Annotated in this window: 42 protein-coding genes and 1 pseudogene; 13 read left to right on the plus strand and 30 right to left on the minus strand. The window is 60.8% G+C overall.

From position 1 onward, the window contains the following. Both KDL09_RS14015 and KDL09_RS14020 read right to left on the minus strand, forming a co-directional pair. A partial coding sequence (locus KDL09_RS14015; RefSeq protein WP_294386199.1) for a PSD1 and planctomycete cytochrome C domain-containing protein occupies positions 1 to 2,614 on the minus strand: 2,614 nt, incomplete at its 3' end. Between the two features lie 108 nt (positions 2,615 to 2,722). Next, positions 2,723 to 4,039 (minus strand): membrane dipeptidase, encoded by a 1,317-nt coding sequence (locus tag KDL09_RS14020; RefSeq protein ID WP_294386202.1) that lies wholly within the window; start codon positions 4,037 to 4,039, stop codon positions 2,723 to 2,725. A 272-nt stretch (positions 4,040 to 4,311) separates the two neighbouring features. Here KDL09_RS14020 and KDL09_RS14025 point away from each other — a divergent pair, with 272 nt between their 5' ends. The 3 genes from KDL09_RS14025 to KDL09_RS14035 are packed head-to-tail and all read left to right on the plus strand — an operon-like array spanning position 4,312 to position 5,774. Next, a complete protein-coding gene (locus KDL09_RS14025; RefSeq protein ID WP_294386205.1) occupies positions 4,312 to 4,728 on the plus strand; it encodes a DUF6210 family protein in 417 nt (138 codons plus the stop codon). Between the two features lie 13 nt (positions 4,729 to 4,741). Continuing rightward, a complete protein-coding gene (locus KDL09_RS14030) occupies positions 4,742 to 4,984 on the plus strand; it encodes a hypothetical protein (RefSeq protein WP_294386207.1) in 243 nt (80 codons plus the stop codon). Then, positions 4,956 to 5,774, plus strand: coding sequence for a hypothetical protein (locus KDL09_RS14035; RefSeq protein ID WP_294386209.1), 819 nt, complete (start codon positions 4,956 to 4,958; stop codon positions 5,772 to 5,774). The genes KDL09_RS14030 and KDL09_RS14035 overlap by 29 nt, the downstream gene beginning before the upstream one ends. Before the next feature lie 29 nt (positions 5,775 to 5,803). On the opposite strand, the gene KDL09_RS14040 is transcribed toward KDL09_RS14035, so the two are convergent. From KDL09_RS14040 to KDL09_RS14060, 5 genes are all read right to left on the minus strand, one after another. Further along, a complete protein-coding gene (locus tag KDL09_RS14040; RefSeq protein WP_294386212.1) occupies positions 5,804 to 6,334 on the minus strand; it encodes a hypothetical protein in 531 nt (176 codons plus the stop codon). Positions 6,335 to 6,437: 103 nt separating this feature from the next. Next, positions 6,438 to 8,084 carry a hypothetical protein gene (locus KDL09_RS14045; RefSeq protein WP_294386216.1) on the minus strand — a complete coding sequence of 549 codons (1,647 nt, stop codon included), beginning with the start codon at positions 8,082 to 8,084 and terminating at the stop codon, positions 6,438 to 6,440. Positions 8,085 to 8,120: 36 nt separating this feature from the next. Further along, the gene (ftsA, locus tag KDL09_RS14050; RefSeq protein ID WP_294386218.1) at positions 8,121 to 9,338 is read right to left on the minus strand and encodes a cell division protein FtsA; all 1,218 of its coding nucleotides are present in this window, start codon (positions 9,336 to 9,338) and stop codon (positions 8,121 to 8,123) included. 5 nt (positions 9,339 to 9,343) lie between these two features. Then, the gene (locus KDL09_RS14055) at positions 9,344 to 10,300 is read right to left on the minus strand and encodes an FtsQ-type POTRA domain-containing protein (protein ID WP_294386220.1); all 957 of its coding nucleotides are present in this window, start codon (positions 10,298 to 10,300) and stop codon (positions 9,344 to 9,346) included. A 173-nt stretch (positions 10,301 to 10,473) separates the two neighbouring features. Next, a complete protein-coding gene (locus tag KDL09_RS14060) occupies positions 10,474 to 11,469 on the minus strand; it encodes a DUF1080 domain-containing protein (protein ID WP_294386222.1) in 996 nt (331 codons plus the stop codon). Positions 11,470 to 11,542: 73 nt separating this feature from the next. Between KDL09_RS14060 and KDL09_RS14065 the strand changes: the two genes are divergently transcribed. From KDL09_RS14065 to KDL09_RS14080, 4 genes are read left to right on the plus strand one after another with little or no spacing between them, the layout of a single operon-like run. Then, positions 11,543 to 13,339, plus strand: coding sequence for an RluA family pseudouridine synthase (locus KDL09_RS14065; protein ID WP_294386224.1), 1,797 nt, complete (start codon positions 11,543 to 11,545; stop codon positions 13,337 to 13,339). Beyond that, entirely contained in the window at positions 13,332 to 14,552 is a 1,221-nt protein-coding gene (locus KDL09_RS14070; protein WP_294386226.1) for an AGE family epimerase/isomerase, read from the plus strand. The genes KDL09_RS14065 and KDL09_RS14070 overlap by 8 nt, the downstream gene beginning before the upstream one ends. 58 nt (positions 14,553 to 14,610) lie before the next feature. After that, the gene (locus tag KDL09_RS14075; RefSeq protein ID WP_294386228.1) at positions 14,611 to 15,663 is read left to right on the plus strand and encodes an ATPase, T2SS/T4P/T4SS family; all 1,053 of its coding nucleotides are present in this window, start codon (positions 14,611 to 14,613) and stop codon (positions 15,661 to 15,663) included. Positions 15,664 to 15,675: 12 nt separating this feature from the next. Next, complete coding sequence (locus KDL09_RS14080) at positions 15,676 to 16,770, plus strand: PilT/PilU family type 4a pilus ATPase (RefSeq protein WP_294386230.1); 1,095 nt, start codon at positions 15,676 to 15,678, stop codon at positions 16,768 to 16,770. 78 nt (positions 16,771 to 16,848) lie between these two features. Here the strand turns inward: KDL09_RS14080 and KDL09_RS14085 are convergent, their stop codons facing one another. The 4 genes from KDL09_RS14085 to KDL09_RS14100 all read right to left on the minus strand — a co-directional run bounded on the left by KDL09_RS14085 (position 16,849) and on the right by KDL09_RS14100 (position 20,809). Beyond that, the gene (locus tag KDL09_RS14085) at positions 16,849 to 17,484 is read right to left on the minus strand and encodes a phosphatase PAP2-related protein (RefSeq protein WP_294386232.1); all 636 of its coding nucleotides are present in this window, start codon (positions 17,482 to 17,484) and stop codon (positions 16,849 to 16,851) included. After that, entirely contained in the window at positions 17,481 to 18,689 is a 1,209-nt protein-coding gene (locus KDL09_RS14090; RefSeq protein WP_294386234.1) for a 1-acyl-sn-glycerol-3-phosphate acyltransferase, read from the minus strand. The genes KDL09_RS14085 and KDL09_RS14090 overlap by 4 nt, the downstream gene beginning before the upstream one ends. 66 nt (positions 18,690 to 18,755) lie before the next feature. Then, the gene (locus tag KDL09_RS14095; RefSeq protein ID WP_294386238.1) at positions 18,756 to 19,931 is read right to left on the minus strand and encodes a PQQ-binding-like beta-propeller repeat protein; all 1,176 of its coding nucleotides are present in this window, start codon (positions 19,929 to 19,931) and stop codon (positions 18,756 to 18,758) included. A gap of 8 nt (positions 19,932 to 19,939) precedes the next feature. Next, positions 19,940 to 20,809 carry an RluA family pseudouridine synthase gene (locus KDL09_RS14100; RefSeq protein ID WP_294386241.1) on the minus strand — a complete coding sequence of 290 codons (870 nt, stop codon included), beginning with the start codon at positions 20,807 to 20,809 and terminating at the stop codon, positions 19,940 to 19,942. 80 nt (positions 20,810 to 20,889) lie between these two features. Here KDL09_RS14100 and KDL09_RS14105 point away from each other — a divergent pair, with 80 nt between their 5' ends. Beyond that, positions 20,890 to 21,462, plus strand: a complete 573-nt coding sequence (locus KDL09_RS14105) for a c-type cytochrome domain-containing protein (RefSeq protein WP_294386243.1) — start codon at positions 20,890 to 20,892, stop codon at positions 21,460 to 21,462. Positions 21,463 to 21,464: 2 nt separating this feature from the next. Here the strand turns inward: KDL09_RS14105 and KDL09_RS14110 are convergent, their stop codons facing one another. After that, entirely contained in the window at positions 21,465 to 21,899 is a 435-nt protein-coding gene (locus KDL09_RS14110; protein WP_294386246.1) for a YkgJ family cysteine cluster protein, read from the minus strand. 178 nt (positions 21,900 to 22,077) lie between these two features. Here KDL09_RS14110 and KDL09_RS14115 point away from each other — a divergent pair, with 178 nt between their 5' ends. The 3 genes from KDL09_RS14115 (at position 22,078) to KDL09_RS14125 (ending at position 25,773) form a co-directional block, all read left to right on the plus strand. Continuing rightward, positions 22,078 to 24,660, plus strand: coding sequence for a protein kinase (locus tag KDL09_RS14115; RefSeq protein WP_294386250.1), 2,583 nt, complete (start codon positions 22,078 to 22,080; stop codon positions 24,658 to 24,660). Beyond that, complete coding sequence (locus tag KDL09_RS14120; RefSeq protein ID WP_294386253.1) at positions 24,657 to 25,067, plus strand: SufE family protein; 411 nt, start codon at positions 24,657 to 24,659, stop codon at positions 25,065 to 25,067. Before KDL09_RS14115 ends, KDL09_RS14120 begins: the two co-directional genes overlap by 4 nt. 112 nt (positions 25,068 to 25,179) lie before the next feature. Beyond that, positions 25,180 to 25,773 carry a GNAT family N-acetyltransferase gene (locus KDL09_RS14125; RefSeq protein ID WP_294386255.1) on the plus strand — a complete coding sequence of 198 codons (594 nt, stop codon included), beginning with the start codon at positions 25,180 to 25,182 and terminating at the stop codon, positions 25,771 to 25,773. Between the two features lie 87 nt (positions 25,774 to 25,860). Here the strand turns inward: KDL09_RS14125 and KDL09_RS14130 are convergent, their stop codons facing one another. The 6 genes from KDL09_RS14130 to KDL09_RS14155 form a co-directional block, all read right to left on the minus strand. Continuing rightward, positions 25,861 to 26,253, minus strand: a complete 393-nt coding sequence (locus KDL09_RS14130; protein WP_294386257.1) for a hypothetical protein — start codon at positions 26,251 to 26,253, stop codon at positions 25,861 to 25,863. 139 nt (positions 26,254 to 26,392) lie between these two features. Continuing rightward, positions 26,393 to 27,340, minus strand: coding sequence for an ROK family protein (locus KDL09_RS14135; RefSeq protein WP_294386259.1), 948 nt, complete (start codon positions 27,338 to 27,340; stop codon positions 26,393 to 26,395). Beyond that, positions 27,337 to 28,260 carry a methylenetetrahydrofolate reductase [NAD(P)H] gene (gene metF / locus KDL09_RS14140; RefSeq protein ID WP_294386262.1) on the minus strand — a complete coding sequence of 308 codons (924 nt, stop codon included), beginning with the start codon at positions 28,258 to 28,260 and terminating at the stop codon, positions 27,337 to 27,339. Before metF ends, KDL09_RS14135 begins: the two co-directional genes overlap by 4 nt. Before the next feature lie 22 nt (positions 28,261 to 28,282). Continuing rightward, positions 28,283 to 29,575, minus strand: a complete 1,293-nt coding sequence (gene lysA, locus KDL09_RS14145; protein ID WP_294386265.1) for a diaminopimelate decarboxylase — start codon at positions 29,573 to 29,575, stop codon at positions 28,283 to 28,285. A 42-nt stretch (positions 29,576 to 29,617) separates the two neighbouring features. Continuing rightward, positions 29,618 to 30,889, minus strand: a complete 1,272-nt coding sequence (locus KDL09_RS14150) for a hypothetical protein (RefSeq protein ID WP_294386266.1) — start codon at positions 30,887 to 30,889, stop codon at positions 29,618 to 29,620. A 93-nt stretch (positions 30,890 to 30,982) separates the two neighbouring features. Then, positions 30,983 to 31,675: an SGNH/GDSL hydrolase family protein gene (locus tag KDL09_RS14155; protein ID WP_294386269.1), complete on the minus strand. Its 693-nt coding sequence runs from the start codon at positions 31,673 to 31,675 to the stop codon at positions 30,983 to 30,985. A 135-nt stretch (positions 31,676 to 31,810) separates the two neighbouring features. On the opposite strand from KDL09_RS14155, the gene KDL09_RS14160 reads away from it, so the two are divergent. Then, the gene (locus tag KDL09_RS14160; RefSeq protein WP_294386272.1) at positions 31,811 to 33,205 is read left to right on the plus strand and encodes a vanadium-dependent haloperoxidase; all 1,395 of its coding nucleotides are present in this window, start codon (positions 31,811 to 31,813) and stop codon (positions 33,203 to 33,205) included. Positions 33,206 to 33,218: 13 nt separating this feature from the next. Here KDL09_RS14160 and purM read toward each other — a convergent pair whose 3' ends face one another. Then, complete coding sequence (purM, locus tag KDL09_RS14165) at positions 33,219 to 34,220, minus strand: phosphoribosylformylglycinamidine cyclo-ligase (protein WP_294386277.1); 1,002 nt, start codon at positions 34,218 to 34,220, stop codon at positions 33,219 to 33,221. Positions 34,221 to 34,429: 209 nt separating this feature from the next. Here purM and KDL09_RS14170 point away from each other — a divergent pair, with 209 nt between their 5' ends. After that, entirely contained in the window at positions 34,430 to 35,143 is a 714-nt protein-coding gene (locus KDL09_RS14170) for a DUF1080 domain-containing protein (protein ID WP_294386279.1), read from the plus strand. Here KDL09_RS14170 and KDL09_RS14175 read toward each other — a convergent pair whose 3' ends face one another. The 11 genes and pseudogenes from KDL09_RS14175 to KDL09_RS14225 all read right to left on the minus strand — a co-directional run. Next, entirely contained in the window at positions 35,144 to 36,484 is a 1,341-nt protein-coding gene (locus tag KDL09_RS14175) for a hypothetical protein (protein WP_294386282.1), read from the minus strand. Then, positions 36,481 to 37,923 carry a hypothetical protein gene (locus tag KDL09_RS14180; protein WP_294386285.1) on the minus strand — a complete coding sequence of 481 codons (1,443 nt, stop codon included), beginning with the start codon at positions 37,921 to 37,923 and terminating at the stop codon, positions 36,481 to 36,483. Before KDL09_RS14180 ends, KDL09_RS14175 begins: the two co-directional genes overlap by 4 nt. Positions 37,924 to 37,967: 44 nt before the next feature. Next, the gene (locus KDL09_RS14185) at positions 37,968 to 39,521 is read right to left on the minus strand and encodes a matrixin family metalloprotease (RefSeq protein WP_294386288.1); all 1,554 of its coding nucleotides are present in this window, start codon (positions 39,519 to 39,521) and stop codon (positions 37,968 to 37,970) included. Between the two features lie 2 nt (positions 39,522 to 39,523). Beyond that, the gene (locus KDL09_RS14190) at positions 39,524 to 40,978 is read right to left on the minus strand and encodes a DUF1501 domain-containing protein (RefSeq protein WP_294386290.1); all 1,455 of its coding nucleotides are present in this window, start codon (positions 40,976 to 40,978) and stop codon (positions 39,524 to 39,526) included. Between the two features lie 51 nt (positions 40,979 to 41,029). Continuing rightward, on the minus strand, positions 41,030 to 41,944 hold the full coding sequence (locus KDL09_RS14195) for an aminotransferase class IV (RefSeq protein WP_294386291.1): 915 nt from the start codon (positions 41,942 to 41,944) through the stop codon (positions 41,030 to 41,032). Next, a complete protein-coding gene (locus KDL09_RS14200; protein WP_294386293.1) occupies positions 41,941 to 43,125 on the minus strand; it encodes a hypothetical protein in 1,185 nt (394 codons plus the stop codon). The genes KDL09_RS14195 and KDL09_RS14200 overlap by 4 nt, the downstream gene beginning before the upstream one ends. Beyond that, positions 43,122 to 44,345, minus strand: a complete 1,224-nt coding sequence (locus KDL09_RS14205; protein ID WP_294386294.1) for an MFS transporter — start codon at positions 44,343 to 44,345, stop codon at positions 43,122 to 43,124. The genes KDL09_RS14200 and KDL09_RS14205 overlap by 4 nt, the downstream gene beginning before the upstream one ends. After that, complete coding sequence (locus KDL09_RS14210; RefSeq protein ID WP_294386295.1) at positions 44,342 to 45,415, minus strand: sialidase family protein; 1,074 nt, start codon at positions 45,413 to 45,415, stop codon at positions 44,342 to 44,344. The genes KDL09_RS14205 and KDL09_RS14210 overlap by 4 nt, the downstream gene beginning before the upstream one ends. Positions 45,416 to 45,419: 4 nt before the next feature. Further along, entirely contained in the window at positions 45,420 to 47,246 is a 1,827-nt protein-coding gene (locus KDL09_RS14215; protein ID WP_294386298.1) for an FAD-dependent oxidoreductase, read from the minus strand. A gap of 6 nt (positions 47,247 to 47,252) precedes the next feature. Further along, a complete protein-coding gene (locus tag KDL09_RS14220; protein ID WP_294386301.1) occupies positions 47,253 to 48,014 on the minus strand; it encodes an aldolase/citrate lyase family protein in 762 nt (253 codons plus the stop codon). A 5-nt stretch (positions 48,015 to 48,019) separates the two neighbouring features. Beyond that, positions 48,020 to 48,801: pseudogene (locus tag KDL09_RS14225) on the minus strand (gfo/Idh/MocA family oxidoreductase); the annotation flags it as partial.

A 48,801-nucleotide genomic window follows, 5' to 3' on the forward strand; every position in this document is an offset into this window, starting at 1 on the left:
CCGCGGCGAAGCGCTGGGCGAGATCGACTTCGTCCGGCTTCGGATCGCGGGCGAGAACGCGATGATACAGCGCGCGAACGGCCTCGGAATCGAGCGTGGTGCCGTTTAGCGGCGTCTCCTTGGCGATGGCATCGGCGCGGGCGCGCATGAAGGGACTGTTCATCAGGAACAGCGCCTGTTGCGGCACGGTGGTGTTGAAACGCTGCGGGCTGTGGCTGTCCGGATTCGCGAAGTCAAACATCGCAGGCACGCTGGCCTGGTCGTAACGATCCACCTTCAAATAGACCGTGCGGAAGGTGTCGGCGTCCTTCGCGTTCAATTCGACCGCACGTCCGCCATGCTTCGCGGTGTTCAGTTCGCCGGTCGCGGCGAGCAGGGCGTCGCGCATTGTCTCATAGTCGAGGCGCTGGCGGTTGAAGCGGCTGAGCAAGTCGTTCTCGGCATCCTTGGTGAGCTTGTCAGGCGTGGCATGGCTGCTCTGCTGATAGGTGCGGCTGGTGAGGATGAGCGTGTGCAGCTTCTTCAAGCTCCAGCCGTTTTCCATGAAGGTCGCGGCGAGGTAGTCGAGCAGTTCCGCCTGCACCGGCTTTGGCGTCTGCACGCCGAAGTCGCTCGGCTGCGAAACGAGCGGCTTGCCGAAATGCTGCATCCACACGCGGTTGACGATGATACGCGCGGTGAGCGGGTTGTCCTTGCTGGCGATGTGCTTCGCGAGTTCGAGGCGACCGCTGCCATCGGTGAACTTCTCTCCGCCGAACATCGTCAGCCACGCACGCGGCGCAGGATCGCCTTGGCGCGCGGGATTGCCGCGCACGAAGACGCGCACGTCGCTGGGCTTCGGCTTGTCGAGCATGACCATCGCACGTGGCGGCGCGCCGGGATGCGTGCTGTCGAGCTTGGTGCGATCGTTGCCCAGTTTGACGACCGTGTCGAGATCCTTGCGTGTGAAGAAGGTGTTCGCATCCTCGACCGGAACCGACATGGGCGAGAGCTTGTCCTGCATGAGCTGGCGAACCGGCTCGCTCGGGTTCGAGAGAATGATCTGCGCATACGTCGCCGCGACATCCTTCATCGACTTCGGTGGTGCCTTGGCAAACGTGGCCGCAACCTCCGGAGAACATCCGCTTTCAGGTTTCGCGAGTTCCTGCGCGACGGCGACCGCCTTCGCGGCGAATTCGCCCGCCGGCAGATCGGCAAAGCGCTTCCAGGCGACCATGGCGGCGTGCGGTTTCGCATTGAGCGCGTAGCGCTTTAAAAAGTCACGCCACTGACCCGCCACCTTGTCGCGCAGCTTGAGCTGGCCGGCCTTGCCACGAAACGCGCTCGAATCTGCAATACCGACAGCCTCCTGCGCAAACGTGAGATACTCGGCGAGGCGTTCAGGCTTGCGGATGTCCTCATAAACCGTGCGCTTGAAGTCGAGCTCCTTCTTGTTGATCTCCGCCACCTTCGCCTCGTAGTCCTTTCCATCCTGTTCGTTTGGGGCCTTGCCGATGATCGGAAACACGGTGTCGTCCGGCTCCTCGCTGCTGTTGAGGATGCTGTACATCGCGTAGTAGTCGCGGCTGGGGATCGGATCGAATTTGTGATCATGGCAGCGGGCGCAGCCGACCGTGAGGCCGAGCAGGCCACGGCCGATGACGTCGATGCGGTCGTCAGTGATGAGCACGCGGTCGTTGATGAATCGCTCGCCCACGTTGTAGAAACCGAGCGCGGCGAGATCCGGCGAGTTCGGCGTGGATGCCGTGAGGCGATCCGCCGCGAGCTGATAACTCACGAACTTGTCATACGGCATGTCCTCGTTGAGCGCCTTCACGATCCAGTCGCGATACGTGTAGGCATACGGGTAGTAATTGCTGCGCCCGGCCACCTGATAGCCGTTCGTGTCCGCGTAACGCACCACATCGAGCCACGCGCGCGCCCAGCGCTCGCCATACGCGGGTTTCGCCAGCAGTTCCGGCACCAGTGTTTTGGGATCGCGATTCTTCTGCAGTTCGTCGTAAGTCGGCGGCAGGCCGGTCAGGGTCACATAGAGACGGCGCACCAGCGTGGCGAGATCGGCAGGAGCCGCGAAGTCCAGACCGGCGGCCTTGAGCTTCGCTCCGACAAACGCATCGATCGGATTGCCGCTGAACCCGGAGGGCAGCGCAGGCTTTTTCACCGGCTGGAAGGCCCAGTGCTGCATCGGATCGGACTTCGGCACGGCGTGATCCACGATCGCAGCCTCGGCCGGCCATGGCAGGCCCATGCCGATCCATTTTTCCAGCGCCGCGATTTGTGACGCGGGAAGCTTGCCGCCTTTTTTGGGCATCGCCTCGACACCGGCGACGTGATTGATCGCCTTCACGAGTTTGCTCGCGCCCGGATTGCCCGGTTCGACGACCTTACCGTAGTCGCTGCCGCGGATCACCGCATCACGCGAGTCGAGACGCAGGCCGTTTTGATGCTTGTGTGCGCCATGGCACTCCTGGCAGCGCTCGGCGAGCACAGGGCGGACGTTTTTCTCAAAAAACTCGATCTGATCGGGCGGGAACGTCTCCGCTGCAAAAGCATGCGAGCACGCAACGGCAAGGCCGCCCAAAACAAAGAAGGGAAACTGGAAACGCAGGGTCATGTGGGGGTTCGGAAGCGTGATCCTACATCAACTGCCTCCAAAAACCAAACGCGCAGGGATCGGACCACCTTGCAAACGGCAAAACGCGCCTTCGAAACCGCAAAAAGGTCACACCTGATTCGCTTTCAGCACGCGCAACATGTTGCCGCCGATGACTTGGCGGATGGCGTCATCACTATGGCCGCGCATGATCATGCCGAGGGTGAAAAGCGGCCAGTTGGACCAGGCGACGCTCTGCTCGGCCTCGATGGAGGTGCGGTAGTCGTCCTTCGGCCAGAGGTGTTCCCAGCGATCCGCCGGGCCGCCGGGGGCTTTGAGGAGCTTGGAGCGTTCTTCTTTGTCAAAGCGGGAGATGTAGGCGGTGTCGCAACCGATGGCGGCATGTTTGGCACCAAATTTTCTGATGACGTGATCGAGGTGATCCATCAGTGCCGTGATGTCGCCTTTGCCGCCGAGGAAACGGGGAATGCAGCACATGCCGACGAGGCCGTCAGTGTCACAGATCGCCCTGATGGTGTCGTCCGGCTTGCCGCGGAAGTGCTCATATACGCCGCAGCAGGTCGTGTGGCTGGCGACCATCGGCTTGGCGCTCGCTTTGGCGGCGTCGAAGGCCGTTTTCCATCCGCTGTGTGCCACATCGATGATGACACCGATCTTGTTCATCTCTGCGACGGCGGCGTGGCCGAAGTCGCTCAGGCCGCCGTCGTGTGGCTCGCCCGCGCCGTCACCGATCGGATTGCGGCGGTTGTAAGTGGCGTGCATCATGCGCGTGCCCAGTTCGTGGAAGATGCGGATGAAGCGCAGTTCATCGCGCACGCTTTCCCAGTCCTGCATGAGCGGCACACCGTTCGTCGTGAAGCAGAGGCCGACATTGCCGGCCTTTTTCAGCGCCACGATTTCGTCGGCGGTGACGACCTTGGACAATGCAGGTTTCATCAAATCCGTCGCCTTGGTGAAATGCGCTAGGCGTTTGATCAGTCGCATCGGATCGCTGCCTTCCTCGCCGGTGTTTTGGAAGATGCAGGTCACACCGGCGGCGTGGAAGGCGTCGAGAAACTCCTTCCGCTCACGCTCGCTCGTCGCGTTGCGATTCATCGACATGGATTCGCGTAGATCCGCGACTTCACCTGCCGACGCGCCCGCCTTGATCGCCTCGTTCATTGCATCCGCATCGATCGCACAGCGCGGCGCGAAGCCGTAGCTCTCAAACACGACGCTGCCGAAATGAAGCTCCCACGCGTGTTCGATCTGCGCCTGCGTGGGTTTCAGCAGGTTGATCGCCACCTCGCGTGGCTTGTCGATGGACGGGTTCCCGGTGATCCAGGACTTCTTCGCCTCCTGCGAGCGAACGTGGATGTGAAAGCTGCTCGCGAGAGTGGCGAGCGGAATGGACTGGAGCAGGCGGCGGCGGGAAAACGCATTCATGGCAGGAACAAACGCAATCCGCGCGCGGTTTCACCGGCTCTGATGCAGATTTGCCGTTTGCTTTGCCGGTAGGGACCTGGCGTTTTGATCGCTCAATCATCCCGGGATGGGCTCTGCGTCCCGGCTTGCCCTCGCTCGTTCTTTTCTTATTTGCGTGACAGTCCCCTTTTCAACAAGGATGAGTTTGAAAACGTCCGTCGTCTGATCGATCCATGGATTGCTTCAAGGCATTTGGTTGAATTGCCGCGTCCGAAACAACAAGGAGATTCCAGATGAGCCAGCCTCGCTTCACCATCGATCTCTGGGACAATGACCTTCCCGGGTTGATCATAGCCTGCAAGAGCGGCGTGACTTATACCAACCAAGTTGGTGGCTACGCATGCCGGCATCCCGAGATCGAAGGTGTGTTCGTTCCGCTGCCAGGAAGCATGAGTGAGAAGCTCGATGCTCATTTCACCGGACCCAAGTGGTGTGGGCATTGTTACGACGCCATCGATGACGAAACCGCCAGCACTGTAGACGAAATACTGGCCGAACTTGCCTTTGTGAGCACAACGGTTCGCGTGGACCGGAAAAAACTGGCGGATTCCTGTGAGGCCTGGATTTGGGTCACCATCAGCTCGAACGGTTATCTATGGCCCGGGCTGTCAGAGGAGAATGGCGTCCTGACCTGGGGAAACAGCGACTGACTTGATGCCTCCCATGATGTCCTTTGCACGCCTTCTGATGCGCCTCGGCCCGCTTGTCATGCTGGCCGCCGGTTTGGTGTGGCTTGCATCCCAGTTCGGCTGGCTTGTCGAAGCTTCCCGCTGGGCGCCGTATGCGGCGGGTGCCGGACTGCTGTTGTTCATGTTGGGTTCCAACATTTTTGTCCGCCGCAGCTCCGGTGTGCGCCCGCTCAGACCAGAACACTCCCGTGAATTTGAAATCCGAAAGCACAAGTGAAGACGGAATTCTGTTTGAATGCCAGGCCTGCCGCGAGCAGCCGTGTACACCACGCCTCGACGACTTGTCTGCGTGGGCGAAGCTGTGCGGCTACGACAGTTCCTGCATCAGGCTGTTGGAGGAATGGGATGAACCTGAACGGGTGGAAGTGACGAGAGAATCTGGCTGGCTTGCAAAGTTCGGGTGGCTCAGCTCCCGGTGGAGCGCACGCAGACTACGTGTTGCCGCTGTGCAGCCTCCGTTTTTCAATGCCACACCCGAAGCGGGGAAAAGTTACGTTGCGTGTGTGCACCATCCGTTCATCGCTAAAGAGATCGGGCATTTTTGGTTTCTCTTCCAGCCTTCCTTCAGTTTGATTTACGGGTGGGATCATTGCCCGGAGGAGATCTACAGCAGTCATCTCCTCCATGTCGCGTTCAATCGCGTGCTGCACCGCGAAGAAAAATTCGCACTCATTGTCGTGACCGTTCAGGAGATGATCTCAGTGCCTGCCATTCATGAAGTCCTGCCCGAGACATCCGGAGAGAAGCCATTCGGCATGTTCGACAATAATTTCGCCCGACGTTCGTGGTGGGAGCGCTGGCTGTGCTACATTTTTGTCTATTGGGATCCCGACAGTGACGAGGGTGCCTGGTGGTTGTTCCGTCAGGATGAGTTTTATGTGGAGGAACCACGTTTTCGTCTTGTTTTGCTGGGTCACCGAGGGTTGCACGACTCGCTTGTGTGGGCCGGCAACCACCGCCTTTCTGCCGCCGAGGCCGAACAGTTGAGCTCCTTCATGCAGCGGTGAGAGACCAGAGGTGCAAGTGCCGGGCCAGATCAGTCCGTGACTTCCGGCTGTGAGTCACCACCGGATTTCAGGTCAAGTTCACGCTTCCATTCCTGCAGCTTGTGCCGCAGAGGCTCCATCCCTTCCCAGCCGAGTGCCATGTCGAGATAGACCCGCTCATACTTGCCTTCCTCCAAGGTAAACAGGATCACCAGTGTCCACTCCGCCTCCTCGAGCTTCCTCAACATGCACAAAGTTACCGCCAGTTTGAAAAGAAGCGCCGGATGATTCGGATGCACCTTTAGATCCTCCTCAATGCGCCTGTGTGCTTCATCAAAGCGGCCCAGAAACAGCAGCATGGCGTTTAAGCGCAACCTGTGACCTATCTCGTCTGGTTCGTGGAGAATCAGCACCTCCAGGCAGCGAGCCATCTCCTCGCGATTGTCTGAGACCTCCCACACGTCCAAGTAAGCTTTCACTACATCCGGATGGGTCCGGATTTTCTCGTCGGTGATCTTGTCCAGCTCGGCTTTCGCCTCCCGCCAGTTGCACAGCGCGAGCCATCCTTCGGAGGCTTCCAAGCGACGCTTGTCCGGCCAGCCGGACGCTTCGCCAGCGGGCGGGTCTTCGTCCTCACTCATGGAAAACACCTCACGAAAACGGCGGCGGACGCCGCTTCAGGACTTACCGGCGCAGCTTCTTCTTCAAACGCATCCAGGTCGGCACGTCGAGATCTTCGCCCTGAACGATGGAGGGCTCGGTGTCTTTGAAGCGTCCGCGGTCTTCCTCGCCGAGGCTGAAGGTCTGCTGGGCGTCCGAACCGGACTTGCGTGCAATGATGGTGGTGGCGTTGATCGTCGTCGCGGACTGCTGCTGGGGCTCGTCGAAGGAAATAAGATCGTCCTGCGCCGGAGCGACCTCGGTCTGCAAGGTGACGCTGCGTGCAACGACGGAGGCGAGGGTGGATTCCTTGCCGGTGCGGGCGGCATCAGCAAGTTCCTTGGCCATCGGAGTGCGCACTGGAATGCGAGCGGTTTCGGGGATGGACTCAACCACGGGTGCGGACGGCTCTTCGGCAACAGGCTCTTCCTGAGCAAGCACTGGCTGCTCCTCAACTTCAGGCTCCTGTTCCACCGTCTGATCTTCGATCATGGAAGAAGGTGCCTCAGCGGTGATGGTCGCGATTTCCTCGGACTTGAAGAGCAGGTCTGCGGACGCTTCTACCGGTGGAGCATAGGGAGATGGCGCTTTCTTGATGGGAGGAGCTTCGCGTTTCGGAGCCGGTGTGGGTGCTTCGGCACGTGGCTGGAGCATTTCAGAAGGCGGTGCCGCAGCGGCGTGGGCGTTGAGCTGGTTGAGCCCCAGCGAACTGATGAGAGTGACGGCAATCGAGTCACCAAGCTTTGCATCGACACCGAGGCCGAAGAGAATGTGGGTCTGGTCGGGCACATGGCGGCCCAGTTGCTTCATGACTCCTTCAACTTCGACGAGCGTGAGCGATTCGCCACCTGCGACATGAACGAGAAGATTCTTTGTCTGATGCAGGAGACGGCCGGAGTCGATGAGCGGGCTCTTGAGTGCCTTCTTGAGCGCTTCGACACCGCGGTTCTGACCACGGGCTTCGCCGAAACCAAACAGGCAGCGACCGTTGGCGTTGGCGAGTGCGGAGGTGAGATCATCGAGACCGAGCTTCACCAGACCGGGAGTGGTGGTGATGGTGGAAACGGCGCGCAGGCTCTGCGCGATGAGCTGATCAGCCTGGTTGAAGGCCTTCTGAATGCCGTCCTTGGGCAGAATGAGTTCTCCCATGCGGTTGTTCTCGAACAGCACCAGAGCGTCCGCGCGTTTCTGGAGCAGTTCGAGCGCTTCCTCGGCCTGGGCGAGACGGCGACGGCCTTCAAAACTGAAGGGCATGGTGGCGACGACCAAAACTAGGGCACCGGTGTTCTTGGCAATCTCGGCGATGACGGGAGCCGCACCGCTGCCGGTGCCGCCTCCCAAACCGGCGCTGATGAAGATGATGTCATGGCCTTCGACCGCCTCGCGCACCTGTTCGCGAGAGAAAAGAGCGGCTTCGCGTCCGAGGTCCGGATCTCCTCCGGCGCCGATGCCTTTCATGAGCTCGGCTCCCAGCTGGATTTTGTGCGGCGCCATCGAATGGCCGAGCACTCGCACATCCGTGTGAGCGCAGACCAGGGTGGCATCCACGATGCGATCCAAAGTGATTCGATCGACAACATTAGAACCTGCGCCGCCGACACCGACGATGCAGATACGAGGCGCGCTGTTATCGGCGCCTTCGGGAGACTGGGTGCGGTCGTATTCTACCATAATGGTGGGATGGTTGAGTTTGGATGGAGTGCTGCGTTAAAGAGTGACGGAAGAAAGAAGTTCCTGCATGCGTCTGCCGAGTCGTTTCAATGGGGAGAGAAAGGGCTTCTCACTGTCCAGAATTTGCGCATATCGAATGAGACCGATCGGAGCAGAATACTGTGGATTCTCGAAAGTGGCGGTGATTCCGCTGACGGGAGCGGAACCTGCGCGGGTGACCTTGATCCCAAACACTTCTCTGGCCACCACGTCAACGCCTTTCATCAGACTGACACCGCCAGTGAGAAAAACGCCGGCGCCCAGTCGGCCGAGGTGATCTTCGATTCGCACACGCACCTGGGTAAGGATTTCCTTGGTGCGGAGATTCATCACCTCATTCAAAAAGGCGCGCTCGACCTCGCCGAGAATCAGGCCGGTGTCGTCCTCGATGCTGAGCATCTCGCCTTCCGGCACTTCGTCATACAAGACGCTGCCTTCCTCGACCTTGAGACGCTCGGCGCGGCCGTTCGGAATCTGAAGCGCCATCGAGACGTCGTTGGTGATGTGATCACCTCCGAGCGGCACGCAGCCAGAGGCGGTGATCATGCCGTCCTCATAAAGGACGTAGTCACAGGTGCCCGCGCCAAAATCAATCATGAGCGCGCCCTGCAGTTTCGCCTCACGGGTCAGCACGACCTGCGCGGCGGCCACGGGATTGAACACCACGTCCTCCACTTCGAGAGGGATCTCGCGAACGCAGCGGATCGCATTCTGTACACGACCACGGACGCCGTGAATGATGTGATAATCCGCCTCCAGCACACGGCCTTCGCGTCCGATCGGCTGTCGCACAGCTTCCTGGCCATCGACGATGTACTGACGCGTGACACTGTGCAGGAATACGTTGGACTGAGGGATCGAGACGCTGCGTGCGATCTCCTTCGCCTCTTCAACATCGTCCTCGGTGATCTCGGTCTGGTCATCCGGCAACCGATGACGGCCGCGGTTGTTCAGGCTCTCAATGTGTGCGCCGGTGACGCCGAGGAAGACATTACGGATCATCACGTCGCTGCGGTCCTCCGCACGCACGAGCGCATCGTTCACGCAGGTCTGCACTTTTTCAAAATCAACGATTTCGCCTTTGCGCACACCGCGCGACGGGGCCTGGCCCACGCCGAGAATCTTGATGGCGCCATCGCGCTTCGCCTCACCAACGACAACGCAGATCTTGTGCGTTCCGATTTCGAGTCCTGCGTAGATCGTGCTCTTGGCCATGGGGTTCAGCGTGCGGGTGGGGAGGAGGCGACGTCCGCCAGAGTCAGCCCGGTGACATCCGGTGTTTCATGAAAAGTGGCGGGGGTGTTGATGCGAGAAATCAGATTGAGCGTGGCCACGCGCCATTTGCGCTCACGCGCCTCATGCATGAAGCGGTCGAAACGTGCGAGCTGGGGGTCAAGATCATCGACACCAAAGGTGATCTTCGCGTCACCATTGAAGTGAGCCACCAGCGACCACGGATTGGGAATCTCAATCACCTCGAGCGCCACCTGCCCTTCTGCGGCGCGGCTTTGAAGCTTTTCCATCAAGCGCAATGCGGCATGCACCTGCAGGTCCTTCGAAGGCCTGCCAGGAACCGCCTCGCTGAGTTCTGGAAACTGAATCCGCGGCATCGCGAGGTAATCCTTGGTGATCACATCGCAGGGCACCAGCGCACCCTCAGCATCGATCAGGCATCCTTTTCCCGTGAGGGGGCCGAGAAGCTTGTGTTTGGGGCATTCAATCCACGCGACCGGCAGACGCTGCACCACATCGAGCGTGAGCATTCCGTGGTAGTCGCGATGAATGACCGCCGATTTCACCTGCGGCAGCCGCTCAATCTTCGCACGCACCTCACGCAGGTTCATCGTGAGCAGGTTGGTGTCCTCGGTAAGACCTGTGGCGGAAACAATCTGCTGGCGGGTCAGCGTGCCTTCGGTGTTCACGACGACCGTCTTCAGCAGGAACTGCGAGTTCTTCTCCAAAGCCTCATGCCACGTCACCCAGCCGACGCCGATGACGATCATCGCCGCGATCAGCCACATGGCCGTGCGGAAACCGCGACGGCGACGCTCGACTGCTTCATGTTCACGGATGACCGGAGACTCCGGCTCGTAGTCGATGACGTGCGTGTCCTGGCCCTTGCGCTTCCTTGCAGGACGCTTGGCGGACTTTGAAGAGCCTTTTTTCGCAGTGGGCATGACAGGCGAACACAGTTTCCAGCACGGGAGGCGGCCGGGACCGGGTAGTTAATAGGCCTTAAATAAAGGATTCCCAGTCCGATTGCCATAATTATTCGCGAAAAAATGCGACCCTTGTATTCACAACCGGAGAGGTTGTTCACAGTTTTGCCGTTGCAGTAACCGGAAGATTATTACCTCCTCACCACCCAGATGTTTCGATAGCGCACCGGATTGCCATGGTTCTGGAGGTAGATCGGACCGGGAGTGTTGTCTTCCTTCTTGGGTGCCGACGTGGTCGTCCCGGGCAATTCTTGGTTCTCGTGAATGGTCACGCCGTTGTGTTTGACCGTTATTTTCGCGTTCACGGTCTTCTTGCCTTCGCCGTCGTATTTCGCGGCCGTGAAATCGACATCGTAGGTCTGCCAGGTCAGCGGTGGCAGACACATGTTCACCTTCGGCGCCGCGATTTTATAGAGGCCGCCGCATTCGTTGTCCTTCCCTTCGAGAGCAAAGCTGTCCAGCATCTGAACCTCGTAGCGTCCTTGAAGGTAAAGGCCGCTGTTGCCGCGGCCCTGACCACGCGCATCGGGCATGTAGGGCAGCAAAAACTCCACATGCAGACTGCAATCGCCAAACGTGTCCTCGCTGGTGATGCCCTGCTCCAAAGCGCCGATGGTCTCATCCACGCGCGACTTCGGAAAACGGTTCACGCCTTTCCCATCGAAGAGCACCACCGCGTTTTCTGGCGGCAACGCGCCGAGCGTCGGCGAACTGCGGTCACTGCGATTGAGTTCCATCACACGCACGCCATCGGCGTTGTTCACCAAAATGCTTTGGCCGTCCGCGTCGGCCTCGATGGAACCGTCTTTGGCCGTGAAATGCGCGGCCTTGCCACCTTCCGCACGCTCTCCAACGGTGCGCGTCACCTTTTCACGATCACCGTCCCATCCGGCACCCGGAAGACCGCCCGGAAAACTCACGGCCTCAAACTTCCCGCCTCCCTGCGCCCAGATTTGTACTCCGAACGTCTTGTCGTCGAGCTGGCCGGTGTACTCGCCCTGAATCGGAAAATCTGCGTCGGTCTGGGCGGGGTCGGTGTAGGCCTTCGGCTTCGGCGGCTTGGGGGCGGCAGGCTGCTGGGCTTGAACGAGGGTGACGGCAAAGAGAGCGGTGAGAATGAGGCGCATGACGGTCGAACGACAAAGAAGGGTGACGAATTGCATTCGCAGCGCACGGATTCATGTGCTTTTTCCTCCGCCCATGCCAGCCACCGCAGTCATCACGAACATCTCCTGCTATCAATTCGCCGAGCTTTCTGGTTTGAAGGAACTGCGCGCCCGTTTGCTGGAGCTCTGCAAGGGCTGGGGGCTGAAAGGGACGATCCTGCTGAGCACGGAAGGCATCAACATGTTCATCGCCGGTGCACGGGAGAACGTGGACGCGCTCGTGGACGAACTGCGCGGTGTTCCCGGCCTCGAAGGGCTGAAACCCAAATATAGCGAGAGCGCTGAGCAGCCGTTCCGGCGCATGCTGGTGCGCATCAAGAAGGAGATCATTGCGTTCGGCGTGGATGGCATCGAGCCTGCAAAGTACACCTCGCCGCGCCTCGAACCGAAGGTGCTGAAGCAGTGGCTCGACGAAGGCCGCCCCGTGGTGCTCTACGACACGCGCAACGACTACGAGGTAAAGCTCGGCACCTTCAAAGGTGCGGTGGTGGCCGGAATCGATCACTTCCGCGACTTCCCGAACGCCGTGCGTCAACTGCCGCCTGAAATGAAGAAGGCCGAGGTAGTCTCTTTCTGCACAGGCGGCATTCGTTGTGAGAAAGCGGCGCCGTTCATGGAGCGCGAGGGCTTCGAGCATGTGTGGCAGCTTGAAGGCGGCATTTTGAAGTACTTCGAAGAATGCGGTAGTGCGCACTACGACGGTGAGCTGTTTGTCTTCGACCAGCGTGTCGGCGTCGATCCCGGTCTGCATGAGACTGCATCGTCGCAATGTTTCGCCTGCCAGACGCCGCTCACGGCGGAGGAGCAGGCGGACCCGCGCTACGTCGAGCATGTTTCCTGCCCTTACTGCTTCAAAACCACCGAGGAGCAGCATCGCGAGCAGATCGAGAAACGCCACGCTGCCATCCGTGCCGCCACGACTCCGCTGCCGGGCAGCGTGCCGTATGATCACGAACGTCCGCTGCACATTCCTGCCGCGTGCGATCAAAAGACAGTCGTCGATGCCTTCGATCACGTCATGCCGCACATCGGTCGCGAAGTGTGGCTGCAAACCGCGCAAAACGGCCGTCTCACCGACAAGGATGGCAACCCCGTTTCCGCAGATCACATCGTGCGCGCGGGCGAGCACTACCTTCATCACACTCCTGCCATGCGTGAGCCCGACGTGAACCCCGACATTCGGGTGCTGTTTGAAGACGAGGCCGTCCTCGTGCTGAACAAACCCGCACCACTACCCGTGCATGTCGGCGGACGCTTCAACCGCAACACGCTGCAATACATCCTCGACATCGTCTGGCATCCGCTGCGTCCGCGTACCGTGCATCGTCTCGATGCGAACACGACGGGCGTCATGGTGCTGTGCAAGACGCAACACTTCGCGCGCCTTGTGCAGCCGCAGTTTGAGCGTGGTGAAGTCGAAAAAGTGTATCTCGCCCGCGTGCAGGGACATCCGCAGCAGGATGAATTCACCTGCGACGCACCGGTGAGTGCCGAAGCCGGCAAACTCGGCGGCCGTGCCGTCGAAGAAGGCGGCAAGGAGGCGAAGACCGAGTTCCGCGTGCTTCAACGCGATGCCGACGGCACCGCGCTGCTCGAAGCACGACCGATCACCGGCCGCACGAATCAGATTCGCATCCATCTCTGGCATCTCGGCTTCCCTATTGTCGGTGATCCGGCCTATTTGCCCGGTGGCGACGTGGGAGAGACGCAAACCCTCGCCGTGGGTGATCGCCCGCTGTGCCTGCATGCCCTGCGCATCGCATTCAATCACCCTTTGTCGAAGGAACGCGTGACGTTTGAGGCAGACCGGCCAGAATGGGCGCATGCCTGACAACCTTGCCGATCCCGATTACCGCCATAAGCTGAATGCGCTCTACCGCGACACGCTTCTCCATGACGTGATGCCGTTTTGGATGCGTCACGGCATGGATCGTGAACACGACGGCATCATCACCGCACTGGATCGCGATGGTTCGATTCTGGACACGGACAAGAGCATCTGGTTTCAGGGACGCGCGGCGTGGATGCTGTCCACGCTCTACAACACTGTGGAAAAACGCAGCGACTGGATCGAGGCGGCGGGATCGTGTCTGGCGTTTTTGGAGAAGCATGGTTATGCGACGGACGGAAAGCTGTTCTTCACGGTCACGCGCGAGGGCAGGCCGCTGCGCATGCGACGTTATGTGTTTAGCGAGGCCTTCGCGGCGATCGCACACGCGGCCTATGCGAAGGCAACGGGAGATGAGAGCTATGCAGAGCGGGCGAAGAAGGACTTCGCGACTTATTTGAAGCACTCGTTCGAGAAAGGCCTGATGCAGCCGAAGATCGAGCCGAACACGCGGCCGATGATGGGCATTGGCGCGTTGATGATCGGCATTGCGACCGCGCAGGAGCTGCGGGTGAACCTAGGTGACGTGAAGATCTCCGGCCACACCTGCTCGGAGTGGGTGGACCGTTTCATCCTGGAGATTCAGCAGTTCTTTTTCAAACCCGACATCGGGGCGCTGATGGAGATCGTCTCGCCCGACGGATCGATCATCGACGGCTTCGATGGACGGACGCTGAATCCTGGACACTCGCTAGAGTGCGCGTGGTTCATCCTGCACGAGGGCCGCTGGCGCGGGGAGAAGAGCTACATCAGGCTCGGGCTCGACATTCTGGACTGCATGTGGGAGCGCGGCTGGGATGCGGAGCATGGCGGCATTTTCTATTTCCGCGATGTTTTTAACAAACCGGTGCAGGAATACTGGCACGACATGAAGTTCTGGTGGCCGCACAACGAGGCCGTCATCGCCACGCACCTCGCCTGGCACATCACCGGCGAGGAGAAGTACGCGCAGTGGCACAAGCAGGTGCATGACTGGAGTTTTGCGCACTTTCCGGACACGGAGCACGGCGAGTGGTTTGGCTATCTGCACCGCGACGGCTCTCCATCGGTCACGCTGAAGGGAAACATATGGAAAGGGCCGTTTCACCTGCCGCGCATGCTGTGGTACTGCCACCGGCTGCTGGAGCAGGACGATCACGCCAAAGAATCTGCGTAACGAAACACTCAGCATGGGCTTGAGCCTGTGAGAAGCTCCCGCTAGCTTCCTCACCACCATGGCCATCTCCCTCGACGACATCCTGCAAGCCGCTGAAGAACACAAGGCGAGCGACGTTTTTCTCCAGGAGGGCGAGGTGCCGCGGATGAAGATCAATGAGCAGCTCATGATCTTTGGCGATGAGCCTCTGCTGCTGCCGCAGATGGCCGGACTGTGGCAGGCCTGCGGCGGCGACACTCTTCATGACACGGACAAGGACTCCGGTCTCGTCTCCCGCTCGCACGTGCGCTTTCGCGTGAATCTGCACAAGGTGCTGGGCCGCATGGCCGCCGTGTTGCGCCGCATCCGCACGGACATACCTGCGCTGAATTCACTGGGCGTTCCAGACTGGCTGCTGCAGCGCTGGGCGCAGCGGCAGAACGGCATGATCCTCGTCACCGGCTCCACCGGCCAGGGCAAATCCACCACGCTGGCCGCCGTGCTGCAGTGGATGAACGAAAACATCGCGCGTCATGTGGTGACGATCGAAGACCCGGTCGAGTACATCTTTGCCAACAACCGCTGCCTCTTCACCCAGCGCGAGGTGGGACGCGACACGCCCGACTTTGCCCGCGGTCTGCGCAGCGCCATGCGCCAGGCTCCGGATGTGATTTTTGTGGGGGAAATTCGCGACTACGAGACGGCGCTGACCGCGCTCCAGGCCTGTGAAACGGGTCACCTCGTGCTCGCCTCGATGCACTCGGCCAATGTCTCCGAAACGATGGAACGCTTCGTGAACATGTTCCCGCCGGAGCAGATGGGCATCGGTCTGCATCTGCTTTCGCATCAGTTGATCGGTGTGCTGTGCCAGAAGCTCGTTCCGAACGTGCAGGGAAAACTCTTCCTGCTGGCCGAGCATCTGGAAAACGGTGGCGCCGTGCGTGACTGGATCGCAAAACGCAGCGTGTCGGAGATCGTGGACTACATGAACCGCGGCAGTGATCCCAACACCCGTACCTTCCTCCATTCCATCGTGACCGCATTCCAGGCCGGAATCATCTCCGAAGCGGAGGCCGTTGGCGCCGCCGGCAGCGAAGCTGAATTCCGCCGCGCCGCTCGTGGCATCTCATAACCTTTCCTCACCATGCGCTCCCACGATCTCATCGAATACCTCTCCATGGTCATCAATCAGGGAGGTTCGGACCTGCATCTCAGTGTGGGCGCACCGCCCACCGGACGCATCTTCGGCCAGCTTCAGCCGCTCACGGAGGATGTGCTGGATCCCACTGACATCCGCGACCTCGTCTTTGGCGCCTTGAAAGAAACGCAGCGCGCCAGGCTGGAACAGGACTGGGAGCTGGACTTCGCCATTCAGGTGGAAAACCTCGGACGCTTTCGTGGCAACGCCTGCTACGTGGTCGGCCAGATCGAGGCATCCTTCCGCTTCATTCCCGAACAGATTCCCGAACTGCGAGATCTGGGCCACGGACCCACGGTGGAAACCCTTTGCAACCTCCGTGACGGACTGATCCTCGTCACCGGCACCAGCAATTCCGGCAAGACCACCACGCTCAGTTCGATGACCCAGCACATCTCACGCGAGCGCCAGGTGAACATCGTCAGCATTGAAGATCCCATCGAGTACGTTTTCAAACACTCGACCGGCCTCGTGCGCCAGCGCCAGGTGGGCACCGACACGCACTCCTTTGCACAGGCCTTGCGCAGCGCCCTGCGGCAGGACGCAAATGTGATCGTCGTCAGCGAGCTGCGCGATCTCGAAACCATCCAGACCGCTCTGACCGCGGCCGAGACCGGTCATCTCGTCATCAGCACCCTGCACACTCAGGATGCTCCCTCGACCGTCATGCGGGTGCTCGATGCATTTCCTGAAGACCAGCAGGACTTTGTGGCCTCACAGCTCGCCAACTCGCTCAAAGGAGTGATCTGCCAGAACTTGATGCGGCGCCAGGACCAGGATGGACGCGTGATGGCCTCCGAGATCATGGTGAACAATCAGGGCATCGCCTCCTGCATCCGCTCCCGCCGCTTTCCCCAGCTGCCCAGCCTGATCCAGATTGGTGCCGCCGACGGCATGCACACGATCGATGACAGCGTAACGCACCTCGCGATCCACGGCTTCATCTCGCTCGACGACGCGCTGCTGCGTGCGCGTGACAAGGATTTCGTCAATGCCGGTTACGAGCGCAAGATGCGCGAGCGCGAGTCGAAGAGGCGCTGAGACTGGATGTGGAAAGCCTTCGCGGGAAGTTTTCAGCCCGTTCCTCTTTCCGCTGCAGATGACGAAGCAACGAAGCCATCAGTGGAGCCACGCATCCACCGCGGGCGAGATGTTTCCCGCGACTTGATAGGCAAAGAAGGCCACCGCAGCTCCGGCGATCACGTCCAGCGTGTAATGCGCTCGTAGCACCAGGACGGTGGTCATTTCACCCACGGCGATCACGGCCACGACAATGCCAAGCCACAACGGGCCGACGTGCGCGATTTCCAAGGCGCCGAGCACCGCCATCGCCGTGTGGCCGGAGAAGAAAAAGTCATTTCCCACCTCGTAAGTCACCAGCAGTGACGGACAGCCGGGATGCCGCCAGATCATGCCCGGAGGCGGCGGCAGGGTGCAGATGGCCTGAGAGAGCTGCCGCATGCCAAACAGGATCAGCAGGGCGATGAACGGTGCAAAGCTGCCGCCAAACACCGCGAGTGCGATGACTGAAAGCGCGAGCGCATCGATGAAGAACGAGCTCACGATGAGCAGCCGGTTTGCCGCACGATCGTTTTGACTCAACCAGCCGTGCCAGTGGGTGGTGAGATCGTGAATGAGATCGCCCAGGCCGTGACGCGGCGTGCTTTTGCGGGCGATGAGGGCCTGTGTCCAATGCCAGGCGACGAGGGCGAGGATGACGACACCTGCACGAATAAGGATGGGTGTGAGGTTCATGAGCGGCGATGGGTGAGGGATTCGGTCATGAGCGCTTCGAGGCGCTGACGGATTTCGAGCGTGACAGGGTCGGCGGGCAGGCCGCGCGGACGTTCGGGGGAGACTTCGATCGCCTCGCCGATCATCACGACCGCGCGCATCGGCGCATGCGGCCGTGCCACGTCGGTGAGGTCTTCTTCAAAGCGCTCCACGGTTTCCAGCAGGCGTTCCGGCGCCTCCGAGGTGTCGAGATAGCTGCCGGGATAACAGTGCAGTTGCTGCACGAGATAGAGATCGGCCATGTGACGCCAGCGCGCGGCTTTGTCGGCTTCGGAAATGGTTTCATCGAGCAGATCAGGCATGATGGCCGTGCGCAGTGTCTTGATGCGCTCCATCGTGTCCTTGCCGTTACGCGGCGCTTTCAACCATCGCTGTTCCAGCGGTGAGAGCAGATGGTCGATCAGTGTTCCGACCCGTTCTGCGAGCGATCCGCTGCGGGTCGCGCCTAGATACTCGATCTCTTTGAGGTAGAGCAGCGCTTCACCCAGTTTCGCGATGCGTTCGCGCACGGGAAGATGCGTTTGCGGCTGCCAGGTGAGTTTGGTTTCGATGTCTTTGAGAACCGGACGCAGGGTGGACTCGAGATCACCCTCGAAGAAGTATCGGAGGAAGGTCGGATGGATCACCACCTTGCGTTTCGGGTCGATCTTCGTGGCCATCTTGGCACCCAGTCGCGCCATGAATGCCACGCCGTCCATGAGGTTCGCCAAGTGATCATTGCTGCGTGTGATGAATCCTTCGGGAAACACCACCAGCGGACGTCGGGCCTCGCCGAGGATCTGCGTGGCATGATTCAGCGATTCGCGGTCCATGCCTTCGCGGAACATGCTGAAGCCGCCCATGCGCGGCAGCAGAAAGGACTGCACGCGGCTTTGATGGAAAATGTGCCAGCTCGCCATCGTGCTGAAATCGCAGCGCACATGCGGTCGTATCGCCTGGCCGATCACCATCGGATCGCAGGGGCGGCAGTGATTTGCCGCCAGCAGGACGCCGTGACCTGCGTTCAACGAGTCGCGCAACCGCTCTGCGCCGAGGCATTCACTGGACTCGATGCCATGGGTCTTTTGCAGATGTCCTGGCAGCCAGAGATGGACCAGCGCACTCCAAAAGCGACTGTTGCGGGAGGGGATGAAACGGTAGGGCTTGTCGATGATGAGCTGTTGCATGACGCAACGGTGCTCATCCTGACGCCATTCCTCGAATCGATAAAAGCCGAGGTTGTATTGATGAGGTCAATTGACGCTCAGGCAGGCCATGTCGCCTGCGGCATTGCGTACGTAGATCCGGCCGTTGGCCAGCACGGGGGCCGTCCAGCAGCGGCCTTTGAGCACGGGAGTGCGGGAGATGGGCTCCAGTTTGGCCGGATTCGCCTTCGCGATGATCAGTTCGCCTTTGGCCGTCATGATGATGAGTTTGCCATCGGCGGCCATCAGCGAGCAGAAGCCGGTTCCGGCGTCGCTCCATTTCTCCGTGCCGGTGGCGAAGTCGATGCACTTGAGCGAGGACGATTTGCTTTCATCGCCGTCGCTGCCGTAGAGGTTGCCTTCGATGAGCACGCTGGAGTTGAACTGGTTGCGCATCACGCGGCTGCGCCAGACTTCGGCCGGTTCGGCGGAGGCGAGGTCGAGCACGGCGCAGCCCTTGTTGTAACCGGAGGAGATGAAGAGCTGCGTGCCGCTCAGGATCGGATCGGCGGCGTTGACGCCGTAGCTGGTGGACCAGGTGTGCTCCCACAACACCGTGCCATTGGCGGGATCGACGCCCTTGTAGGCGCGTCCCGAACTCAGCACGACCTGCGCCTTGCCATTCACGGTGATCGGATACGGCGTGCAGTAGCCGGAGCTGTTCTTCTCGGAGGTCCAAAGCGTCTTCCCCGTGGCCTTGTCGAGCGCCGTGCCTCCTTTGCCAACGTTCAGGATCAGCTTCTCTCCATCGACGAGCGGCGATCCGGCAAAGCCCCAGTCGGGAATGTCGGTGCCGGTTTCCTTCTGGATGTTCTTCTGCCACACGATCTTGCCGGTGGCCGCATCGAAGCAAAACACATCGCCCCAGCGGCTGAGATGATAAGCTTTGCCGCCTTCGATCGTCGGCGTAGCGGACGTGCCGCCTTCGTAGTATTTGTCGCCCAGATCGGCGGCGTAGTCGTGCTTCCAGATCTGCTTGCCGCTCGTCGCGTCGAAGCAAAACACGGTGTCCTTGTCATCGGCATGACCCGTCGTGTAAACGCGGCCGTCGGCGACAGTGAACGATGCGAAGCCGATGCCTATCTGCGCCTCCCAGAGCTTCTTCACCTCCGTGCCTGCTAGTTTCTCCGGGGAGATGCCATCATGGTTTGGTCCGCGCCAGATCGGCCAGTCGGCGGCCTGGGCGAGGGTGGCAAAAGCGACGAGGAACAGCGTGTATTTCATGCAGATGGTTATTGGACGAGCTTCATTAAAACGCCCGGCAGCGGCAGCTCGAAGAACATTTTTTCCTCGGTCGCCGGATGGACAAAACGGAGTTCGCTGGCGTGGAGGGCGAGGCGGCGGGCAGGATCGGTGACGGCGCCGTAGGCTTTGTCGCCGACGATGGGGTGGCCCATGTCGGAGAGGTGGACGCGGATCTGATGGCGGCGGCCGGTTTCGAGCTTGAGTTCGACGAGTGTGTTGTGGTGCGTGCGTTTGAGGACCTTGAAATGGGTGACGGCCTCGCGGGTGTCGTCGCCCGGCGGGACGCTGCGGACGCGGAGGGAGAATTCCTCGTTGAGATGGCAGCGCAGCGTGCCGGAGTCACGTTTGATGACACCTTCGACGACGGCGAGGTAGGTCTTGTCAAACTTGTGCCAGTTCTGCTGCAGGATGCGCTTGTAGGGCTGGGTCTTGGCAAAGACGATGAGGCCGGAGGTGTCGCGGTCGAGGCGGTGGACGATCCAGACGCGGTTGCGTGCGTCGGTGGCGCGGACGTGATCCGTGAGGGCGGAGTAGGCGGTGCGGCCCCGGCCGGAATCGAGCGCGACGGTGAGCCAGCCGGCGCCTTTTTCGAGGACGATAATGGCCTCGTCTTCATGTACGATGCGGAGTCCGGCGGGCATGGGGGCCGCTTTCACACGGGGGGCGCGTTCGACCCGGATGGCGATCTTGTCGCCGGGCTTGAGGGCGTGGTCGTGGCGGGTCACGGCGTGATCATTGACGCGGACGCTGCCGAACTTGAGCCACTGCTTGATGCGCGTACGCTTCGTGTCCGGCCAGTTCTCAAAGAGAAAGGGCAGGAGTTCTGCGGCTGCGGTGACGGTGCGATGCTCGGGCATGGGGTCTCATGCCACGGAAAAAAGAAGCTGGCTAAGGAAAAGCGGGGTGGCACGTTCTTGCTGACCTCAAACGCGCGCCCATGTCCCTGCTTCGTCCCATCCTGCTCATTTCTCTCCTTCCGGTTTCCGCCGGGTTTGCGGCGGACTTCAAAAGGGACATTCAGCCGATTTTGGAGAAGAACTGCTATGAGTGCCACAGCGTGAAGACGGGGAAGAAGAAGGCCGGCTTTGTGTTCGATGACCTGGAGACCTTCAAGCTGGACATCGCCGACAACGACGTGGCGCAGATTCGGCCCGGCAAGCCGGCGGAGAGCCATTTCCTCGAGATCATGATCAACGACGGCAAGAACCACATGCCGCCGAAGGACCAGCTCTCCAGCAGCGACATCAAGAAGATCACAGAGTGGATCTCCGAGGGCGCGAGCTTTGACAGCGGGGCTCCGAAAATGACCGCCGCTCCGGCGAAAAAAGTGCTGCCGCCGATCATGAGCTGGACGAATGCCGAGGGGAAGACCATCAAGGCGGGTTTTGTCCGTCTGGACGGCGAAAACGTGGTGCTGAAGATGCCACTGAACGCCGCCGAGGTGGCCTATCCGCTGGCGAAGCTGTCCGAGGCCAGTCAGAAGCTGGCTCGCGACTGCGCGGCTCCCTGATTCTACATTTCCGCGAGCGCAGAACTCACGGCAGCTTCGAGCGGGCGCGAACCGTTTCCGCCAAGTCGCTCATCGAGTGATTCGAGGCGTTGGATGAGATCGGCCACATGTTTGCGCGGGTACATGCCGCCGGCCTCGGCGCAGAAGTGTGTGCGACAGCCAAAGGGGCGGTGGGCATAGATCGTGCAGCGTCCGTCACGTCCGAGAAGCGGGCAGGCGCCGTCGGGATGGGGTTTGAGCACCTTGCGTCCGCTGGCGCTGACACCCCGCGCTGCATAAAGCGCCTCGCCTTTGGTGAGCATGGGCGTGTGGCCTGCGAGCCTGAAATGACAGCAGCCGGTGCGCATCCCGCACTGGCGGGGCAGGGGACGTCGCTCCAGCTCGGCATAGATCGCTTCGATCTCGTGGCGGTGGTCGGGCTGCTTGGGGTTTTTCATGCGGCGTGCATTCAGCATGGAGGCGCTGGCCTTTGTGGCACGCGTTTTTTGCAAACCGGCATTTGAGATTTGAGATTTCTCATTCTGCCCCCATCGTACGCGCCCGTGATGGTGCTTCTGCCCAGTTTCCGTGCCATCCGGGGTCAACCTTCCTCCCCTAGAGACAACTGAAGCACGCATGAGTCTGCCCGAAATCGCCGGACATGAATTGCAGGACCTGATCGGCAGCGGGCGGTGCGGGGCCGTGTATCGGGCGGTGTCGTCGAACGGCAAGGCCTGTGCGGTGAAAGTGTTCAGTTCGATGGCGATCAACCGCAAGGCGCTTGCCACCGCCTTCCGTGCCCTGCAGCAGATGCCGCATCATCGCGGCGTGCTGCCGGTGGAGAACTACAGTTTCGACAAGACGCCCTATTTCTGCGTGATGCCGCTCGTCGGCGTGATGACAAAGGACAGCCACGGCCGCCGCCAGTGGCAGACGCCGACGCTCGAGTCCGCCTGCAACGGGCTGCCACCTGAGCAGGCCTGGCGCCACATCTATGAAGTCGCGGATGCCCTCGCCTGGCTGCACAAGCACGGCATCCCGCATGGCAACCTGCGGCCGTCGAACGTCCTGTTGGAGGACGATGTGGAGTCGTCCGTTCGCCTCACCGACATCGCCCAGGGCTGGGTGGGTGGCATTCATCATCTCGAACTCACAGATCATTTTGTGCACCTCTGCCCGGAACAGGCGGAGAATCCGGACGGTGTGTTCGCAGGTTACGGTCCCTCGTGGGATGTGTACAGCTTCGGCGTGCTGGCGTATCGCCTGCTCAACGGCATGCTGCCACGTGGCGCGGAGATGTGGGACAGCGAGGTCGAACGCGCGCGCCAGCAGGCGGCGGCGGGGCTCGCGGCGCAGATTGACAGCAACGAACTGCTCAGCGCGGTCAAAATGCAGCCCAAGATCGACTGGCCGCATCCGGCGCAGTCGAAGTGGGAGGAGCGCCGGCACAACATCATCGAGCGAGCCCTCGATCTGAATCCCGCAGCACGCTGGGCTGACATGCGCGAGGTCGTGCGCGAGTTTGAGGTGCTCGAAAGCGACTACCTGCTAGAAGAATCGCGCGATCAGACGGTGCGCGAGCGCCAGAAGCAGGCGAAAAAGGTGCTCACGCTGCAGACGTCCGCGATTTCGCTGCTGACCATCTTTGTGCTCTGCTTCATCTACGCGTTCATGACTCTGCGGCGCGCGCAGAAGGCGGAGAAGACCATCGACAGCCTCGCTGCCAACCACAAGATCGAGCTCGACGCGCAGAAGAACATCAACACCACGGTGATGAACGAGCGCGATACCGCGCGTGCCGCGAAGGCCGTGGCGGATCAGAATCTGCAGAACTCGCAGAACGCCGTGGACCAGTTCCTCACGCAGCTTCTGCAAACACCCACCGGCAACGAGATGGAGGCGGGCTTCCAAAAGGAGCAGCTTCGGGACGCGCTCGCTTATTGCATGAGAGGATTGCCCACGCTGGAGGCGTCACCCGCGCTGGGAGTCGAGCGTCTGCGCGCCTATGGCAACATCGGCCAGTTGTACCTCAAGTTGCGCGACACCGCTCAGGCGGTGTCTTATCTGACCAAGGCACGTGCGCAGGCCGCCGAACTGATCCAGAAAGGCCAGGGCGAAGAAGCGCAGATCGCGCTCTATCAGCAGTGGCTCGGTCGCTACAGCCTGCTGCTCTCCGACATTCGCGGACATGAAGGTCGTCATGTGGAGTCGCTGGAACTGCTCAAAGAGGCTACGGTGAACCTCGACAAAGGCCTCGCGGCCGATCCGAAAAACCGTCTCGCCCGCAACGAATGCGCACGCGCCTGGCTGGAATACGGCCTGCGCACCCTGCGCAACGGTGATGTGGACGATTCCGAGAAGGCGCTCGCCCGCGTGCCGATGATTCTCGATCCGAAGCTCATCGGCCACGACCTCATCAACGACGAAAAATTCCTCCTCGCCCGCGCCAAGTTCGCCAAGGGCATCAGCCAGCGTGATGCGGGCAAGATCGAGGACGCGCTGAACACGCTGATCGACTCCGTGAAGGACATGGGCGAGCTCGTGCTCGGCAGCAGCCCGCGAAATCAGGATCAGGCCCTGCTTCTGGCCGAGGCCTACACCGAGCTGGCAGAGCTGATTGGCCGTCACTTCAGCGGAGCGGATGCCAAGGAGGCGCACAATCAGGCCGTGCCCATCCTGCTCGAGCTGATCCGCCTGCTGCCGGAGTGGGCTGAGGTGAAGTATCTCCTCGCGCGAAACTACGGCGCGCTCGCCTCCCTCGCCCGCGATGCTGGAAGCCCGAGCGAGGCCTCCAAGAAGAAACAGGATGCCATCGAACTCGTGAACGAGATCCTCGCCGACGACAAGGACAACGCACGTTACGGATTCCTGCAGGCCAAACTGCGCGGCGAGTACGCCGAACTGCTCGCCGACAGCGGCAAAACGACCGCCGCCATTCCGATCGCGAAGCAGGCGGTGGAATCGCTGGAGGCGCTCATCAAGGCGCAGCCGCAGTCGGACAAGCTCACGCCCGAGCATCGCATGTGGGCCAGCCAGCTTGCGCAGCTTTACGGCTCGCTCGGCCATACCAGCGAGAAGGCCGGGAACAAGACCGAGGCCAGGGCCGCATTTTCCAATGCCGTGGCCATCTGGGAAAAACTCGCCGGTGCCATCGCCAACGACGAAGCCATTCAGAACGGTTTGAGCTGGAGCAAGGGACGTCTCGCGAAGCTGAAATGACCCTCGCGGAGAAACAGCAGTCGCTCATCGACGACCTAAACATCATCCACGACCCGCACGAGCGTCTGAACGCCGTCGTCTCACGCGGTGCGGGGATGAAGCTGGACTCGGCTCACAAGATCGACGCGAACCTCGTCCCCGGCTGCGTCTCCCGTGTCTGGCTTCATGGCGAACTTGTGGACGGCCGTGCGCATTTCGTCTGCGACGCCGAGTCTCCGATGGTCAAAGGGCTCGCCTCGCTGCTGTGCGAGCTTTACGATGACACCGTCCCAGCCGAAGCCGCAGTCATCGAACCACAGGTCTGGGAAGCCTGCGCCTTCACCAAGATGCTCTCCCCGACGCGTCTGAACGGCCTCGCCAACATGCGGAAGAAGATTCGCGAGATGGCGGAGGGCTTCGCCCAATGACGAAACCAGAATGAGGAATGACGAATCAAGCTCCAATGAACACGGAGCATGCCCCATTGGGGTTTGAGAATTCATTCATCATTCGCCATTCTGGTTTCGTCATTTCTTTCCCATGCTCCGCCTCCAAAACTTCCACGGTCCCGAACTCGAACCGCATCTCGACGCCCTCGGCGCGTTGCGCATCGCCGTCTTCCGTGAATACCCGTATCTCTACGACGGCAGCCTGGAGTATGAGCGCGACTACCTGCGAGTTTACCTGCGCTCCACTGGAAGCCTCGTCGTCCTCGCCTTCGATGGCGACCGCGTCGTCGGTGCAACGACCTGTCTGCCTATGCTCGATGAAGGTCCGGAGTTTCAGGAAGCCTTTGCGAAGGCTGGTTATGATCTCTCCACCATCTGTTACTTCGGCGAATCAATTCTGCTGCCCGAGTATCGCGGCCACGGCGTTGGCAAAGAGTTCTTCGCCCATCGCGAGGCGCATGTGCAGAAACTGGGCCTCAAGCTCAGCACCTTCTGCGCTGTGGACCGCCCTGCCGATCATCCCCTGCGTCCCGCAGGTTATCGTCCTCTCGACGACTTCTGGTGCAGCCAGGGCTACACCAAGCATCCCGAGCTTCAGGCCACCTTTGTGTGGAAGGAAATCGGTGAAGAAGCCGAATCGCCGAAGACACTGACGTTTTGGGTGAAGCGGTGGGAGGACAGTTAACGACTAGAGCTCAGCCACGCCGGATCAACGGCGTGGCCCGCGCCAGCGGAACTGACAACGCCCACCGGCGTTGGCTGCAGCGATTTGTTAGGCCATTGGCTCTCCATACTCAAACTCGTCCTCATGGCAGTAAAATAAAATCCAACCGCCACGCTCACTGATGATGACAACATCATCGCGTGACGGACAAAACAAATCCTGCCAGTGCTCGTGAAATGCCCAAGCGGGAACGCGACAAACCTCACGCGAGCCGAAAATGAGCAGCAACGACTCGTCCTGTGGAATACGCGATGACAGCCAATCAGTCGCGGCGGCATCTGCCGGAATGCGCTGCAAGTCTCGAACAGCCGTCGCCTCTAAACCGTAGTGGTCACGACTCATCAATGGTGTAACTCGATCATACACGACGCGGGCGTCCGACTCTGACAACCAGTCAGCGTCTGTCAGTGTCTCCGAAAACTCTTTCGCGCGCCAGTGCATGGAGGTGGCCTAACTAGTTGATGAGAAACAATTCTGTCGAGTACGTCAACCACGTTATGGGCCACCGGTTTGTCGAATATGGCGCGCGTGCGCGTCACATTCGACATGAAAGTACCAACGACGAGTCTTGGAAAGCGAATCAAGCCACTGACGAATCAGCACTCCGGCCCGCATGCCGGTCCAGCTCGTACTTCCCGAGCGCCAAGGCGCCGAGCAGTCCGGAGCGTGCACCCAATCCCGGCGCGACGATGAAGTCGTCGATGTTGCGGCTGAGTTCGGAGACGCGGAGGTAGCCGTTGTTGAGCCTTTTGAGCTGGCCGCGAATGAGAGGCAGGATCTGCTCCTGGCTCATGACGCCGCCGCCGAGGATGATGCGCTTTGGGGAGATGCTGAGCGTGAGATTCATGAGCGCATGCGCCATGACGTCGGCGACTTCCTCCCAGGCAGGATGGTCGGGTGGCAGGGCGTCGGCTTTGACACCCCAGCGGGAGGCAAGGGCGGTGCCGCTGACGTAGCCTTCGACGCAGCTTTTGTGAAACGGGCAGTGGCAGGCCTGCTGGATGGCGCTGGAGTTCTGCGGCGGCGGGACGAGCAGGTGGCCGATCTCGGGATGGAGGAGGCCGTGGACGAGCTGGCCGTTGATGAGCACGCCACCGCCGACGCCGGTGCCGACGGTGATGTAGATGAGCGGGTCGGTGTCCTGTCCTGCACCCCAGAGATATTCGCCGAGCACCGCAGCATTCACATCCGTGTCCCAGGCGACAGGCACGTGGTAACGTTCCTTCAGCTTCGGAACGATGTTGGTGAACTGCCAGCCGGGTTTCGGTGTGGTGGTGATGAAGCCGTAGGTCTCGCTTTTCGGGTCGAGGTCGATGGGGCCAAACGAACCGATGCCGATCGCGGCAAAGGAACCGTACTTCGATTTGGCCGTGGAGAGGAAGCGGGTGACTCCGGCGAGTGTTTCCTCCGGCGTGGTGGTGGGGATGCGCGTCACGTCGCGCAGATCATGCGGTCCGGTCCCGACGGCACAGACAAACTTGGTGCCGCCGGCCTCGATGGCCGCGATGAGGGGAAGTTCTTCGCTCATGATTGCGGACGCACGGCGGCGGAGTCGCGAATGCCGAGGCTGGAGTAGATCTCGCGCGTGGCGTGGGATTTGTTCAGTGTGTAGAAATGAATGCCGTCCACGCCGTGGTCGAGCAGGTCGTGGCACTGCTCGGTGGCGTAGTGGATGCCGACCTTCTGCACGGCGGCCTCGTCACCGCCGCAGCGCTGGATGGCGCGAAGGAGCTTGGCCGGATAGCGTGCTCCAGCGGCCATCTCTGCCATGCGGCGCATGCCGGAGGCGCTGGTGATGGGCATGATGCCGGCGATGATCGGGACGTGGATGCCGGCAAGCTGGCAGCGCTCGCGGAAGTCGTAGAAGTCGTGGTTGTCGAAGAAGAGCTGCGTGCAGATGTAGTCCGCGCCGGCATCGACCTTGGCCTTGAGATAGTCCATTTCCAGCACGCGGTTCGGCGTGGTGGGATGGCCTTCAGGAAATCCAGCGACGCCGATGCCGAAGCCGCGCTTGTCGGGATGCGCGCCGCTGTCGTTGAACTTCTTGATGAAGGCGACGAGATCGGCTGCGTGCTGGAAGGCGTCCTTCGCGCGGTCGTAACCGGCGAGGTTCTTCGGCGGATCGCCCCCGAGGGCGAGGATGTTGCTCACGCCCGCCCTGGCATAGCGTTCGAGAATGGCGGCGATGTCGGCCTCGCTGTGACAGACACAGGTGAGATGCGGGATGGCATCCAGCGAGGTGGTCTCCTTGATGCGCACGACGAGGTCGTGCGTGAACTCGCGCGTGGAACCGCCCGCGCCATAGGTGACGCTGACGAAGGAGGGCTTGAAGGCTTCGAGTTCGCCGATGGTCCGATAAAGCGCCTCGGAGGCCTCCGCGGACTTGGGCGGGAAGAACTCAAACGAGAGCGTGGGACGCTGGGTTTTGAGGATGTCGGCGATGTGCATCGTGAGGGCGCGCGAAATTCGATCAGGCGATGTGCTCGCCTTTGAGCACATCATCCAAAGTTTGACGTTCGCGCACGATGGTGGCCTTGTCACCCTCGACGAGGATTTCGGCGGGCATGGGACGCGTGTTGTAGTTCGAGGCCATGGTGAAACCATAGGCGCCGGAACTGAGCACGGCCAGATACTCGCCTTCCTTCACGATCGGCAGTTCGCGGTTTTGCGCGAGGAAGTCGCCGGATTCGCAGATGGGGCCGACGACATCGACTTTTTCGACTTTGTCGTTCTTCGGCTGCTTGAGCGGCACAATCTGATGCCAGCCTTCGTAGAGGGTCGGGCGGATGAGGTCGTTCATGCCGGCATCAACGATCTTGAAGATCTTGGCGGAGCCGCGCTTTTCATAAAGCACCTTGGTGAGCATGACACCGGCGTTGCCGACCATGAAGCGGCCGGGTTCGCAGAGGATTTTCAACCCGAGCGGGGCGAGATGCGGCACCACGGCGTCTGCGTAGGCTTGCACGGTCAGCGGATGCGTCTCTGCGTTTTCTTCCCACCATGTGGCGTCGCCAGAGTCGAGGCTCTGCTTGTAGTTGATGCCGATGCCGCCGCCGATGCTGAAGAATTCGATGCCGTAGCTCTTCTTCACCTGCGTGACGAGCGGGATGACCTTCTGCACCGCTTCGAGGAAGGGATCCACGTTGGTGAGCTGCGAGCCGATGTGCATCTGCAGGCCCTTGATGATCAGGTTCGGGCAGTCGGCGGCCACGCGTGCGTAGACGTCGAGGATCTGGTCGAAGTCGATGCCGAACTTGTTCTCGCTCTTGCCGGTGGTGATCTTCGCATGCGTCTTCGCATCCACATTCGGATTCACGCGCACGGCCACGGGGGCCTGCAAGCCAAGCTCTCCGGCGACATGGTTGATGTAATGCAGCTCCGCCTCGGACTCGGCGTTGAAGCAGTAGATGCCCTGCTTGAGTGCATATTCAATCTCGTCACGTGTCTTGCCGACGCCGGCAAAGGTGCACTTGCCGGGATCGCCGCCCGCCTTGATGACGCGGTAGAGCTCACCCGCGGAGACGATGTCGAAGCCGCCGCCGAGCTTGGCGATGGCGTTGAGGATGGCGAGGTTGGAATTCGCCTTCACCGCATAGCAGATCAGATGATCGAGCTTCGAAAGCGCGGCATCCAGGCGCGTGAAATGGCCGGTGATCGTGCTCTTGGAATAGACATAGAGCGGCGTGCCGTGCTTTTCGGCGAGAGATTGAAGCGGGACGTTTTCGGCGAACAATTCGCCCTGATGGTAGCGGAAGCTGTGCATAAGCGGGCCGCGTAGATAAGCGGGAAAGACCGCCGCGCAACTTCACTCACTCGCGCTTCCCCGCGCTTCGATGAGATTTCTCCCGGTGGAAAGCATGTTCACCAGCCACTGACGCATGGCTTTGAGTCCGCGCAGCAGCGTGCTGTCCATGACTTCCTGACAGCCGTAGCTGCGGGCGATGGTCTCCTCCAGCCTGCGGTAACGCGGCAGCAGGATGAGGCTGTGTTGCGCACCGGAATTTCCGTCGGGGGCGCGATGCGCGACGGTTGGGTGCAGCAGGCCTTTGTACACGACCATGTCTGCTGGCGGCAGGGTGATGTGGCGCTCTGGCAGCATCAGCCAAGGGTGAAAGCCGATGGTCGGAAGACCGGCGGCATCGTGCTTGAGTTTGACCAGCGTGCGAACCGGCACGCCGTCCACACGGCGGGCGAGGAAGCCTTTCACGCCGTCTTTCAGGTCGTCCTCGGACGCGCGTTTGTTGAGCAGGAAGTCAGCGCCCATGAGCGTGCCAAACAGCGTGAGGCGGAAGGACCAGCCGGCGAGCAGCAGTGCAATGACGATGAGCACCAACGAAACAAGCGCACCCGCGTAGGGGTGGATCATCGTGCTGCCGGCCACGAGCGTGATGAGGCCGAGTTTGGCGAGCTTGAGGCCCGCATCGACAATGCCAAACGGCGAAAGCGCGATGAGCACGTTGATGGCGTGCGAACTGAGCCAGACGACGCCGAAGGCCACGATGGCGACGGGGATGGACAGCCAGGGCGTATGCACACCGAAGTCGATGATGCTCGCCACCGGGACGACGGCCAGGTGGCCCCCGGTGGAAGGAACGACGGCCTGCGGTTGCAACTTGTCGATCTGGGCCATGGCGAGAGCGACCAGCGGCACAAATCCCACACTGGCGACGAGGGCGCTGATTTTGTTTTCAAACAACTCGGCGAAATCGAGCGGCTTCTTCACCAGCGCCGGAGCCGCCGCGCCGAGGAAATCCTTCAAAAAGCAGACGAGGATGAGGGACAAACCGGTGCCCCAGACGCCGGGATGGCAGTACCAAGGCAGGCGGTGTCGCAAGGCCGGTTCTGTCTTGTAGTAGGTCCATGCTCCCATGGCGCTGACACCGAGCAGCGGACTGATGGCGACGCCGGTGATTTCAGACACGCCTTCGGCTAGGCTGACACCGGGCAGGAGCATGGACTCGCGCAGTTTCTCAGCGGCCGGTGCGCTGGCAGGCTGGTCTGCGGCGTGAAGCCAGGTGGCGCTCATGAGCAGCAGAACTGTCAGAGCGAGCAGACGGGAAGGGCGTCGGGCATTCATGGCGTTGGTGGGGCTGGGTTGACGAAGGCTGCACACCATGCCCTGCAAAGCCGGGGAAAAAGCTACAATTTGCGCCCGTGTTTCCAGCCCGTCCTATTTCGCAAGTGCCTGCGAGATCGATTCGGCCACCTTCTTCGCGAGATGCTCGCTGCCAGCATCGATGTAATGCAGGTCCTTCGGCTTGTGAAGTTCCTCGAAGCGAGGCGTCATCCATGCGTTCAGGTCATCGATAGCGACGCCATTTTCCTTCATCACACGGGCCGCGATGTCGTTGTATTCCTTCACCTGGCCGAACTTGCGCGGCGGATTGAGTTCGCCTTCAGGGATCGGCGTCGTGCTGGCCCAGATCAGTTTGGCGCCGGTGGCTTTCAGGGTGGCGACGAGGCTGCGCAGATTGGCTTCGTACTCAGCGGGTTCGACCTGGCGTTTGCCATCGGGCATGTACTTGAGGTCGTGGATGCCCCAGTTGAAGTGAATCACGTCCCATTTTCCGGTGCCGAGCCATTTGGCGATGTTGGCGACCCCGTTCTTGGTCGGACCGCCGTTTGCGGGGATGCGATGGACGTTAGCTTTGCCCTCCAACAGTTTCCGCGCGGGCAGGGTGTAGCCCATGGAGATGGAATCGCCGATGAGCAGCACCCGCGGCAGGCCTGCGACATCCTGAATCGGAGCCAGCACCGGGTTGGGAGCGGGTTTCGCCGGGGCCTTTTGAGCAGGACAGGGGACGTGGGAGGCCAGCAGGCCGACCCAGATCAGGCAGTGGAGGGGGAGGAGGCGGGTGGACATGAGCTTGAGGGAGGGAAGCGAGGCAATTTGGTTAGGAAAGCTAAAAATTCAATAAGTCAGCCTTGAATTAAGTTATGAAAGTTATAGATTATGGATGTTTATACGATCTCCACGCGCTCGCCTCACCGCTTTTTCATGAAACTCCACCTTCCCATCGTTCTGTCGCTCGCCTTTGCCGCGTCGGCTCGGGCGGACGTGATAACGGAATGGAATGCACTGATGCGGCAGACCTTCGTAGACGAAGGGAGCACCGCCACGCCCCCCTGCAACTCGCGCACCATGGGCATGCTGGGCGGGTCCATGTATGACGCAGTGAACTCAATTAACCGCAATTACTCCTCCTATCTGGGCTACTTCGATCCCGCAACGGCGGGGAGTTCCACCGATACGACGGCCGCGGCCGCCACGGCTGCCTACACGGTGATGACTTCGATCTACACGGACCTGTATGGCGCCGGGAATCCCTACCTCGACAATTTCACTACGCTGTACAACACCCAGATGGCATCCGTGGCAGTGGGTGATGCACGCACCCGTGGATATGAGGTGGGCCTGGCCGCCGGTCAGGCGATGATCAATGCGCGTCTCAACGACGGCAAAGACGCGGTGTCGAGCTACGCGCCGCAGCCGGTCGGCACCGTGGGGCACTGGCAGCCAGGCACCACACCAGGTGCTTGGGGAAGCGGTTCCGGTTCCTTCGTTAAACCTCAATGGAGCGAAATGACGCCCTTTGCCATGACCTCGTCCAGCCAGTTCCGTCCTGCCGGACCGAACGGTTATCAGCCGAGCGATTACACCTCCTGGGTGCAGAGCGCGGCCTACACGGCGGAATTCAACATGGTCAAGGACCTCGGAGGCACGAACAGCACCCTGCGCACCGCCGAGCAGACGGCCATCGCCTACTTCTGGGTGGACGGGCCCGGCACCGCCTCGCCGCCGGGGCACTGGAACCGCATTGCCGAATCGATCTCCGCCAGCATGGGCCTGAGCGTCGAGGAAAACGCCCGCCTCTTCGCCTTGCTGAACATTGCCGAAGCCGATGCCGGCATCGCCTCCTGGGATGCGAAGGTCTTCTTCGATACGTGGCGTCCGATGCTCGCCATCAACACCGCCAGCACAGACGGCAACCCCGACACCGTTGAAGATGCACTCTGGACACCGCTCATCCCGAATCCTTCGTTTGGCGCCTACAGCAGTGGCCACAGCGGTTTCAGCATGACCGGTGCGACGATTCTGGCGAACTTCTTCGGCACCGACGACATCGCTTTCACCACCGACTCGGAATCGCCCTTCCTTCCCGCCGGTTACACCCGCAGTTTCAGCAGTTTCAGCGAAGCCGCACGCGAAGCGGGCATGAGCCGCATCTACGGAGGCATCCACTGGATGTCCGACAATCTCGATGGGGCGATCCTCGGTGCGAACGTGGCCAACAACACCTACAGCACCATGTTTCTGCCCGTGCCGGAACCCGGCAGCGCCATGCTGATCTTGCTGTCCGGCCTCGCCGCCCTGCGTCGCCGGCGTGCGTGAAATCGGAACGAGATCAGACGATCTCCACGCTCACCTGAGCGCTCGTGTCCATCGTGCCGATGATCTTCGCGTTCTTGCCGCAGGCCAGCGCTTTGTCTGCGTCCTCGGGTGAAACGATCGCCACCCAGCCGAGGCCCATGTTGAAGGTGTCGAAGGCGTCCTTCGGATCCGCGTGACGCAGCACCTTCTGCACAACGTCGTTCTGCCAGAAAGGAATGCGCAGATTGCAGCCGAGACCACGCTTCAGGAAGATACGGCCCAGATTTTCCGGCAGACCACCGCCGGTGATGTGCGCCATGGCACGCGGGCGGACGCCAGCAGCTTTGAGCGCCTTAGTCTCCTCATGATAAAGCAACGTCGGGTGCAGCAGCGTGCGCATTTCGTCCTCGCTGAACTGGAGATTCTCCTTCTCGATGATGCGGCGCACGAGGCTGAAGCCATTGGCGTGGAAACCCGCGCTGGGCCAGCCGATGAGCACGTCGCCCGCGGTGATGGTGCCAGGATCGAGCATGTCTTCCTTTTCGCAGGCACCGATGGCGAAGCCGCTGAGCTCGACCATGCCCTCGGGCACCATGCCGGGCATCTCGGCCGTCTCACCACCGGCGAGGATGCAGTTGCAGGCCTCCAGATAGTCGGTCATGCCGGCAATGATGCGGGTGATCTGTGTCTTCTGGATCTTCGGGATGCCCACGTAATCGAGGAACATGATCGGATCCGCTCCGGTGGTGAGCACGTCGTTGACATTCATGGCCACGAGGTCTTTGCCAGCGGCTTCGAGCTGGTCGTGCTTGAGCAGCAGTTCGATTTTCGTGCCCACGCCGTCACAGCCCGTGAGGATGATGGGATGCTTGTAACCGCTGAGGTCGTACGCGGCGGCGAAGAGGCCAAAGGGATTCGCCAGTTTCCGCTTCTGCTGCGTGCGCCGCACCAGCACGCCAATGTCATCGACCAGCGATGCTGCTTCGTGAATGTCGACGCCGGCTTCTTTGTAGGTGTGTGCGGAGGGGCTGCTCATGGAATGGAAGGGCGCTGGTTAGCGCGGAAGCCCGTCCCGCTCAAACGGAAAGTCGTCCTCATGGAGCCCGAGTTTTGGTCCTGTCATGCCCTCGGGTTGGCGTCGGATGCGCTGCTTGGGCGCCGTTTCGGTTGGGCTGCCCCGGATTGGTGATCCGTGTGATCAATGCGGGCGGATCTCACGTTTAAAACAAACCTGCGCCTCGGATCATGAAATCACTTCTTTTTGCCACACTCGCTCTTTGTTTTGCTCCCGTGTTCAGTGCCGATGTCCCGCAGTGGCGCGATCTCTTCAACGGCAAGGACCTCACAGGCTGGGTGGACGTGAACACCAGCCCCGAAACCTGGAGCGTGAAGGACGGCCTGCTCGTCTGCACCGGCAAACCCACCGGCGTCATGCGCAGCGACAAGCAGTACGAGAATTTCATCCTGCACATCGAATGGATGCACATGGAAGCAGGAGGAAACTCCGGTGTCTTTGTCTGGAGCGAGGGAACCACGCCGCCTGACCGGCCGCTGCCCAAGGGCATGGAAGTGCAGATGCTCGAACTCGAATGGCCCAACCTGCATCCCGGCAAGGACGGCAAACCGAATCATCCTGGATATGTCTCCGGCGAACTCTTCGGCGCGAACGGCCTCGAAGCCGTGCCGGACAATCCACGCGGCAAACGCAGCATGTCTTTTGAAATGCGGTGCAAGGGCAAGGGTGAATGGAACACCTACGACGTCGTTTGCGTCGATGGAACGATCAAACACTCGATCAATGGCAAGTTCGTCAACGGCATCAGCCAGTCGAGTGTGCGCAAAGGCTACCTCTGCCTCGAGTCCGAAGGCGCCGAGATCCACTTTCGGAACATCAAGATTCTCGAACTACCCGGCGGTCGTGCGACTCCGGAGCAAACGGCTCCAATCGTCGGCAAGTAGTCACTTCGTTGATTTCACGAGATCCTCGACTTTCGTTGTGATCAGTTTCTCGACGGCCTCTGTGTAAGGCGCGCGATGGCCGTATTCGAACATGCCGGTCACCCCTTCGTAGCCGCCCTCCTTCAGCACGCGCAGGCTCGGCACATAGCTCGTCAGGTCGTTGTTGTAACCGCAGACCCACGTGTTGTTCCAGCCGTAGGCTGCTTTGAATTTGAGCGAGTAATCCACCACCGTTTCGCCGGTGAGGGCGATGAAGGTGAGATCGGAACCGGACTGCCAGACTTGAACGGGATAGTTCACGTGGTCGGGCGGAGATCCCAGCGTCTCGTATTGCCGTATAAAGTGCTCGAACTCGCGTTTCGGCATACCGCTGAGATTGGGCACGCGCTGTTTCAGTTCATCGAGCGGAATGCCGGGCTGAAGCTGGAGCTTCGTTTCGCCCATCGCTGCACGAATGGGACTGCTCAGCGGTTTCATCCTGGCCGCGATCACCTGACGAACGGCTTCAGCCAGAACCTTGCCATACATCGATGCCAGTTCGGTCGCTTCGAGGTCCTTGCCGCGAATGCGTGGCAGCGGATTCGCATCGCCGCCGCAATTCTGCACAAACATCGCCACGCAACTTGGAAACGACTTCTCCAGTTCGATCTGCGCGAAGCCGGCGTAGTCGCCATTGATGCTGAGCCCGCCGAGCGCCGTCGTGTGGCAGGAGTAGCCAAACACGACGGCCTTGAGGTCGTCTCCTGCCTTCACTGTGATCACCGGCACGTCCTGATCCACCTGTCCTCCGAAGGCGCGGCTTTCGGGTCCGCGCGAACGTCGTCGATTGACCGCGACTCCTGCCAGCCCCTGCTCGAATGCGAGTTCCGCAGGTGCGAGATTCGCAACCGCAGCGGCGATGACCTCGTCATACTTCTCATAGACTCTTTGCGTGTAGCGATCCCGCGCCGCTGCCTCCTCCGGCGTGAATTCATAATACAGCCATAGCACATCCTCCGTCACCGGACAGGAATGATTGTGTGAGGTGTTCAAGATGAGCCGCTCTCTTGGGAGGCCGTGTTTCTCCCGCGCCGACGTCGTGATCACCGAAACCATCTTGTCGCTCAATCCCACCAGATCCGCCGTCACGAGCACAGAGATCGCACCGGAATCATCTTTGAGCGCCAGCGCCTTCAGCCATATCGGGTGCTCCACGCGCTCCGACATGCGCGTCTTGCCGCCGTAACCTGCGAGCGGCACGGATTCCGTCGGTGTGATGTCCGCTCTGGCCGCGCCAGCCTGCCATGCGGACATGGCGGGCAGGGCAAACGCGAACCACAGCCCGACGGCGACGGGCTTCATGGCTGAGGCTGTGTCTGAACCTCCGCCGCCATCTCCAATAACGCTTTCATCAGCTTCACCGAAGCCTGCGACTCGGTGTTGTTCGTGCCAGGCCATGTTTCGTAACCGCCGAGTTCAAAGTGACGCGGTGTGGGCATGTAGCCGTAGTAGCCGTGCGCGAGTTCGACCATGAATGACTTCGTAAACGGGCTGCGCTTGCGGAACTCCACGCCGGTTTCGGCAAAGGTCTCGCAGGGTGAGGAGCCGATGCAGACATCGCCGATGCGCAGTACTTGCGCGGGGAATTTCGTCTCCGGGCTGGCCTGGGCGAGGCGCTGCACGCGCCCGGCGTAGGCAAGTGGCAGATCTGCCTTGCCGCCTTTGATGCGTGGCGCCTGTGCCTCGGTTTCCTTCGCCCAAGCGATGAGATCGTCGGGAATCGCGCGCCATTTCACATCGAGTTCGCGATAGCGGGCGGCGAGCGGAGCGCTGTTTTCCCACGTCACCTTGGCGAGGGCGCCGTTAACCTTGGAGGCGACATCTTCCGCGACGTAACGCATCTGCTCATACGGCTGTTTGCGCGGCTGCGGATGGCGGAAGTTGATGTTGTTCGCATCGCCGCTGGTGCCGTTGGCCATCATGGCGACGAAAGGCGGATCGTCTGCGTCACCGGTCTGCAGACGTTTCAGGGCCTCGCAATAGTAGCCGTAGTAATCGGCGGAGATGTGCCCGCTGCCGACACCGCCAACGTAATGCAGCGAGTAAGCGGAATAGATCGAGATCATGCGCCCACCGATCTCACGCAGCGCAATGAAGGACACCTTGGGATCAGGTTCGCCCGCAGGTTCGACGAGCGCAGGATTGCCCGCGCCCGGGTTCATCTTCACCTTGTCGATCTTGCCGAAGGGATTCGGCGGCATCTCGCCCTCCTTCAGAAACCAGCGGCGAATGTGCACATGCTCCGGAACATCCACCGTGCCAAAGGCAATCTCCGCCGGGCGCAGCAGATTCACCGCACGCCGCACGCCGTCCGCGATGCGCCGTGCCACGAATTTTTGATAGTCGGTCAGTTCCTGATCGGAGAAGTAACCGCGCACCGGACCGCCAAGCGCATTGACCGCCGAATGCGTGTGCGTCCCGGAGATGAGCACGTTCGCCGCCGGGATGCCCGTCTCCGCCTCGATGTATTCCCGCGCCTTCAGCGACACACTGCGGTGCAGGCCGAGCAGATCACACACCACGAGCGCGAGTTTCGACTTTCCATCGTCGAGCACGAGACAGCGTGCGTGCAGTTCGTCATGAATGTGCGTGCAGGGGAACGGAGCGAAGCCGCCGACGACTTCGCCGCCGAGTTCCGGCGTGATGTTGCTGGTGGCGGCGCCGGCCATCAATGCGGTCTTGGGGGCATCAGCGGCTTGCAGGGAGACAACAGTCAGGAGGGACAGGATGAGCGAACGCATGCAACCAATACAGCCTTCGTACCTCGGTTTTGTCGTGGACGTGTCTATTCTTGGCCTTGGTGTTCGATCAGGTACTGCCGTGCTCTGGCGCGCGCCGTCGAAATCTCCTGTTCGTTCAGGGTGAAACCCGTCGTGCCGGACTGCATGAGGTTTGTTTTGTCCTGTCGGTGCTTCAAACCCAGCGCGTGGCCGATCTCGTGCGAGGTGACGCGAGGCAGTGGCTCGTCGAGGCCGCCGATCACCTCTTTGAGCTTCGCCGTGTCCTTCACGACAATCGGTTCGCCATAATAAAATCCGTTCGGCGCAATCTCCTTCACATAACACACATCAATCGCCGACCCGCTGAGCCGGTCCTTTGGAATCATTGCATGCACGCGGTTGAACTCGGGTTTTAAACGCATCTCCGTCTTCAGCGCGACCGCCGCCGTTGGTCCGATCGACTCGATTTCAAACTGGATGCCGGCCTGCGACCAAACCTTGTTCACCTTGCCCATGATGCGCTTCACGTCCGCCTCGGTGAGTGTGGTATGCATCGCCTTGATTGAATCCGACTGCATGAGGTGAACGCGCACCGGCAACGTGATCACCGGCAGGCTTTGGGCGTCCGCCACGGGTTTCCAGCTCTGCGGCAGGCTCAACGACCACACCTCATTCGACAGCGGCCTCGCGTGACCTCCGGCGACCCACAGTTTGTCCTGAAACACGAAAGCCGAGTGTTCATGTCGCGCCTTCCAGCAGGTTTTGGTTTCGAACCGCTGCCAGTTTTTGCCATCGGCGCTGTGCCAGACGTCGCCAAAGTTGTCCTTCTCTTTCGACCAGCCGCCCAGCACCCACATGCGACCGCGATACACCGCCGCGCTGAACCACAGCCTCGGCTCCCAGGGTGCGGACTCGGTTTCGCAGGTCCAGTTGATGCCATCGCTCGACGACCACACGTCATTCCTCGCGTGATAGCCCGGAGTGTAGCTCCCGCCACCGAGAATGTAGATCTTGTCGTTGAGCGTCACGGCTTGATGATAACCACGCGGCGCCCACGCAGCCTTCGCCGTTTCCTGCTTCCACTCTTTGCCATCAGCAGAACTCCACACGTCACTCTTCAAACTCGCGTCATCGCCGAAGTAGTAATTCTCCGTGCCGCCAAGCATCCAAAGCCGGCCACGATGTTCCACCAGGCCTCCGGCCAGACGTGGCGACCATTCCGCATTCGCGGTGATCTGCTTCCACTTCAATCCGTCGCTCGAAGCCCACACCTGATTGCTGGCGGAATGCCCGGGCAACCGGCCTTTGTACCAGCCGCCCATGATCCACAACTTGTCGGCGAAGGTGATGTTCATCGGCAGATCGCTGTGCAGCCACGGGGCGTTCTGTTCGACCTGCTTCCACGCTGTACCATCCCCCGATGACCACACATCGCGTGGTGGTTCGGCATAGGACTGAAACCATCCGCCGCCGATCCAGAGTTGATTCTTGAAAACCCACTCCGCCTGCGAGTCACGTGCCTGCCATGGAGCGTTGCCTTCGAGCACCCAGTTGGGAGCATCGTCTAGCGCGAGGCATGGCCAGGCGGTGATTAAAAGGCAGAGGACTAGTCGCGTCATGATCAGAACAACTCGCGAATCGCCTTCCCGCCGTCCGACAGCGGCACGGCGACTCCATTGGGTCGCTCGAGCCGTTGTGTGTCGGGGAAGCCCAGCTTGCGGTAGATTGTCTCCGCATAGTCGTAAGGCGTGTAGAGAGCGTCAGTCGCATCACCGCCCTCGCGATCAGTCGCGCCGATGACCGCGCCCCCGGGACACCCTGCGCCCGCGAACGCAATCGACATCGCACGCGCCCAGTGATCGCGACCGCCGTTCTTGTTCATGCGCGGCGTGCGGCCCATTTCAGTGACGAAGCAGACAAGCGTCTCCTCCAGCAGGCCGCGTTGATGCATGTCCTCAATGAGCGCGCTGAAGGAACGATCCAGGCTCGGCATCATCACTGGATGCGGCAGGCCATAGCGTTCTTGATTGCTGTTTCCCTGCGGTCCGCCGCACGGGCCGTTGTTGTAGATGCCCTCATGATGATCCCAGTTCAGAAACACACCACCCGGCTGGCCGTAACCAGGACGCTTCACATGCTCCGGCGGCTGGATGCAGGTGACGGTGACAAAACGCACACCGGATTCGATCAAGCGACGTCCGAGCAGGTAGCAGTTGCCCCGATGATCGCGCCCATAGCGGTCCCGTGTCGCGTTGGATTCGCGTGAGAGGTCAAACGCCTGCTTCGCCTCGTCGTTCGTGAGCAGATCGAGCGCGTGTTGGGTGTTCCCCTTCATCACCTGTCCGGCCGTCGATTCTGCCACGGTTCCGACATCGAGCGATTGCAGGAGGCGATGCCTCTCCAGCAGGCGTTCACGTTGCAGGCCCTTTTGCAGTTCCAGCGAGCGCACCTTCCACTGCGGATCGCTCAAGTCCTCGCCGAGGCTCTTCGTGCCCAGCTTCCATGGGGCACGACTCGCGGGCAGAAATCCGGTGCTGGTGATCGCGTTCGGCATGTTGATGCCCGGACAGAAAATGTAACCCGGCATCTCGGGCCGTTCCGTGCCCATGAGTTCGGTCACCACGCAGCCGATGTCGGGAAAGTCGAAGGCATTCGAGTTTCGATAGCCTTTGAAGAACTCCTGACAGCACTCTTTGTGCCCCGCCGTCGGCGCGGAGGTCATCGAGCGTACTACGGACAGACGATGCGCCTGCTTCGCCGTCAGCGGCATCAGTTCGGAGAAATGCGTGCCCGGCACGCTGGTCGGGATCGGCTTGAACGGCGAGCGGTGGTCGATCAGCGCGTCCGGCTTCGGATCAAACGAATCCATCTGGCTGATGCCGCCCTCCTCATAAATCACCAGGACGCGCTTCGCCTGCCCGCGCTCAATGGCCTTCGATGCATTGCTCGCACGCGCTTGCATGGCCAGCCATTCAGGCACGCTGAGTCCCAGCACGCCCGCCGACAACGATTTCAGCAGCCGTCGCCGTTCAGGATCCGGCGCTGCGTGACCACGTTGTTGGAGCCAAACATTCACGGCTCATTCCTACAGGGGGAGACGCGGCCTTGTTTCAGCCACCGCCCAGATTCATTTTTGCAGCACTTGGGCCATGATGTCGAGTCCCGCCAGCGCACTCCACGCGGCGAGCATCTCCTGGAACCACGGCCCTGGTTTGCCATCGCCGATGGGCGTGTTGTTGATCTTGGTGCAAGGCGCCATGCAGTAGGGGGTGGTCGTGAGCCAGGCTTCATCCGCAATCACCACATCGTAAGGCTGAAAATCCTTCTCCACGAACTCCATGCCGATCTGCGGCGCGAGTTCCTTCACGGTTTGCAGACTGACGCCGCACAGGATGTTTCGCGTGGTGGGCGAGATGATGGTGTTTCCCTTCACGATGACGAAATTCGAGCCCGCGCACTCGGTGACGTTGCCATTGAGGTCGAGCAGCAGCGTGATCGCACGCGGATCGACTGCCTGGGATTGTTTGTCGGCCAGCCACCAGTGAAGACGGCTGCGATTCTTCATCTTTGGCTCAATGCACTGCGGCGGGATGTGTCGGATCGACGGGGTGACGACATGCGCACCCTCCGTGAACAAATGCCGCCACATTTCAAAGAGCAGCGGAAAGCTGTGAATGCAGATCGTCGGTCGCAACGGTCCTGCGGATCCCGCGCTGCCGGCATAGAGCGCATTTTCACCCGGCGTGACGAAATGCACGATGCCTATGTCCTCATTCGGGCCGATGAGCTGGCAATTCGTCTCCGCCAGTTCGTTCGTTCTGGCGAGCATCTCCTCCGGTGTGAGCGGAATCGTGATGCCGGAGAACTTCAGCGAGCGATACAGACGTGCCACGTGATCTTCAGCACGGAACGGGTTGTGCCGGAACGTGCGTGTCATCTCCGTCAGCGTCGCGCCGAGCACGATGCCAAGATCATAGATGTTCAACTTCGCCTGCGAGGCAGGCAGGAAGCGGTCATTCAAATAGACAATGGGTTCGCTCACGGCGCGCTTGTGTTCGGTTTCGACCATTGAATGCGCGCTACGAAGGTCGCGCCCTCGGCGCCGCGTTTGGCGGAGTCCTTCATGAACATGCCTTCAGACACGGTCACCCAGGACTCATTGTCGTTGATGCGGCATGCTCCGAAGTTTCCCATCTCGGCTCCGCGCTCGGGAACGATGATCTTTTCGCTGGCACGAATGACATTGAGCTTCTCCGGATCGACACGTGCCATGAAAAGCGGCGCTCGATGGCGGACGATGTGGTCGTTGTTCGCGCCGCGGCGTGTGTAAACGAGGAACAGGCCGTCGCGATGCGTCAGCCAGTGCTGCTGCGTGTTGTAGCTGCCAAGTTCAGCGCCGTCGTCGAAGGTCCACGGCTTCGGCTCAGCAAAATGCAGACCGTCATCGCTCACACTCACGTAGCCACGCTCGTCGTTGCGCAACGTGAGGAAGTAGCGACCACCAAACGCGATCAATGACGGTTCGTAAAGCCCACGCGCCACACCGAGACGCAAAACATCGCCGTTTCGCTCATAGACGAGTTTGTCGCCATCGAAGCGGCATTCGGTCACCGTCGTGCTGAAGCGATTCTTGGCGCTTTTGCCGATGTAGAGCGGCACGAGCAGTTTTCCGTCGCTTTTCACCACCCATTGAGAGCAGGCGTTGCGGGCGAAGTCGAACTCCTCGTCATCCGGCAGTTGCAACACCTGCCACGGCGTCCATTTCGACGTTTTCGGGTCCAAGACGGCATACACCGTCTGATGCGAGCGCTTCACATCTTCGAGTTGTCTGCCCTTCGGACTGTAGCGCACTCGCGCACCGATGGCGATCAGCCTGCCTGTCTCCTCATGCCATCCGGGGGTCACATCCGCCACGCTGATGGTCACGCCATCCGGCTGCGGCTGCCAGTCGATCTCAGGTGGTAGGAGCGGCCCGCTCCACGCGCCATCCGCACCCTCGCGCCGCATGAAATGCAGACCGGAGTAGTAGTCGGAGACCTTGAGGTGCTTCTGGATCGTCATCACAACACCGCCCGGAATCGCGGCCGCACGCGGATGAAACCAGAGAAACTTCCCGTCATCATGCTTCATCACCGTTTCGAGTTTCACCGTGAAGTCCACGGGTTCGACGGCATGGGCTGAGGACACAACGGCTATCAGCAGGATCAAAGAATAGGATTTCACGGAGCTTGGGTACGCTTTTGGACGGGCTTTACCATCGTCATCAAAACGCCGCACACGAGCATTCCTGCCGCCGCGGCCATGAAAAGGGTGCTCACGCTGATGTGTGCATCACGCAGCACACCGCCGAGATACACGGTGACTCCGCCGACGAGGCAGGAGAACATGTTCAGCACACCATAGCCCGTGGCGCGGTAGCGGCTGTCGGCCACCTGACAGAGGATGGGCATCAGATTGGCATCGGAGAATGAGCGCGTGAGGCCATAGATCGAGAGGCCAGCGATGGCGAGCGCGAGAAGACTGGTGTTCGCCAGCATGAGCGTGGCTGGCGCAGCGACGAAAAGCCCGATGGCAGGCACCAGGATGCGTGCGCGGTCGTTCGAGCGGCTCCATCGATCTGCCCACGCGCCGCCGAGGATTTTTCCGGCCAGCATCGCCACCGCGAGATAACTCGTGGCGGAGATGCCTGCCTCGCCTTGATTGAGCTGGAACTGCTCTTTGAAATAGGTAGGCATCCAGCCAGCCACAGCCCAGCCCGCGAGCGCGAGAAGGCCCCAAAATGTGAGCAGGAGCCAGAAGGAGCCGCTGGATAAGAGGCTGCGCAGGGCTTCACCAAGGCGGGGTGCGGGCGATGATGTTTGGGTCTGGCGCCTGTCCGGCGGATCACGCAGCAAAAACCACAGCGCCACGGCATAGGCGATGCCGAACCAGCCGAAGATATCGAAGGCAAAGCGCCAGCCTTGTCTCTGGGCCAGCCACCCGCCGATGCCCGCGAGGCCGGTTCCGACACTCAAACCCGTCATGTGAATGCCTGTGGCAAGCGAACGCGTGCTCCCGCGATGGTAATCCGCGATCAAAGCCAGCGCTGCGGGCAGATACGCGGCCTCGCTCAGGCCCATGAGCGCCCGAACAATGATCAGCTCCTCAAAGCTTCGCGCATGCCCGGTGAGCCATGTCAGCGCGGACCACACGAGCAGGCTGAAGACGATCAATCGGCTGCGATTGAAGCGATCCGCGAGAAATCCCGCCAGCGGGCTCAGCAAACCATACACCCAGAGGAAAGCCGAGGTCAGCAGGCCAAACTGCGCGTCCGTCATCGGCACCGCCTGCGTGAGTGAGTCCCGCATCGTGGTGATCATGATGCGGTCAAGGTAGTTCAGCGCTGCAACGACCCACAGCACACCCACGATGAGCCACGCACGCGGCAGGCGGTCCGTGTTCATTCTACCGCCTCCCAATCACACTCGAGTTTCACGATGGACGCGTTATTCTCCGTGCCGCGTTTGTAGGTGATGACGTGGAGGCGCGTGCGGCCGCCGCTTTGCGTCCAATACGGCTGTGCGTAGTAGCCATCTGCCACGCGCAGCTTATCCGCGTTGTCGAGCACGACGTGCTTGGTGATCGCGAGCGTCTCAGGATCGAATTTGAAGAGCGCGAGCTGCATGACGCCTTTCTCAATCCAGTTCCGACCAAGCAGGTAGCTGCCGCCATCACGGGCAAACAGCCTCGGGCGGCCGATGTGTGAAGTGAGGAAGTCATGCGCGGCGTTGAGATCGACCTTTTGAAGCACCTTAAACGCCGCATCCGTGTGCAGGAGCCACTGTCGGTTGTCGTAGCCGCGGGCAGTGACGATGAAACCATCGCCGTGCGGCATGAAGGCGCTCTCATTGATTGGCGCGCCGCCCAGTTCGGAGGTGATGCTGCGCACAAAACGCCAGGTGAGGCCGTTGTCGTCGCTGCGAATGACATCCACGGAGCCGGGCTGGCTTTTCGTTTTGAAAACGAGTTTGCCGCCTGGGAGGTTCGCGAAGGTCATCACCAACATCCACGTCGTCGTGCCTCGAGTGATCGAATCGAAGGCGTAGCCATACTCGACGCCATCAATCACGCCGACACGCTGCACGGGTCCGAACGACTTGCCCCCGTTGTTGGACCGCACCGCGGCCAATCCCGTCCTCAGCGAGCCCTGGGCTTCCTGTGCGTCGATGTAGTTCCCGACATCACCATTCGCAAAGCGCACCCACTCTCCCATCTGCATGATCTCGCCGTCCACTGTGGCCAGCGTGCCCGTGGAAAGTACTTTGCCCGTTGCCTTGTCGAGCCTCAGCAGCTCCTGCGTGGCTCCCACATCGGCCGCGTGAGACCTGCCGCGCTTGTAGCTCACGAGCACTTGATCACCGAGCTCGATCAGTGTCGGAAAGGCGAGGTAATCGTCACCCGATGCCAGGGTTCGGATTTCCTGAGCGCAGAGATGCACACCAGTCAGGACGAGAGCGAGAATGAGGCTTTTCATGAAGTCAGGCATACGCCCGCACCTCGACGACTCGCGCATGGTCGAGGCCGTTCGTGGCGGTGATGGTGATGCGAAGGGCGGTGGTGATGACCGATTCGGGCAACACGTGTCTGCGCAGGCGCTGATGGTTGTTCTGGATGGTTCCGACGGTTCTCCAGCCGTCGGGTGTTTCGATGCTCAACACGTAATCGCGTACCGTTTCGGGCTGCGGACGGCCCCATTGCATTTTTTGCGTGTAGCCATCGGCTTGCGATAAAGTCAGGAGGCGATGCAAACCGGTGTCGAAGACCAAAACGAACTCGCGAAATGAAACAGGCGCGTCCCAGTGGATTTCGAGCGTGGCGGGCAGCTCGCGGCTCATCCAGCGATGGAGGCCTGGTGACTTTCGATCAGGCGGCAGCTTGGTGACAATGCGCGTCTGGCCGCTGCGGATGTTGTCGACGTCGGTTTGCGAGGACGAAGCGCTGATCTGTGTGGCGATTCGCACAAGGTCGCCAGAGTCTTGGTCGGAAACGCCGATCAGGTAACAATCATCGCGAAGGAGCTGCTGCTGGATGTTTCGGACGAGACCCGCATCGGCAACGATGTCGGCGGGCAGTACCATTTGCCGCAAGGCGATCGCTGCGGCGGTGCCGACGCCTTGCCCGACGACAGCGCATGTTGCCATCACGCGCGTCGAGGCGAATGCGATGTGCGTGGCGGAGATGTTGCGGCCAGCGAACATCAGATTCCGCGGTCCGGTGGACACGCAGCAGCGCAGCGGAATGTCGTAGATGAACGGCAGATGATGCTGCGTGCAGGGGGGCACGTTCGGCACATCAACACCCTCGGGCGGATGCGTGTCGATGGGCCAGCCGCCGTAGGCGATGGCATCGGGAAATGCACTTGATGTGAGAAGATCACTCTCGGTCAGAATGTGCTGTCCGATGAAGCGGCGGCTTTCACGCTTGCCTGGAACGAAACCGATCCACTCCAGCGCCCAGTGCGAGGCGTCGATTTCAGAGCGGTTCTTCACGAAGTCCCATACGCCGAGCGTGATGGCGAGCAACTCATCGCGGATGCGTTCGTTATCTTTCAGCGTGTCGAGGCATCCGCCCCACTCGATCCACCAGTAGCCGTACTCGAGACCGAGATCGAAGCCGCTCTGGCCATACGGCCGCAGCTTGAAGTCCTCGGCGCTGAAACGTCTCGCCCACGGCGGAGCTTCGAAGGGCATCACACGGTCGTGTTTGTGCGCCTGGAACATGATCGACGAGCCGAGCGTATTCGCGTCCGCCTCGTCCTGAGCCAATGATTCACCAAACTGCGCCTTGCTCTCGCGTCCGCGCATGAATGGCGCACCCGCCTCGATGCCGAGCCGACCATCGCCGGTGCAATCGACGAAAGTCTTCGCGCGAATGATGAAAGCGTCCTCGGTGGATGGTCTTTCGGCACGCACTTCACGAATGAGATCACCTTCGACCACCGCGCTGGCGACGGTCGTGTTCAGATACAGTGTCAGGTTCGGCTCCCGGCGGCATTTGTCGTAAAGGATGAGATCCATCAGCGCGGGCGAGCGCTGGGGATTCTGTACCGCAAGATCGAGCCGCAGTTCCTCGATGATGCCGCCCTCGCGCAGTTCGTTTTGCAGTTCGTCACCACCGCCAAGGCCAGTGGCACCGACGATGTGCATGCGCACCTCGCTGCTCGCATTGCCTCCGAGCACGCTCCGGTCCTGGCAAAGGATCACACGAGCACCCAGTCGTGCCGCTGCGAGCGCACAACACACGCCCGCGATTCCGCCACCGGCCACGAGCAGGTCCGTTTCGAGCGTGTGCGTGGTCACGGGCATGACGCGTTAGATTTCGACCGCCGCTCGAGCCGCTTTCATGCCGGTGGAGACGCAGCGGAAGTCGCTGATCACATTGAAGAAGCGGAAGCCCATCGCGTGATAGCTTTTCACCTGCTCCGATGAGCAGGGGATGGCTGCGACCTTGCCGTGACGTTTACACGCGGTCACGACCTTTTCCAAAATCGCCCGCATCTCGGGGTCGTCGGTTTTGCCAAACTTGCCCAGGCCCAGCGTGAGGTCTGACGGGCCGACAAACAGCACATCCACGCCCGGAATCGCCGCGATCTCGTCGATGTGCGGCACCACCTCGGGCTCCTCGATCTGAACGGCGAGGAAGTTTTCGTCATTCGCCTTGGCCAGATACTCCGCGGGCGGAATGCGGCCAAAGTCCGCCTCCGCGTGAATGCCATCAAAGCCACGCGCCCCGAGCGGCGGGAACTTCATCGCACGCACCACCTCGCGGGCCTCGTCCGGATGCTTCACACGCGGCAGCATGATGCCACGCGCTCCCGCCTCGATGAGATGCAGCACGTCCGTGTAGTTCGAAGGGCGCACGCGGATGAACGCGTCCGCACCACCGAGCCGGCAGGCCTGGATGAGGGAGTAGACCATCGCAACGTCGACGCGCTTGTGCTCCAGGCAGATCCACACGGCGTCAAAGCCGGATGAGGCGATCATTTCAACCAGCTCAGGATCGGTGTAGCATGACTTCGCAGTGATGACGGTCTGGCCGGAGCGGATTTTTTGAAGGACGATGGAGGGCTGCATGAGGATCAGATTTCACCGAGCTTCGGCAGGAGGAAGGGCGCGCGATACTCACGGGCGAGCAAGGCGTTTGCGGCGTCATTGCCGAGGAAGCTTTCTTTGTCGCCATCCACACGCAGATGCTGGCCGAGCGTGAGCAAGGTCTTGTCGAGATCGACTCCGGCATCGGCGAGATAATGGCGTGTGCGTTCAAGCGTGTCCTGCACGTCATCGTGGACCTTGAGATCACCGAGATGCTTCGAGATGTCGTTCACCGACGCGGTTTGTCCGAGGCGATACGAGATGTTCGCGATGTGGCAGAGCGCGGTGCTTTGATGACCTTCCTCGACTTCGGCTTTCAGATCACTCTGCTTTCGAGTGCGCACGGCGTTGAGGAAGTTGGCGAAGTGATTCTCGGACTTGCCCTCGAAGGCGCGGACGAGATTGCCATTCGTGTCATAGAGGTTCGTGTCGGCGATGATGCCTTCGCTGCCGTAGAAGAACCACATCGACTTGATGGTCGGATGAAACGGCGCGGTTTTGAGCCCGCGTGTTTCGGAGACGATGGTTTTGTCGCCAAAGTCGAAGATGCCGACCTGCGAGTTCGGTGTCTCGGCCACATCGGTATAGCCGAGACGGCCGCCGTAACTGAGCACACTGCGGCCCAAACCGGTCACGCCGAGGCCCCAGCGGCAGATGTCGAGCGAGTGGACGTTGTTGTTGCCGATCTCGCCGTTGCCGGTGTTCCAGAACCAATGCCAGTCGTAGTGGAATCTCGGCCGGTTGAGCTTTGGCGCTGCTGCCGGACCCG

This window comes from Prosthecobacter sp., assembly GCF_020439865.1.
Lineage (GTDB): Bacteria > Verrucomicrobiota > Verrucomicrobiia > Verrucomicrobiales > Verrucomicrobiaceae > Prosthecobacter.

What these genes read in the sequence shown, in the direction of transcription:
- KDL09_RS14025 (WP_294386205.1), top strand. Translation starts at nt 4,312, where the DNA reads ATGAGCCAGCCTCGCTTCACCATCGATCTCTGGGACAATGACCTTCCC.
- KDL09_RS14080 (WP_294386230.1), top strand. Translation starts at nt 15,676, where the DNA reads ATGCGCTCCCACGATCTCATCGAATACCTCTCCATGGTCATCAATCAG.
- KDL09_RS14055 (WP_294386220.1), bottom strand. Translation starts at nt 10,300, where the DNA reads ATGCCCACTGCGAAAAAAGGCTCTTCAAAGTCCGCCAAGCGTCCTGCA.
- KDL09_RS14130 (WP_294386257.1), bottom strand. Translation starts at nt 26,253, where the DNA reads ATGCACTGGCGCGCGAAAGAGTTTTCGGAGACACTGACAGACGCTGAC.
- KDL09_RS14100 (WP_294386241.1), bottom strand. Translation starts at nt 20,809, where the DNA reads ATGCCCGAGCATCGCACCGTCACCGCAGCCGCAGAACTCCTGCCCTTT.
- KDL09_RS14220 (WP_294386301.1), bottom strand. Translation starts at nt 48,014, where the DNA reads ATGCAGCCCTCCATCGTCCTTCAAAAAATCCGCTCCGGCCAGACCGTC.
- KDL09_RS14020 (WP_294386202.1), bottom strand. Translation starts at nt 4,039, where the DNA reads ATGAATGCGTTTTCCCGCCGCCGCCTGCTCCAGTCCATTCCGCTCGCC.
- metF (WP_294386262.1), bottom strand. Translation starts at nt 28,260, where the DNA reads ATGCACATCGCCGACATCCTCAAAACCCAGCGTCCCACGCTCTCGTTT.
- purM (WP_294386277.1), bottom strand. Translation starts at nt 34,220, where the DNA reads ATGAGCAGCCCCTCCGCACACACCTACAAAGAAGCCGGCGTCGACATT.
- KDL09_RS14205 (WP_294386294.1), bottom strand. Translation starts at nt 44,345, where the DNA reads ATGAACACGGACCGCCTGCCGCGTGCGTGGCTCATCGTGGGTGTGCTG.
- KDL09_RS14155 (WP_294386269.1), bottom strand. Translation starts at nt 31,675, where the DNA reads ATGTCCACCCGCCTCCTCCCCCTCCACTGCCTGATCTGGGTCGGCCTG.
- KDL09_RS14170 (WP_294386279.1), top strand. Translation starts at nt 34,430, where the DNA reads ATGAAATCACTTCTTTTTGCCACACTCGCTCTTTGTTTTGCTCCCGTG.
- KDL09_RS14065 (WP_294386224.1), top strand. Translation starts at nt 11,543, where the DNA reads ATGCCAGCCACCGCAGTCATCACGAACATCTCCTGCTATCAATTCGCC.
- KDL09_RS14030 (WP_294386207.1), top strand. Translation starts at nt 4,742, where the DNA reads ATGATGTCCTTTGCACGCCTTCTGATGCGCCTCGGCCCGCTTGTCATG.
- KDL09_RS14210 (WP_294386295.1), bottom strand. Translation starts at nt 45,415, where the DNA reads ATGAAAAGCCTCATTCTCGCTCTCGTCCTGACTGGTGTGCATCTCTGC.
- KDL09_RS14085 (WP_294386232.1), bottom strand. Translation starts at nt 17,484, where the DNA reads ATGAACCTCACACCCATCCTTATTCGTGCAGGTGTCGTCATCCTCGCC.
- KDL09_RS14185 (WP_294386288.1), bottom strand. Translation starts at nt 39,521, where the DNA reads ATGACGCGACTAGTCCTCTGCCTTTTAATCACCGCCTGGCCATGCCTC.
- KDL09_RS14095 (WP_294386238.1), bottom strand. Translation starts at nt 19,931, where the DNA reads ATGAAATACACGCTGTTCCTCGTCGCTTTTGCCACCCTCGCCCAGGCC.
- KDL09_RS14215 (WP_294386298.1), bottom strand. Translation starts at nt 47,246, where the DNA reads ATGCCCGTGACCACGCACACGCTCGAAACGGACCTGCTCGTGGCCGGT.
- ftsA (WP_294386218.1), bottom strand. Translation starts at nt 9,338, where the DNA reads ATGGCCAAGAGCACGATCTACGCAGGACTCGAAATCGGAACGCACAAG.
- KDL09_RS14105 (WP_294386243.1), top strand. Translation starts at nt 20,890, where the DNA reads ATGTCCCTGCTTCGTCCCATCCTGCTCATTTCTCTCCTTCCGGTTTCC.
- KDL09_RS14175 (WP_294386282.1), bottom strand. Translation starts at nt 36,484, where the DNA reads ATGAAGCCCGTCGCCGTCGGGCTGTGGTTCGCGTTTGCCCTGCCCGCC.
- KDL09_RS14090 (WP_294386234.1), bottom strand. Translation starts at nt 18,689, where the DNA reads ATGCAACAGCTCATCATCGACAAGCCCTACCGTTTCATCCCCTCCCGC.
- KDL09_RS14125 (WP_294386255.1), top strand. Translation starts at nt 25,180, where the DNA reads ATGCTCCGCCTCCAAAACTTCCACGGTCCCGAACTCGAACCGCATCTC.
- KDL09_RS14070 (WP_294386226.1), top strand. Translation starts at nt 13,332, where the DNA reads ATGCCTGACAACCTTGCCGATCCCGATTACCGCCATAAGCTGAATGCG.
- KDL09_RS14135 (WP_294386259.1), bottom strand. Translation starts at nt 27,340, where the DNA reads ATGAGCGAAGAACTTCCCCTCATCGCGGCCATCGAGGCCGGCGGCACC.
- KDL09_RS14160 (WP_294386272.1), top strand. Translation starts at nt 31,811, where the DNA reads ATGAAACTCCACCTTCCCATCGTTCTGTCGCTCGCCTTTGCCGCGTCG.
- KDL09_RS14075 (WP_294386228.1), top strand. Translation starts at nt 14,611, where the DNA reads ATGGCCATCTCCCTCGACGACATCCTGCAAGCCGCTGAAGAACACAAG.
- KDL09_RS14060 (WP_294386222.1), bottom strand. Translation starts at nt 11,469, where the DNA reads ATGCGCCTCATTCTCACCGCTCTCTTTGCCGTCACCCTCGTTCAAGCC.
- lysA (WP_294386265.1), bottom strand. Translation starts at nt 29,575, where the DNA reads ATGCACAGCTTCCGCTACCATCAGGGCGAATTGTTCGCCGAAAACGTC.
- KDL09_RS14115 (WP_294386250.1), top strand. Translation starts at nt 22,078, where the DNA reads ATGAGTCTGCCCGAAATCGCCGGACATGAATTGCAGGACCTGATCGGC.
- KDL09_RS14110 (WP_294386246.1), bottom strand. Translation starts at nt 21,899, where the DNA reads ATGAAAAACCCCAAGCAGCCCGACCACCGCCACGAGATCGAAGCGATC.
- KDL09_RS14180 (WP_294386285.1), bottom strand. Translation starts at nt 37,923, where the DNA reads ATGCGTTCGCTCATCCTGTCCCTCCTGACTGTTGTCTCCCTGCAAGCC.
- KDL09_RS14150 (WP_294386266.1), bottom strand. Translation starts at nt 30,889, where the DNA reads ATGAATGCCCGACGCCCTTCCCGTCTGCTCGCTCTGACAGTTCTGCTG.
- KDL09_RS14045 (WP_294386216.1), bottom strand. Translation starts at nt 8,084, where the DNA reads ATGGTAGAATACGACCGCACCCAGTCTCCCGAAGGCGCCGATAACAGC.
- KDL09_RS14120 (WP_294386253.1), top strand. Translation starts at nt 24,657, where the DNA reads ATGACCCTCGCGGAGAAACAGCAGTCGCTCATCGACGACCTAAACATC.